The organism is Corynebacterium sp. Marseille-P4321 (assembly GCF_903645305.1).
Classification (GTDB): Bacteria; Actinomycetota; Actinomycetes; order Mycobacteriales; family Mycobacteriaceae; genus Corynebacterium.
Map to the genome: position 1 here is coordinate 115,343 of NZ_CAHJXO010000002.1, position 57,671 is coordinate 173,013.

General features: G+C 63.2%; 48 protein-coding genes and 3 tRNA genes (2 of these 51 running past the window's edge). 15 read left to right on the top strand and 36 right to left on the bottom strand.

Going from position 1 to position 57,671, the window contains the following annotated elements:
- Nucleotides 1-1,324 carry the 3' portion of a YhgE/Pip domain-containing protein gene (locus HWX32_RS05875; protein WP_175935139.1) on the top strand. The gene continues 1,268 nt to the left of window position 1, outside the view, so the window shows 1,324 of its 2,592 coding nt (coding positions 1,269-2,592); the start codon falls outside the window, past its left edge; its stop codon occupies nt 1,322-1,324.
- The gene (locus HWX32_RS05880) at nt 1,321-3,510 is read left to right on the top strand and encodes a YhgE/Pip domain-containing protein (RefSeq protein ID WP_075467016.1); all 2,190 of its coding nucleotides are present in this window, start codon (nt 1,321-1,323) and stop codon (nt 3,508-3,510) included. The genes HWX32_RS05875 and HWX32_RS05880 overlap by 4 nt, the downstream gene beginning before the upstream one ends.
- 9 nt (nt 3,511-3,519) lie before the next feature.
- On the opposite strand, the gene HWX32_RS11300 is transcribed toward HWX32_RS05880, so the two are convergent.
- Nucleotides 3,520-3,648: a hypothetical protein gene (locus HWX32_RS11300; RefSeq protein WP_303049142.1), complete on the bottom strand. Its 129-nt coding sequence runs from the start codon at nt 3,646-3,648 to the stop codon at nt 3,520-3,522.
- Nucleotide 3,649: 1 nt separating this feature from the next.
- Here HWX32_RS11300 and HWX32_RS05885 point away from each other — a divergent pair, with 1 nt between their 5' ends.
- The gene (locus tag HWX32_RS05885; RefSeq protein ID WP_175935140.1) at nt 3,650-3,877 is read left to right on the top strand and encodes a hypothetical protein; all 228 of its coding nucleotides are present in this window, start codon (nt 3,650-3,652) and stop codon (nt 3,875-3,877) included.
- Between the two features lie 70 nt (nt 3,878-3,947).
- Here the strand turns inward: HWX32_RS05885 and HWX32_RS05890 are convergent, their stop codons facing one another.
- From HWX32_RS05890 to HWX32_RS05900, 3 genes are read right to left on the bottom strand one after another with little or no spacing between them, the layout of a single operon-like run.
- A complete protein-coding gene (locus HWX32_RS05890; protein WP_175935141.1) occupies nt 3,948-6,713 on the bottom strand; it encodes an FAD/NAD(P)-binding protein in 2,766 nt (921 codons plus the stop codon).
- Complete coding sequence (locus HWX32_RS05895) at nt 6,698-7,687, bottom strand: pyridoxal-phosphate dependent enzyme (RefSeq protein ID WP_175935142.1); 990 nt, start codon at nt 7,685-7,687, stop codon at nt 6,698-6,700. The genes HWX32_RS05890 and HWX32_RS05895 overlap by 16 nt, the downstream gene beginning before the upstream one ends.
- Nucleotides 7,688-7,704: 17 nt before the next feature.
- Entirely contained in the window at nt 7,705-8,280 is a 576-nt protein-coding gene (locus HWX32_RS05900) for an HD domain-containing protein (protein WP_175935143.1), read from the bottom strand.
- A gap of 160 nt (nt 8,281-8,440) precedes the next feature.
- On the opposite strand from HWX32_RS05900, the gene HWX32_RS05905 reads away from it, so the two are divergent.
- Nucleotides 8,441-11,668, top strand: a complete 3,228-nt coding sequence (locus HWX32_RS05905; protein WP_175935144.1) for an N-6 DNA methylase — start codon at nt 8,441-8,443, stop codon at nt 11,666-11,668.
- Between the two features lie 30 nt (nt 11,669-11,698).
- On the opposite strand, the gene HWX32_RS05910 is transcribed toward HWX32_RS05905, so the two are convergent.
- The 3 genes from HWX32_RS05910 to HWX32_RS05920 form a co-directional block, all read right to left on the bottom strand.
- Complete coding sequence (locus HWX32_RS05910) at nt 11,699-12,559, bottom strand: PhzF family phenazine biosynthesis protein (protein WP_175935145.1); 861 nt, start codon at nt 12,557-12,559, stop codon at nt 11,699-11,701.
- Between the two features lie 20 nt (nt 12,560-12,579).
- Complete coding sequence (locus tag HWX32_RS05915; protein WP_175935146.1) at nt 12,580-16,404, bottom strand: hypothetical protein; 3,825 nt, start codon at nt 16,402-16,404, stop codon at nt 12,580-12,582.
- A gap of 341 nt (nt 16,405-16,745) precedes the next feature.
- A tRNA-Glu gene (locus tag HWX32_RS05920) sits at nt 16,746-16,821 on the bottom strand.
- Between the two features lie 93 nt (nt 16,822-16,914).
- On the opposite strand from HWX32_RS05920, the gene HWX32_RS05925 reads away from it, so the two are divergent.
- Nucleotides 16,915-17,745, top strand: coding sequence for an ornithine cyclodeaminase family protein (locus tag HWX32_RS05925; RefSeq protein WP_217702889.1), 831 nt, complete (start codon nt 16,915-16,917; stop codon nt 17,743-17,745).
- Nucleotides 17,746-18,031: 286 nt separating this feature from the next.
- On the opposite strand, the gene HWX32_RS05930 is transcribed toward HWX32_RS05925, so the two are convergent.
- From HWX32_RS05930 to HWX32_RS05945, 4 genes are all read right to left on the bottom strand, one after another.
- Nucleotides 18,032-18,104 (bottom strand) — tRNA-Glu (locus tag HWX32_RS05930).
- A gap of 30 nt (nt 18,105-18,134) precedes the next feature.
- Nucleotides 18,135-18,206 (bottom strand) — tRNA-Gln (locus HWX32_RS05935).
- Nucleotides 18,207-18,386: 180 nt separating this feature from the next.
- Nucleotides 18,387-19,886 carry a glutamate--tRNA ligase gene (gltX, locus tag HWX32_RS05940; protein WP_175935147.1) on the bottom strand — a complete coding sequence of 500 codons (1,500 nt, stop codon included), beginning with the start codon at nt 19,884-19,886 and terminating at the stop codon, nt 18,387-18,389.
- A gap of 73 nt (nt 19,887-19,959) precedes the next feature.
- Nucleotides 19,960-21,066, bottom strand: a complete 1,107-nt coding sequence (locus HWX32_RS05945; RefSeq protein ID WP_175935148.1) for a PHB depolymerase family esterase — start codon at nt 21,064-21,066, stop codon at nt 19,960-19,962.
- Between the two features lie 63 nt (nt 21,067-21,129).
- Here HWX32_RS05945 and HWX32_RS05950 point away from each other — a divergent pair, with 63 nt between their 5' ends.
- Nucleotides 21,130-22,257: an isochorismate synthase MenF gene (locus HWX32_RS05950; protein ID WP_175935149.1), complete on the top strand. Its 1,128-nt coding sequence runs from the start codon at nt 21,130-21,132 to the stop codon at nt 22,255-22,257.
- Nucleotides 22,258-22,380: 123 nt separating this feature from the next.
- Here the strand turns inward: HWX32_RS05950 and HWX32_RS05955 are convergent, their stop codons facing one another.
- Genes HWX32_RS05955 through HWX32_RS05995 form a run of 9 tightly spaced genes read right to left on the bottom strand, consistent with a single transcriptional unit; the run spans nt 22,381 to nt 32,906 of the window.
- Nucleotides 22,381-23,172, bottom strand: a complete 792-nt coding sequence (locus HWX32_RS05955; RefSeq protein WP_175935150.1) for a fumarylacetoacetate hydrolase family protein — start codon at nt 23,170-23,172, stop codon at nt 22,381-22,383.
- A 41-nt stretch (nt 23,173-23,213) separates the two neighbouring features.
- On the bottom strand, nt 23,214-23,771 hold the full coding sequence (locus HWX32_RS05960; protein ID WP_175935151.1) for an exonuclease domain-containing protein: 558 nt from the start codon (nt 23,769-23,771) through the stop codon (nt 23,214-23,216).
- 1 nt (nt 23,772) lies between these two features.
- Nucleotides 23,773-25,635: a DUF294 nucleotidyltransferase-like domain-containing protein gene (locus tag HWX32_RS05965; RefSeq protein ID WP_175935152.1), complete on the bottom strand. Its 1,863-nt coding sequence runs from the start codon at nt 25,633-25,635 to the stop codon at nt 23,773-23,775.
- A 41-nt stretch (nt 25,636-25,676) separates the two neighbouring features.
- Entirely contained in the window at nt 25,677-27,146 is a 1,470-nt protein-coding gene (locus HWX32_RS05970) for a cell wall-binding repeat-containing protein (RefSeq protein ID WP_175935153.1), read from the bottom strand.
- 14 nt (nt 27,147-27,160) lie between these two features.
- Complete coding sequence (locus HWX32_RS05975) at nt 27,161-28,174, bottom strand: 3-isopropylmalate dehydrogenase (RefSeq protein WP_175935154.1); 1,014 nt, start codon at nt 28,172-28,174, stop codon at nt 27,161-27,163.
- A gap of 42 nt (nt 28,175-28,216) precedes the next feature.
- The gene (locus tag HWX32_RS05980) at nt 28,217-29,185 is read right to left on the bottom strand and encodes a hydroxyacid dehydrogenase (RefSeq protein ID WP_175935155.1); all 969 of its coding nucleotides are present in this window, start codon (nt 29,183-29,185) and stop codon (nt 28,217-28,219) included.
- A 56-nt stretch (nt 29,186-29,241) separates the two neighbouring features.
- Nucleotides 29,242-30,099, bottom strand: coding sequence for a hypothetical protein (locus tag HWX32_RS05985; protein ID WP_175935156.1), 858 nt, complete (start codon nt 30,097-30,099; stop codon nt 29,242-29,244).
- Complete coding sequence (locus HWX32_RS05990) at nt 30,100-31,953, bottom strand: DUF262 domain-containing protein (RefSeq protein WP_175935157.1); 1,854 nt, start codon at nt 31,951-31,953, stop codon at nt 30,100-30,102.
- Between the two features lie 32 nt (nt 31,954-31,985).
- Nucleotides 31,986-32,906, bottom strand: a complete 921-nt coding sequence (locus HWX32_RS05995) for a cation diffusion facilitator family transporter (protein WP_175935158.1) — start codon at nt 32,904-32,906, stop codon at nt 31,986-31,988.
- A gap of 276 nt (nt 32,907-33,182) precedes the next feature.
- On the opposite strand from HWX32_RS05995, the gene HWX32_RS06000 reads away from it, so the two are divergent.
- Nucleotides 33,183-33,656 carry a hypothetical protein gene (locus tag HWX32_RS06000; protein ID WP_175935159.1) on the top strand — a complete coding sequence of 158 codons (474 nt, stop codon included), beginning with the start codon at nt 33,183-33,185 and terminating at the stop codon, nt 33,654-33,656.
- 129 nt (nt 33,657-33,785) lie between these two features.
- Here HWX32_RS06000 and ilvC read toward each other — a convergent pair whose 3' ends face one another.
- The 3 genes from ilvC to HWX32_RS06015 form a co-directional block, all read right to left on the bottom strand.
- Entirely contained in the window at nt 33,786-34,802 is a 1,017-nt protein-coding gene (ilvC, locus tag HWX32_RS06005) for a ketol-acid reductoisomerase (RefSeq protein WP_175935160.1), read from the bottom strand.
- A gap of 93 nt (nt 34,803-34,895) precedes the next feature.
- Nucleotides 34,896-35,414: an acetolactate synthase small subunit gene (gene ilvN, locus HWX32_RS06010; RefSeq protein ID WP_075467551.1), complete on the bottom strand. Its 519-nt coding sequence runs from the start codon at nt 35,412-35,414 to the stop codon at nt 34,896-34,898.
- A gap of 2 nt (nt 35,415-35,416) precedes the next feature.
- Entirely contained in the window at nt 35,417-37,264 is a 1,848-nt protein-coding gene (locus HWX32_RS06015) for an acetolactate synthase large subunit (protein WP_175935161.1), read from the bottom strand.
- A 243-nt stretch (nt 37,265-37,507) separates the two neighbouring features.
- Between HWX32_RS06015 and HWX32_RS06020 the strand changes: the two genes are divergently transcribed.
- Together HWX32_RS06020 and ilvD are read left to right on the top strand one after the other, a co-directional pair.
- Nucleotides 37,508-38,053 (top strand): PH domain-containing protein, encoded by a 546-nt coding sequence (locus HWX32_RS06020; RefSeq protein WP_175935162.1) that lies wholly within the window; start codon nt 37,508-37,510, stop codon nt 38,051-38,053.
- Between the two features lie 11 nt (nt 38,054-38,064).
- Nucleotides 38,065-39,903, top strand: a complete 1,839-nt coding sequence (gene ilvD, locus HWX32_RS06025) for a dihydroxy-acid dehydratase (RefSeq protein ID WP_175935163.1) — start codon at nt 38,065-38,067, stop codon at nt 39,901-39,903.
- 82 nt (nt 39,904-39,985) lie between these two features.
- On the opposite strand, the gene HWX32_RS11210 is transcribed toward ilvD, so the two are convergent.
- Nucleotides 39,986-40,909, bottom strand: a complete 924-nt coding sequence (locus HWX32_RS11210) for a DoxX family protein (protein WP_254868306.1) — start codon at nt 40,907-40,909, stop codon at nt 39,986-39,988.
- Between the two features lie 148 nt (nt 40,910-41,057).
- Here HWX32_RS11210 and HWX32_RS06035 point away from each other — a divergent pair, with 148 nt between their 5' ends.
- Nucleotides 41,058-42,467 (top strand): hypothetical protein, encoded by a 1,410-nt coding sequence (locus tag HWX32_RS06035; protein WP_175935164.1) that lies wholly within the window; start codon nt 41,058-41,060, stop codon nt 42,465-42,467.
- Between the two features lie 145 nt (nt 42,468-42,612).
- Here the strand turns inward: HWX32_RS06035 and gatB are convergent, their stop codons facing one another.
- Both gatB and HWX32_RS06045 read right to left on the bottom strand, forming a co-directional pair.
- Nucleotides 42,613-44,115, bottom strand: a complete 1,503-nt coding sequence (gene gatB / locus HWX32_RS06040) for an Asp-tRNA(Asn)/Glu-tRNA(Gln) amidotransferase subunit GatB (protein ID WP_175935165.1) — start codon at nt 44,113-44,115, stop codon at nt 42,613-42,615.
- A 36-nt stretch (nt 44,116-44,151) separates the two neighbouring features.
- Nucleotides 44,152-44,292 (bottom strand): hypothetical protein, encoded by a 141-nt coding sequence (locus HWX32_RS06045; RefSeq protein WP_175935166.1) that lies wholly within the window; start codon nt 44,290-44,292, stop codon nt 44,152-44,154.
- Nucleotides 44,293-44,443: 151 nt separating this feature from the next.
- Here HWX32_RS06045 and HWX32_RS06050 point away from each other — a divergent pair, with 151 nt between their 5' ends.
- Together HWX32_RS06050 and HWX32_RS06055 are read left to right on the top strand one after the other, a co-directional pair.
- Complete coding sequence (locus HWX32_RS06050; RefSeq protein WP_175935167.1) at nt 44,444-44,821, top strand: hypothetical protein; 378 nt, start codon at nt 44,444-44,446, stop codon at nt 44,819-44,821.
- Nucleotides 44,821-45,636 (top strand): PrsW family glutamic-type intramembrane protease, encoded by an 816-nt coding sequence (locus tag HWX32_RS06055; protein WP_175935168.1) that lies wholly within the window; start codon nt 44,821-44,823, stop codon nt 45,634-45,636. Before HWX32_RS06050 ends, HWX32_RS06055 begins: the two co-directional genes overlap by 1 nt.
- On the opposite strand, the gene HWX32_RS06060 is transcribed toward HWX32_RS06055, so the two are convergent.
- From HWX32_RS06060 to gatC, 5 genes are read right to left on the bottom strand one after another with little or no spacing between them, the layout of a single operon-like run.
- The gene (locus HWX32_RS06060) at nt 45,603-46,118 is read right to left on the bottom strand and encodes a mismatch-specific DNA-glycosylase (RefSeq protein WP_175935169.1); all 516 of its coding nucleotides are present in this window, start codon (nt 46,116-46,118) and stop codon (nt 45,603-45,605) included. The genes HWX32_RS06055 and HWX32_RS06060 overlap by 34 nt on opposite strands.
- Nucleotides 46,115-47,146, bottom strand: coding sequence for a 6-phosphofructokinase (locus tag HWX32_RS06065; RefSeq protein WP_075467526.1), 1,032 nt, complete (start codon nt 47,144-47,146; stop codon nt 46,115-46,117). The genes HWX32_RS06060 and HWX32_RS06065 overlap by 4 nt, the downstream gene beginning before the upstream one ends.
- Nucleotides 47,128-48,483, bottom strand: coding sequence for an MFS transporter (locus HWX32_RS06070; RefSeq protein ID WP_368485901.1), 1,356 nt, complete (start codon nt 48,481-48,483; stop codon nt 47,128-47,130). Before HWX32_RS06070 ends, HWX32_RS06065 begins: the two co-directional genes overlap by 19 nt.
- Nucleotides 48,428-49,912 carry an Asp-tRNA(Asn)/Glu-tRNA(Gln) amidotransferase subunit GatA gene (gene gatA / locus HWX32_RS06075; protein WP_175935171.1) on the bottom strand — a complete coding sequence of 495 codons (1,485 nt, stop codon included), beginning with the start codon at nt 49,910-49,912 and terminating at the stop codon, nt 48,428-48,430. Before gatA ends, HWX32_RS06070 begins: the two co-directional genes overlap by 56 nt.
- 6 nt (nt 49,913-49,918) lie before the next feature.
- The gene (gene gatC / locus HWX32_RS06080) at nt 49,919-50,218 is read right to left on the bottom strand and encodes an Asp-tRNA(Asn)/Glu-tRNA(Gln) amidotransferase subunit GatC (RefSeq protein WP_075467517.1); all 300 of its coding nucleotides are present in this window, start codon (nt 50,216-50,218) and stop codon (nt 49,919-49,921) included.
- Nucleotides 50,219-50,327: 109 nt separating this feature from the next.
- Between gatC and HWX32_RS06085 the strand changes: the two genes are divergently transcribed.
- The gene (locus tag HWX32_RS06085) at nt 50,328-50,993 is read left to right on the top strand and encodes an amino acid-binding ACT domain protein (protein ID WP_075467514.1); all 666 of its coding nucleotides are present in this window, start codon (nt 50,328-50,330) and stop codon (nt 50,991-50,993) included.
- Here the strand turns inward: HWX32_RS06085 and ligA are convergent.
- Nucleotides 50,990-53,050 (bottom strand): NAD-dependent DNA ligase LigA, encoded by a 2,061-nt coding sequence (gene ligA / locus HWX32_RS06090; protein ID WP_175935172.1) that lies wholly within the window; start codon nt 53,048-53,050, stop codon nt 50,990-50,992. The two genes, HWX32_RS06085 and ligA, sit on opposite strands and share 4 nt — an antisense overlap.
- 42 nt (nt 53,051-53,092) lie before the next feature.
- Nucleotides 53,093-53,827 carry a cyclase family protein gene (locus HWX32_RS06095; protein WP_175935173.1) on the bottom strand — a complete coding sequence of 245 codons (735 nt, stop codon included), beginning with the start codon at nt 53,825-53,827 and terminating at the stop codon, nt 53,093-53,095.
- A gap of 128 nt (nt 53,828-53,955) precedes the next feature.
- Between HWX32_RS06095 and HWX32_RS06100 the strand changes: the two genes are divergently transcribed.
- A complete protein-coding gene (locus tag HWX32_RS06100; protein WP_175935174.1) occupies nt 53,956-54,627 on the top strand; it encodes a 3'-5' exonuclease in 672 nt (223 codons plus the stop codon).
- On the opposite strand, the gene HWX32_RS06105 is transcribed toward HWX32_RS06100, so the two are convergent.
- Genes HWX32_RS06105 through mnmA form a run of 3 tightly spaced genes read right to left on the bottom strand, consistent with a single transcriptional unit; the run spans nt 54,624 to nt 57,062 of the window.
- On the bottom strand, nt 54,624-55,457 hold the full coding sequence (locus HWX32_RS06105) for a methionine synthase (protein WP_175935175.1): 834 nt from the start codon (nt 55,455-55,457) through the stop codon (nt 54,624-54,626). The two genes, HWX32_RS06100 and HWX32_RS06105, sit on opposite strands and share 4 nt — an antisense overlap.
- Nucleotides 55,450-55,947: a hypothetical protein gene (locus HWX32_RS06110; protein WP_175935176.1), complete on the bottom strand. Its 498-nt coding sequence runs from the start codon at nt 55,945-55,947 to the stop codon at nt 55,450-55,452. Before HWX32_RS06110 ends, HWX32_RS06105 begins: the two co-directional genes overlap by 8 nt.
- A gap of 35 nt (nt 55,948-55,982) precedes the next feature.
- Nucleotides 55,983-57,062 carry a tRNA 2-thiouridine(34) synthase MnmA gene (mnmA, locus tag HWX32_RS06115; protein WP_175935177.1) on the bottom strand — a complete coding sequence of 360 codons (1,080 nt, stop codon included), beginning with the start codon at nt 57,060-57,062 and terminating at the stop codon, nt 55,983-55,985.
- A 274-nt stretch (nt 57,063-57,336) separates the two neighbouring features.
- Here mnmA and HWX32_RS06120 point away from each other — a divergent pair, with 274 nt between their 5' ends.
- On the top strand, nt 57,337-57,671 hold the 5' portion of the coding sequence (locus HWX32_RS06120) for a heavy metal translocating P-type ATPase (protein ID WP_175935178.1). 1,840 nt of this gene lie beyond the right edge of the window; only the first 335 of its 2,175 coding nucleotides appear in the window; its start codon is at nt 57,337-57,339; its stop codon lies off the right edge, out of view.

The following is a 57,671-nucleotide window of genomic DNA, read 5'->3' on the forward strand; positions in this document are numbered from 1 at the left end:
CGTGCGCGGCGCGCTGAGCAGCCAGCGAGCCCTGCGCGAGGAAACGACCTCCCTGCTCGCCGGGGTGGACAACCAGCTCGCGGCCAGCCTCGGCATCCTCGACGAGGTCTCGGGCGACCTCGGCACGCTTGCCGACGGCGCCCGCTCCGCCCAGTCCGACATCAACGCCCTCCTGGCCACCTCCGACTCGGAGGCCCTCAACACTGTCACGAACCTCAACTCCGCGAAGATCGGCGAGTACATCTCCTCGCCCGTCACCGTCGAGCAGCAGGCCGTCTTCCCCACGGAGAACTACGGCAGCTCCATGGCATCCTTCTTCACCAACCTGGCCCTGTGGATCGGCGCGTTCGTGCTGACGATCATCTTCCGCGTCGAGGTCGACACCGAGGGCTTCCGCCGCCTCACCGTCGGCCAGGCCTACCTCGGCCGCTTCTTCCTCTTCGCCACGCTCTCGGTGCTCCAGGCCGTCGTGGTGACGCTCGGCAACGTGGCCTACGGGGTGCAAATGCAGTCCGTCACGGCCTTTCTCGCCACCGCAATCGCCATCGGGGTCGCCTACACGGGGATCATCTACTCCATCGTCTCCGCGCTCGGCCACATTGGCCGCGGCATCGCCGTCTTCCTCGTCGTCATCCAGATCCCGGGTGCGTCGGGCCTCTACCCCATCGAGCTCATGCCCGGCTTCTTCCGCCGCATCTACCCCTTCCTCCCCTTCCGCTACGGCATCGACGCGATGCGCGAGACCATCGCCGGGTTCTACGGCCATCACTACCTCCGCTTTTTGGCGACGCTTCTCGCCATGTCCGCCGCGGCCTTCGCCCTGGGGTGGCTGTTCCGACTCACCTCCTCGCACGCCAACCTCCTGTTCAACCGCCAGCTCGCGCGCACGAACCTGATCACGAACGAGGAGGTGGAGGTCATGGGCTCGCCCTACCGCGCGTCCGACATCATGGCCGCCTTGTCGGACCGGGATGAGTTCCGCGGGGGCGTCGAGAAGCGGGCGCGGATGCTGCGGGAGAACTACCGCACCCTCATCTTCGGCGGGATCGGCGCGGGCGTTGTCGGCATCGCGATCATCACCCTGCTCACCATGCTCCTGCCCACCGACAAGACGATCATGCTGGCCATCGTCGTCGCTTGGTCGCTGCTGGTCGTCCTCTACCTCGGCGCGGTGGAGTACTTCACGCAGAGCCTCGTCGACGCCGAACAGGTCTCGCGCCTCGGCGAGGCCGAGCTGCGCGACGCCGTGATCCACCGCCACGACTCCGCCGGCACCAGCGTCATCATCGGGCCCGCGGATGCCGGAAGCGAGGACACCAGATGAGAACCGTCTTCTCCATCGCCTACAACGACCTGCGCCGGCTCTACACCAACGTCATGGCGGGCATCGTCATGGTCGGCCTGATCGCTATCCCCTGCATCTTCGCCTGGTTCAACGTGCTGGCCACGTGGGACCCATTCGGCAACACCGAGCGCCTCAAGGTGGCGGTGGCCAACACCGACCGCGGCCACACGAGCGATCTCACCCCGCTGGCCGTCAACGTCGGCGATATGGTCCTCTCCCAGCTCTACCGCGACGACTCTATGGACTGGGTCATCACCGATGCCGACGACGCCATCGAGGGCGCGAAGTCCGGTGAGTACTACGCCGCCATCGTCTTGCCGCCCACGCTGAGCGACGACATGTTCACCTTCTACGCTGGCGACGCCGAACCCAGCCAGATTGACCTTTACGTCAACGAGAAGAAGAACCCCATCTCCCCGCTGCTCGTCTCCAGCGGCACGCAGGGCGTCAGCGCCCAGATCAGCGCGTCGTTCACCAGGGTCCTCTCCGAGGTGTCATTCGGGGTGATCGAGACGGCCTCTGACTACTTCAACGAGGCGGAGACCCAGCAGGCGCTCGACTCCATCCAGACGCGCACCGCCAGCGCCCGCGACCAGCTGCTCTCCAGCGCCAGCACCGTCGACGCGCTCGCCTCGCTCACAGAGTCGAGCGTGCCGCTCGTCGACAGCGCCGAGCGGATCTCCGGGGCGCTGGGCGACTCTCTCGGGCAGGTCCAACCCGTCGACCTCGGGGTCACCGGGGCGAGCCTCGGCGGAGACGGCGCGGCGCTTGCGGCGGCGCTGGGGGCGACGTCGGTAAGCTTCGCCGCCGTGAGCGAACGTGTCGACCAGCTGCTGGCGGACTCCTCCGCCACCTCCCAGGCCACCGCCGCGAGCCTGACGGACATCGCCGCGCGCATCGATGTCCAGGTGAAGCAGTACACGGCCCTGCGCGACACCATCAACGGGCATGTCGCCCCGGCGCTTCCCCCCGACGCCCAGCCGGGGGTGCGCGCGATGGTCGGCCACCTCAACGACGCCATCGCCCGCCAGACGGCCGTGCGCGACCGACTCAACGACACTGCCGCGCGCCTCACCGCCGGGCAGGGCGGCCGAGACGGGAAGAACGCGGACCGACAGGAGATCGAGGACTCGATCGCCCGGGCCCGCGAGGCGATGGAATCGGCCAAGAATTCCTACGACACCGGGATCCGCCCGCGCCTCGAGGCGCTGTCGGGCTCGCTGGACAACGTCCGGGCGAACGTCGACAAGGCCCGCTCGGACTTGGACGGCGTCTCCTCTGCCCTGGCCAACCGGCCCGGCTCGCTGCGCGACACCCTCGCAGCCTCCGGTTCGAACCTGCGCGACACGGCGGAATCCCTGCGCGCCAACGCGGCAAGGATGCAGGAGGCGCAGCGGTCGATCGCGCAGGCGCGCTCGAGCGGGGACCTGACGAAGCTGGCCGACCTCGTCTCCAGCCACCCGGAAGTGCTCGCCGACGCCCTCGTCGACCCAATCAAGGTGGAGCGCAAGGAGGTCTTCCCCCGCGTCAGCTTCGGCGCCGGCATGGCCCCGCTCTACACGGTGCTCGCCCTGTGGGTGGGCGCCCTGTTGACGTCGGTGGCCCTGCGCACGGACGACCGCTCCATCGAACAGAACGTTGTCGATCCCGGCCGCGTCACCGCGGGCCAGAAGTACTTCGGCCGCTACCTGACGTTCGTGACCACCGGCCTGGCCCAATCCACGCTCCTCATGGCGGGGCTCATCGTCTACGTGGGCATCGAGCCCGCGCACCCCTTCCTCCTCTTCATGGCGGGGTGGGTCTCGAGCCTGGTCTTCCACCTGATCTGCTACACGCTGGTGCTCTCCCTGAGCAACGCCGGCAAAGCCGTGGGCGTGCTCATCCTGGTGCTCCAGGTCTCGGCGGCGGGCGGAGCCTACCCGCTGCAGCTGCTGCCGGGCTGGACGCAGGCGATCAGCCCCTGGCTGCCCGCGACCTACTCGATCCGCGCTATGCGCGCCGCGGTCTTCGGCACCTACGGCTGGGACTTCTGGCGAGCCCTCGGCAGCCTCGTCCTCTTCGTGCTGCCTTTCCTCTTCCTCGGCCTCTGGCTGCGCCACCGGCTGCACCACGCGATCGACCGCATGGACGAGGCGGTCGCCCAGACCAAGGTGATGATGACGTAGGCCGCCCTCCTACAGCTCGATGGTGCCGCGCACGCGCGCGGTGACCAGCCCGCCCACCCAGATGTCGCGGCCGTCGTCGATAAGCAGCTTATGCTTCGACGAACCCCTCGCCGATGCGACCAAGGCGGTGCCGACCACGGTGACCGATACCGTCACCAAGGAAGCGATGCCTGCCACCACCACGGAGAACTCGAACGCTGAACCGGAGTCCTCTTCGAACGAGGGCAGCATTGAAGGCAGCAGCACCACCGGCATCATCCTGACGGTGCTGGCAATCCTGATCGGGCTGCTGGCCTCGATCTTCGCGGTGCTGGTGAACGTGAACCCGCAGTGGTTCCAGGACCTACGCAACCAGTTCAACATCTAGGGCGAACCCCGAACACCTGATAACCCCGCCGCTGCACATCGCAGCGGCGGGGTTCATCGCTTTCAACGCATCAGCGCCGGTCGATATCGTCGAGCGACGCCTCCGCGCCGTCCCACACCACGTTTTTCGCCAGCGGGATCTGGTGCGATGCGCTCTCCAGGATGTGCATGAAGTAGCCAGCCCCATTCGGGATCGCCACAATGTCGCCCGCCGAAACCCCCTGCGGGAAGCGGATCTTGCGGCGCAGGATCAGCTCGTCCTCGATGCAATACGCTCCGACAAGGAACGCTTCCACCGGATCGGATTCCGGGGTGCGCTTCAACAGCGCCGGATCGGTCAAATAGTCGTCGGAGGTGGTCCGGCACTGCGTGCGGTTCATCTCCAGGCCAACCAACGGCAGCCCGTCGGAGCGGGTCTTGGTGAAGGCGACACGAGCGAGGATGACCCCGCAGCCGTCGAGAATCGAGCGCCCCGGCTCGAGGTGAAGCCGCAGGTTGCGCTCCCGCATCGCTTCAGCCACTCCTGCGGAGAGCACCTCCTCCAACCACACGCCGCGGGTCGGTTCCTGCCAGTACGGGTAGGTGTTGGTCAGCGGGTCTGACTTCCACGTGAATGGCTCGGCGTAGCCCGCGCGCTGTGCGGCGATCGCTTCCTGGTAGGCGTCCCACTGATTTTTGTGTGCGAGGTAGCGCATGGGCACGCCGCCGCCGATGTCGATGAATTCTGGGGTGTGGCCGGCGGCTACCAGGGCGTCGATAAGCAGCATGCACTCGTTGAGCGCCGCGGAGCGATCGGCGGCGGCGTAGCCGTGCAGGTGCGCGTGGACGCCGTCGACGCGGACGCTTTGCGACGGTTCCTGAAGGTGCACCCTCCAGGTGCGCAACCGCTCGCCGAAACGCGTCGGCGGCATTGTGTCGGGGTCGGGTGCGAGGCGCGGCGCCACCTTCGCCTGCTTGCCGGACGCCTCGGCGAGGGCGCGGATACGGTCGTACTCACCGGTGTTGTCGACGGAGATGACCACCCCGTTGTCGATCGCGAGCTGCAGTAGGCAGTCCGGTTTGATCGCCGCGGAGAGGATAATTCGCTCGCCCGGCATGCCGCGGCTGAGTACCTGGCGCAGTTCGTTCTCGCTGGCCACATCCACGCCGTTGCCGGTGTCGCGGGCGGTGTCGGCGAAGACGAGCGCTTTGTTGGCTTTGCGGGCGTAGAAGATTTTCGTCTCAACGCCCATGCGCTCACCGGCTTGCACGAGCTCATCGATGTTCGCCTGCATCGGCGCGGGGTTGAGCACGTTGACGGGGCTGCCGAACTCGGCGAGAAGCGCGTCACACGCGTCGCCGTTGGCGAGGAGATCCTCCGACCAGTCGAAGCCCTTCGGCTCCAGCGGCGGAAGCCCGTGGACGCGCTCGGGGCGATCCATCGCGGCGGCCGACACCCGGTCCGCCCAGCGGTCGATGACGTCGTGTTTCGTGCGCTGGAGCGTGTCGTGGCCGAGGATCAGCCCCTCGTTCATGCGCCCGGCGGCGGCGATGTGACGCTGGCCGACGAGCGTGCCGTCGTGGTCCACGTGCAGTGCGTCCGTGTCGCCGTAGCGCTGCCCGATCCCGCGGTCGACAAGGTTGCCGACCAAGGTGCCCTCGGCCACGCCGGGCGGGGCGAGAACGGCATCGATTACGACGGTGGCGCCAACTTCCTGGGCAACGTCGCGAAGGTCGACGTTGCCGCGATTCATGACGTCGGTGCGGATGCGGCCGGCGTCGGTGAGCTCGAGCAGCACCTCGGCCGACTTGGCGGGCGGGCCGAAGGCGACGCGCTCCATCGTCCGGGTGAACGCGTGGAAGTCTTTGCCTCCGAGGGTTTCGCGGCCGCCGAAGGAGGCGCGCTCCACGAGTGCGTCGTAGGTGTCGCGGAACGCGAGCGCCGCCGCCAGCGCCGGCGTCCAGGGTCGTTCCCCCTGCGCCGCCGCGACAGATGCCCGCAGCTCTGCGACCGGGTCTCCGGTGAAATCTTCCCCGCGCAGCACCGCACGGATGTCGTCCTCGCTCCCCTCGCCGCCTGCGATCTCCAGGATGCTGGACGCGCAGTCGGTGAGGATGTCGGTGAGCTCGTCAAAACCGTTGCACTGCAAGATCGCGCGGGATGCGGCATCGAGGTGCGGCTTTGCTTCGTCAGCTTCGACACCCTCGAGGTACGCCTTGACCTCCATGAACCGCCCCGAGCGGGTAACCGGGTAAAACACCTTCGCGTCGGCGTACTTCACCACGTCGATGAACGTCAGCGCGGCCCCGCGCACGAGCGCGACATCGTCGGCCGACACCGCGTCCAAATTCGCCGCCGGGTACGCCGGGGCGATCACTTTGAGGTCGCCTAAGTCGGCGTGCGCGAGCGACCCGGGCCAATCGTGGGCGTGGCCGGTGACGATGAGCACCTCCTCAAATTGCTCGCCGCCGATGTCCACGCCATTGTCCGAGGGGTCGAGCGCATCAACGCGTTCGACCCGAAAATCCAGCGAGCACCGCGGCGGCAGGTGCTCCTCGACGGCCCGCCACGATGCCGCGAGATGCTCTCCGACCAACCGTCGGCTCGGAAACGCGTCCTCGCACTCCTCGTCGGCGTCGAATTGGCCGAGCTGGGTGCGCACGATCTGCTTCGGCGCGTTGAGCACCCACTCCTCCGGCACGGACTGGCCGAACGCCCCGACGGCGGACACCTCGTCCAACGGCGCGTCGCAGAACACGGTGAGGTCGATCGCGGCGCCGCGCTGCCGGGCGCGCTCCATCAACGCTTCCGCCGCCCACAGTCCGCGTGGGCCAGCGCCGATTACGGCCACTCGCATACGTCTACCTCCACGCCCAGCTGCTCATCGACCCATTCGTCGTTGTACACCGTGTCCAAGTACGCCCGGCCGTCATCGTGGAAGACACCCACAATCTCGCTTGCGGCTTCTTCGCGCACAAGCTTCTCGACGGCCCAGGCCACCGCACCACCCGATGCCCCCGGAACGAACCCGGTGGATCTCGCCAGCATGCGCGCCGCGTGGATCGCTTCGAACGCTTCCGCCCGCAGCACCCGATCCGGTTCCACCTCTTTGGACAGCTCCGTGACGACACCTGCGCCGTAGCCGGGGAGGATGCGCTCGCCACGTGCGCCGTCGAAAAGCACCGAACCCTCTGCGTCCACGGCGACCACCTTGGAGTCGTATCCGTGTTCGCCGACGTGGCGCAGGCACCCTCCGATCGTGCCGGTGGTGCTCACCGCGACCACCACCATCTCCGGCGCGTGGCCGAGTTGCTGAACGATCTCCGCCATCGTGCCGTGGTTGTGGGCGTCGAAAGCCGCGCGGTTCGAGTACTGGTCCAGGTTGATGCCTCCGAGCTCGTCTTTGAGCTTGGCAACGAGGTTGCGTCGCGCAGTCAGCCAGTCCCCCGTCTCCGGGTCCGGCTCGGTGACCGGGTGCAGCACGGCACCGAGCGCCCGAATCATCGACAGCGTCGCCTGGTTCGTGCGCGGATCCACCACGCAGTGGAACTCCCACCCGCCGGCGACGGCTTCCCGCGCGAGCGCGATCCCGAGGTTGCCGCTGCTGGATTCCACCGCTACCGCGCCTGGGTACAACAGCCCCTTCTCGGTCGCGTCGGCGACCATAGCGCGCGCAGTGCGGTCCTTTGCGCTGCCGCCGGGGTTGAAGGATTCAAGCTTGCCCCACACGCGCGCCTCCCCGGGAAATCCCGCTGAGAGGTCGACGAGTGGGGTGTGCCCAATGGCGCTGAGCAGCCCGCCTGGGCTACCGGAGGGTTCGGAAGCATGCATGCGTCCCACCCTATGCGTTAGAGCGCTTCGAGCTCGTCCACCCGCCTGCCCAGCTCCACCACCAGCGGGTTCCCTGGCAGGCGTTCTGAGGCCACCGTGTAGACGGCGCGATACCACCACTGCTGGCGATCCTTGCCAGAGTTGAAACGGCCCCAGAGTTTGTCGCCAAGCACTGCGTGGTCCGCCAGGATGGACAGCAGGTTGTGCAGCTTGTCCGCCGCAGAGATGAGCACGCTGCCATCCTCCGCCTCTCGCAGGTGGGCAATGTAGGCGTCGGACCGCTCCTGCCAGCTGGTGAGCGTGTCGTTCTTGGTAACGCCACGCACAAGCTCAACCACGCGCTCGCCGTAGTCCGCCGCCATTTGCTCGGCGGAGTAGGCCTCCGGGACGTCTTCCAAAATGTCGTGGAACAGCGCCGCAATCTGGACGTCCTCGTCATCGGTGACCTGGGAAACCAGGTGCATCACGCCGAACACGTGGGACACGTATGGGAGGTCCGTGCCTTTCCGGACGTGACCGCGGTGCGCGAGCGCTGCGGTATTGATTGCGCTGATTAACCGCGGGGACACGGCGGTGAGGGTGTTGTGTGCCATGTGTGGCTCCTTTCTGCCGGGAACGCTCACAACGATACAACTGCTCCCGGCACCCTCTATCCCACGTTCGAACACTCATTTTAGGAAATGTCCGGATCTATTACTGACCAAGGATAAAATCAATCTAACCTCGTAGTCCCCATTTGGATAAGGAAGCATCTTGGCTCAACTATTTGACCGAAACAAGTTGTCGGAAGCAGTAGCAACTATCGGGACTGAAGAAATACAGCCATTCCTCGAAATTGTCAGGGGTTGGCACCACGACCTGCATCATGGAACGTTGTTGCTCGATAAAGAAACGAGTCGTGAGCAGGCTTACAACCAGGATTTCTTCGTGCGCATTCTCGGATACCGAGAGAAACCTGCGCTTCCGTTTTCAATGGAGCCTAAAGCAACCACCGACGCTAAAAATTATCCAGATGTGGTTCTAGGACATTTTGACGGTTCGACGAGAAACGTCGGCGCGGTAGTCGAGCTCAAAGGAGCAGCAATCTCACTCGATCGCCCTCAAAAGCGAGAGAGCAACCTGACCCCAGTTCAACAGGGATTCAAATACAAGGTGCAGTATCGATCATGCCCCTTTGTAGTCGTTTCCAACTTCCAAGAATTCAGGATCTATAACGACAACCAACTTGACTACAATTCGTGGACTCTTGACGATCTTGTAGACCCTGCCAATGACTATTTCGGTTTCAAATCCTGGTTCTATCTCCTCCACTCCTCGCGCTTGACTGCGGAGACGGGGGAATCACTTACGGAGCAGCTCTTGACCGATATCCGTATCGAGCAGGAGGCTATCGGCGAAAACCTTTACGCAAGATACGCTAACGCTCGACAGCATCTAATTAATTCGATTCTCACCGAGAATCCCAGCTATCAAGATTCTCCCCAAAACGCGATCACATTTGCTCAGACGGTTATCGACAGGATCGTGTTTGTAGCGTTCGCAGAAGACAGAGGCCTACTTCCTTCGAATACTCTGCTGAGAGTCAAGCTGGAGTCAGAGCGCTCGGCTCTTGGTCTGAGCTTCTGGGACAATCTAAAGGTTCTATTCAAAGGAATCGATACTGGCACAGATGCACTTGGAATCCCTAACGGTTATAACGGCGGACTCTTCAAAGCTGACCCAGAATTGGATCAGCTTTCCATCTCGGATGATGCCCTCGCTCCGCTGATCGAGCTCAGTGAGTTCGACTATTCCCATGACTCGAGCGTTGCCATTCTCGGAAGGATTTTTGAGCAATCGGTTAGCGACATTGAACAGCTCAAGAGCTCGGTTTCCGCCACAGGGGGGACAATCATCCCACGAGTATCCCGGCGAAAGAAAGATGGAATCTTCTATACACCTGATTACATCGTCCGCTACATGGTTGATCAAACCTTGGGTAAATACCTTCGGAACCTCGAGAAGACGATGCAGCAGGAAGTAAATCTGCACGGTGATCTCACTGACGAGAACTACGAGCGCCGCGAAAAGGAAGCCTACACTCGCTACCAGCAGGAGCTCCAGAAGATTCAAGTATTAGATCCGGCCTGTGGTTCCGGCGCATTTCTTGTCCATGTCTTCGACTTTTTGCTTGCAGAAAACCGCCGTGTTGGAGAGATTCTGAACACGCTGTTCGACACAGAAGATTTCTACAAAGAAATCCTGCAGAACAACCTCTTCGGAGTTGATCTCAACGAAGAATCGGTGGAGATCACGAAACTTAGTCTATGGCTAAAAACCGCAATCAAGGACAAGCAGCTAACGACTCTGGATAACAACATTAAAGTGGGAAACAGCCTTACTCTTGACTGGTCCCAGGAATTCCCAACCGTGCTTTCAGGAGGCGGATTCGAGGTCATCCTAATGAATCCACCGTACATCAAGGAAGACGAAAATAAGGACGCTTTTGCGTCAGTCAAAACCAATCCAATATACCAAGGAAAAATGGATATTTGGTATATGTTTGGTGGTCTTGCACTCGACCTCATACAGGAAGAGACAGGCTATGTGGGAATTATTGCCCAGAACAACTGGGTCACAAGTGACGGTGCCCAAAAGTTCCGCAATAAGGTCATAGAGGAAGCCAGAATTGAACGGTTCGTCGATTTTGGCGCTTACAACGTCTTCAAAGAAGCCGGCATCCAGACGATGATAATGATATGCCGTAAATCAAATGCAGAGCCAAGGTATGAGTTTCCCTACCAAAAACTCGAAATTAGGAATGCTCGCGAGTCGGACGTAACCGACTTCTTAACCCAGGTAGACACAGAAGGGTCCCTGCGATTTACTACTCGCCTGGATAGAGCTGAAGCTTTGAACGAAACTATCACATTCGTTCCTCCAAAGGCCGGTCGGATCATAGAGACGATAGCTGCGAATGGAAGTTTCTTCATTGACAGCAAAACCGAAATCTTCTCCGGCATTGACGGCCAGGAGACGGTTCGGAAGAAGGATGCCGAGAGGCTGTCTCAAATAGCGACCCAGCCGATTCAATCAGGAGACGGAATCTTTGTCCTGACCAGAGAAGAGCTTAAGGCTAAAAATTTCGGCGCAAAAGACATGGAACTGGTTCGACCGATCTTTAGCACCACCGAGATCAACAGGTTTTTCGCTTCTAACTCGACTGATTCATTTGTAATCTTCACCGATTCTTCGTTTAGAGATCCGAAATCGTTGGATGAGTACCCAGGTATTAAAAGGCATCTGGACCCGTATCAGCCGATCATGACAAGCGCGAATAAACCCTACGGTCTGCACCGTCCACGAGATACGAAGATCTATTCCGGCGAGCGCATCTTCGTAGTTCGGAAATCCGTTGGCCGACCACGCTTCTCCTACGTTGATTTCGAGGCTTATTTCAACCGCACGTTCAACGTCATCAAGACTGACCGCATTGACAACAAATTCCTCACGGGCGTGCTCAATTCAAGTCTCGTGGCGTACTGGCTCAAATTCCAAGGAAAGATGCAAGGAGACAATTTCCAGGTGGATATGAGGCCCCTCGGGTCCGTTCCGGTTGCGACAACGGATAATATCCAACCGATCGTCGCGCTCCACGACCGGCTTTGCGATCTGAATTCCGATCTTTACGACTCGAGAACGAAGTTCGTAAGGACTCTGCGGACCTTGTATTCCATTCGGGCAATCCCGCGAGCGCTGTCTAGGTGGTGGGATCTCGATTTCACGGAGTTCTACCAAACCCTAGGACTCAAATTGCACCCCTCGGCTGTGGCCGATCTTGGGGATTATTTTCAGACTCAAACTCGAATTGTGCGCGATCTCCTGTCACAAATACAGAAAGAGGAGTTCGAACTGGATGAGCTGGTTTTCGATCTGTACGAGATCCTTCCTGAAGATCGGCAGACTGTTAGGGCTGTCGTCATGGACGCAACAGATTTGTAACCGGTTTTGCGTTGAAAGTCCGCCGCCCGATCAACTAAAGCTCACTCGCCGAGGAACTTCTCGGGCTTTAGTGTCAAACCTGAGCGTTCCGCGCACCCGCACCTCAGCGCGTCCGCCAACCCAGATCTGCCCGCCTTCGTCGGAGATATCCACGCGCCCATCGCGGCCGAGCGCTGTGCCTTGCGACACCGAGTACCGCTCAGGCACATCACCACGGGTGCGCAGCCACTGCGCCATCGCACCGTTCGCGCTGCCCGTAACGGGATCTTCGAACGTCGGCGTAAACGCCCGCAGCTCGTACGCCGGGTCGCCTTTCCCGGTCAGCGCGGCAAATGCCACTTTCAGCCCCGGCACCTTGGGGTGAGACAGTCCGCGAAGTGTTTCCACGCTGTCCAGCAAGCCCAGTTTCCAGCCGGGGCCGTTGTCGCCGAAGGAAGCGTCGATAAGCAATTGCTCCTCGATTTTGAAGGCCTGAAGGATTTCGCGGCGGTCTTCAGCTGACAGCGGGCCGGAGCGGATCAGGGGTGGTGTGGCGAAGGAGAGCGTGTCGCCTTCGATGCGCACCTCGACGTTGCCCACGCCGCATTCTTGGACGAGGACGCAGTTGCGGGCGGGACTGCCGCCGAGCTCGAGGAACGCCCGCGCGGTGCCGAGGGTGGGGTGGCCTGCGAATTCGTACTCCTCCACGGGCGAGAAGATGCGCACGCGGTAGTCGGCGCCGGGACTTCGGGGCGCGAGGAGGAACGTGGTTTCGGAGAAGTTCGTCCACGCGGCGATCGCCTGCATTTCGGCGGTGCTCAGCTCGTCGGCGCCTGCTACCACCGCGAGCGGGTTGCCGGTGAACGGGCCGGTGGCGAAGACATCGATTTCAAGAAAGTCGTGCGTGGTCACTGGGTCAACCTTGAAGTTCTTTAGCTAATCGGTTTCGCACGTCGTGTGACTTTTAACCTTCCGCCTTCCATCGGGATCATTCTAGAGACTGTACCAACAGTATTACCTGCGCGGTCGATGAGATTTGCGAGACCTTCGAAATCTTTGAATACTTCATGACCGGGCTTTCGCTCCAACAGATTTCTGAACTCTGGACCCATCAAAGTGAAAAGTTCTCGCATAAAGCGAGCATCTGTTTCCGTCTCGGGCAGGGTCAGAATAACCGGAGTTAATAATTTGTAGAATTCGTATCGGTCTAGTCCAGAACGATCAGCACCTGCTATTTTTAGAATAAAACTCTTGTCCAGTTCGAGGCCGTGCTCGATTGCGAATTCCAAAATCGATCGAATTTCCTCGCCGCCGAAGTCTGTTTGAATACTGTGCTCGTTAAGCCAATCGATGATCAATAACCTAATTTCAGACTCTATTTGGTCTGAATTCAGCAGCTCACCGTACCGTGACAGAGCTGTAAATGACTCGGGGGCGAAATCATTGGCTCCTAAGGCTGAACTTTCCAGGAAGGCAACGGCTAAATCGGGCCTATCCAACTGTGTTAGACTTCGAAAATTTTGGGAAGAGTCCTCTACAACCCCTGTTCGCAATGTAGTCCTTATCTTGCTTGGAGTTAGGGCCCCTAGATCATCCCATCCGAAGTCACCGTTCCAGTCAGTGAGTTGACTGACCAAAATCTCACGTTTGTCTTCCCCACCCGGCCAGGTTTCGGGTTGCAACAGCTCCAAACCTAGTTTTTCAAGATCCTCAGAATCTATCTCCGGTGGTTCTCTCCCGCCCACCTCAGCGTTTGGCAGCAAACCATTTCTGTTCAGCAATTCAATTACCGCGCTGTCGAGTTTGCCTGGGGCTTCCAGTACATACGTCAAAACATTTCTCGTCGTTGTGGCCATTAATCCAGTCCTCGCCAAGATCTCGCGAAGCCGGCCGCTTACCCGACGTACATCAGTAAATAAAACGCCCGCACTACATAGCGAGAGTAAATATGCAAAGTTCTTTTCCCAGTCTTCTCCTCTAACTTCTTCCGATGAACCCGAGTCTCCTGCCAGCGCTGCATCAATCACCGGTAGAACCTCATCGATAAACTCAGCCTCCTCACCGGGCATGATCGAATATCCAGAAAAGTCCCCGAGAATCGCTTCGTAAAGAGCAGGATTTTGAGCAGCCTGAATCAACAGGCTGGGATAAGGGGCCAACTGGACTAAAGATGGCGACAACACTTCCGGTAGAAGTCTGGATAGATTCGATGAACTTAGTCGAACCATTCCCCTATCCGCAAACTCTTTCGATGCAGCGTAGTTCAATGTTCCCAGATCAACTTTCAGGCCACCCGCATTCGCGATCGCGCCTACTGCCCCAGCAACCACGCCCTCAGGCGAATCCTGACTACACAGTATTGGTAGGGATTCATAAATCCGCTCAAGAGTAATCATGAATTCGACACCAATTTCAATAGAAGTTTCGGAGGCTTCAGCGAGAACGCAGTCCAACACAAAAACTAGGCCAGCATCCCCAGCTGAGCCGAGAAGTTCGTGAAGTTGATCGTTGAGAATCGCATTAAAGCTCCTGGAAATCAGGCTTATGATATCTCGTGCAAAATGTTCCTGATCTTCGTTGCCCGGCATCGCAATCGTACTATCGACTAGTGCGTGAACTGTTTGGGAAATGATCTCGCTGGAGTTAACTTCATCCTTTAAATCGGTCAGAATCTTCTGCACGAGATCTTTTCCGCCGGGTCCATCAGCATGTTCGGCTAAATGTAGGAGAAAATCACCGTTGGTCGCTCCGGCCAAACTCGGCATTTCCGTTCGCTCGAGGCGAGCAAGAATCGCATCACAACTGCGCTTATCAAGCTTTTGGTAGGGCGAAGGTTGAATTCGCTCTATGTTGCTTACGACGAATCGCTGAGCCAAAAGCGTATCAAGCCCTTCCTGGAACGTCGAGGTACTGAGGTAGAAATCTGTATCGATGTATCCCTTCTTCACCAAATCTCTACTGAGTGGCTGTCTAAGGTGTCTATCGATCATCTCGTCTAGATCAAGCCGGGATTGTTCCGGAATACCGAAAGACTCGTGTCTGCCTGCCACCTCGCGAAAGTGGTAGATACTCCCCTTCCTCGATTCCCGAGAGAAGAGCCTCAGTGCGTCTATTTCAGCGTTCGCCTCATCCGTTGCAAGTTCAAGCCGTTCCTCGGATAGATTCCCGCTACGGATGATAGTTATGAGAGTTGCAGGATTGATACTCACTGTGGGATAGGAAGAAGCACGCCACTGAATCGGCCCAGAAAGTTTCTTAAAATTTTCGACAACATTGGACCAGAAATCTTTAAAATCATACTCTCCATCCTGTCGGAAGGCTTGACCTTCGATTGTCAATTCGCTTTGTGAAAAATCAACTGGCTCGATTTGGTGACCAATCTCGCACTGAAGATGCTCCCGGAGTCGTTCATTGAAGGTATGAACCAGGGGCTCAGCCAACAGATGCAGGTAGGCGGACTGCTTCAAGCCATCGATTCGTAAAGAAATTTCTCTCTGTGTGTCAGCCACGTGTTTGTAGAAGGAATCAAGCAGCTGATCTAAATCACTAGTTCCTCTTAGCACCCTTTCAAAATCGTCCAGATGAGTATTTTTGTACGCGACTATTGCCAAAACCGACTCATCTGATACGTGTTCTATTACCCTCTCTCGGAAAACACAGAACTCGTATGCAATGTTCAACAGGAGGCGGTGATCCACTACATGGGTCCCGATCAGATGTAACAATTCTCGATCAAAGGATCTATTCGGAGCCACCCTCTGCAGCTCTTGATTCAAAAATTCGTATGAATTACGGTGTGTTGCGAATGGGACCACGGGGATAATGACATCAAAAAACTTGGTGCGGTTTTCCGCGGCTCGTTCAGCGCAACTGGAACGATCAGTCTGGTTGAGCTTCGATCTTGGCGGCGTCCCTACTCCCGATGAGTCCTGTTCTCCTTCCACTTGGGCCGCTATAATCGACCGGTCGAGTGAGAAGACTGAATCCTTTAGAACATACAGAAACCTCACTGGTTGAGTTCTTGACTTCTTAGAGCTAGCGAGCGCCATGTTGATCTGCTGATTTAGCTCACGGAGTGATTCAAAAATACTAGGACTGTTAAACCGGTCCAGATCCTCAAAAACCACGAGATTAGTTTTTGAAACTCGGAAGTAATAGACGATCTCAGATAGGTATTTGTCGAAGTACGATTCATCACCGGTATCGAGTTCTAGCCTGCCTGGCCCTACCGATAACCCCTTAATTTTTGGCTTGTCAGTGATGAGAAACGCCGCTAGCCCTACAAGCCCAGTGATAACACCCCAGAGAAGAACAAATCGGAGAATTGGGCCGTAACTAACACTCCCGTTCCTGACCCAATCCTTCCAAAGGGCCGGCGCTTGGAAAAGGAAGTACGTCAGTAGGATCACAAATGCTGTCAGCAAATAGCGCAGCAATCTCTGCCACCAAGTCGGGACAACAATTCCACGGAACTCAGATTTAGGCATTTTCGATGGATCTTCTCGGAATATAAACTGCTTCAGCACCTCCTTTTGAATGTGATGCTCCGTCTCGCTAGCGGACTCTTGCCCATCGAGGTCAAAAGAAGCCAAGCTCACCAGAATGGCCCTGTTACTCGTAACCCCTCGATTAGGATCTTCACTTTGTAGCGCTGTGAAAAGCCCCTCAACGATGCTGCTCTTTCCCGATCCGTAGGGGCCTGTAAGAGCTAAATTCTGAAACCGCGGATCCTGAAGTGCATAAAGCAGTTGACGCACGTAAAAACCATGCGTTTCCTCGCTATAAGCGGGCCCCAAGTAAACGGGTTGAAGCCCCTTATTCTCTTCCCTTTTGCCGCTCAATCCCTCGATTACCTAGCACATCAGTGGGTGCCCGATTCGCCCCAGCTTTTGTTTTACCGCGTAAGCGGACTAGGTCGATCATACGCGAGAGAGGTTGCACAGGTTCCATTCCGAAGATTAGCCAGCGATGAAAAACGTACCTCCCAATCGTTCGATCGCGGTCTCGTTGCCAGGACCGCCCCAAGCATTAGGGCTACATCGAGACCGGTTGATCGGTGGAAAAGCCCCCGACCCGGCATCCGGATCGGGGGCTTCATTGGTACCCCGTACGGGATTTGAACCCGTGTTACCGCCGTGAGAGGGCGACGTCCTAGGCCGCTAGACGAACGGGGCGCGCTCGCTGTGTTTGCGACTTGATCACAATAAAGGACGCAACCCGGTACCGACAAATCAGCAGGTGAGCGGGCAAGCCATTACCCTGGCGCCATGCGTTTCTTCGACCACGACACCATCATGCGTGCCCTCACCCCCGCGGAAGCAGTCGACGCGATCCGCGCGGCGCTGAAGTCCGGCGTAGATCCTTCCGCTGACGCCCCGCGCACGAAGGTCCCGATCCCCCACGGCGAGATGCACCTCTTACCCGCGGCGTTCGGCAACTGGGCCGGTGTGAAGGTCCTGGGTCTCCAGCCACCGGGCTCAGAGCTCCCGGTGCCGCTCGTCCAAGGCTCGTATCTTCTCTTTGAGGGCAAGACGCTGACACCGCATTCGCTTCTCGACGGCACGTCGCTCACCACCCTGCGCACCCCCGCCGTCGCGGTCGCGGCGGTGCGTGACGTGCTCACGACGTCCTCGGGTCCGCTTGACGTGGCGGTCTTTGGCACGGGTGCACAGGGCGTGGGCCACGCTGCAACCGTGGCGAATGTGTTGGATGGCGTGCGTGACGTGCACGTCACGTTCATCTCCCGGACCCCGCGTGAGGGACTACCCGGCGAGTGGGCGGAAGCCGGTAGCGAAACGGCTGCCGAAGCGCTCGGCCGGGCAGGGCTCGTGATTACAGCCACGACATCGCCGACTCCGATCCTCCAGGCCGCCGATCTGCAGGAGGACGCAGTCGTCCTGGCCGTGGGCTCGCACACCACAGACGCGCGCGAACTGCCCGCCGATCTGCTCGACGGGGCGCAGGTCATCGTGGAGGATGTCTCCGCAGCGATGCGGGAAGCCGGCGACGTCGTACTCGCGATCGCCGACGGGGTGCTCGAAGAGTCGGACCTTATCCCGATGGCAGATGTGGTGACCGGCCGCGTGACGTTGGACTAGGGCCAGCGGATCGTGTGCAAGACGGTGGGCATGCCGTGGGAGGATCTCGCCGTAGCGGCCGCTGTGGTGGAGCGAGCGATGTCCTAAACCGAAGTCACCCCATCGAACTTCCGGTGTTTTTTGGAAGGCGATCGCTCGGAGAATCCAGCAGGTAATATCCAGCATTTCGGCCTGAAACGGAGATCTGCTGGGTTCTACCTGCTGGAAATAACCTGCACTGCCCCAACCCCGAACACGCGAAAACCTCCGGGTTCAGTTTCGCACTGACCGCGGAGGTTTCGCTTTGTACCCCGTACGGGATTTGAACCCGTGTTACCGCCGTGAGAGGGCGACGTCCTAGGCCGCTAGACGAACGGGGCATTAGGACACAGAACTTAAAAGCTCTGTAGCTGGCCTACCAGGACTCGAACCTAGAATGACGGTACCAGAAACCGTAGTGTTGCCAATTACACCATAGGCCAATCGTTTTTCAGCGCTTACCTGCGGAAACTATTGTGTTCTTCCCGCTGTTCGCTCTGAACAACGTGGTTTACTATAACCACGAACGCTGTTTCGTTCCAAATCGCCTGCATACCCCGCAAATCTGGGGCGTGCAAAGGCGTTGAAACGACAGCGTTGTAAGTCCTCCCCTACCCGGCTATCTAAGCGTCCGCCGCCTGGTAAGGCGTTACTTCGCGCGCCGCACGAAGACGCTTCAGCGTCGACGCGCGGCCAAGCAGCTCCATAGACTCGAACAGCGGCGGGGATACCGCAGCGCCCGTGGTGCCAACGCGCAGCGCGCCGAATGCGACGCGGGGTTTCAGGCCCAGCTCGTCGATAAGCGCAGTGTTCAGCGCCTGCTCGATGTTCGCGGTGGTCCACTCCTCAACCCCCTCGAGCGCGGCGATGCCGGCATCAAGCGGCTCGATAGCCGTCTCCTTGAGGTTCTTCTTCGCACTCTTCTCGTCCAACTCGAGATCCTCGTCGGCGATGACCAGGAACTTCAGCAGGTCGTACGCGTCGGAGAGCACCTTGATGCGCGTCTGCACCAGGTCCGCCGCAACCGCGAACTTGTCCTCCGGGTAATCGGCCGGAAAGTCCGTGTACTCCGTGAGGTAAGCGCGCAGGCGCTCGCGGAAGTCGTCCGGCTCCAGCAGGCGGATCTGGTCGGCGTTAATGGCCTCGAGCTTCTTCTGGTCGAAGCGGGCCGGGTTGCCCAGCACGTCGGACACATCGAAGGCCTCGACGAATTCCTCGACGGAGAAGATATCTTGATCCGCGGATAGCGACCAGCCCAAAAGCGCCAGGTAGTTGATCATGCCCTCGGGGATGATGCCGTTGTCGCGGTGGTTGAACAGGTTGGATTCCGGGTCGCGCTTGGACAGCTTCTTGTTGCCCTGGCCCATCACGAACGGCAGGTGGCCGAAATCCGGGGTGCGCTCAGCGACACCGATGCGCTTCAGCGCCTCGTACAGCGCCATCTGGCGCGGAGTAGAAGACAACAGGTCCTCGCCACGCAGCACGTGGGTGATGCCCATCAGCGCGTCGTCCACCGGATTGACCAGCGTGTACAGCGGCGCGCCATTGGAGCGGGCCACCACGAAGTCCGACTGGGTCTCCGCCTTAAAGGTCACCTCGCCGCGCACCAGGTCGTTCCAGGTCCAGTCCTGCTCCGGCATGCGCAGGCGCCACACGGGCTTGCGCCCCTCCGCCTCGAACGCGGCGATCTGCTCCTGGGTGAGGTCACGGTCGAAATTGTCGTAGCCCAACTGCGGGTCGCGACCTGCCGCCTTGTGGCGTTCCACAACCTCCTCGTTGGTGGAGTAGGCCGGGTACACCTCGCCAGCGTCGATAAGCTTCTGCAACACCTCGGCGTAGATGTCCGAGCGCTGCGACTGGCGGTACGGCTCGTGCGGGCCGCCGACATTGACACCCTCATCCCAGTTCAGGCCAAGCCACTCAAGCGAATCAATGATCGCCTGGTAGCTTTCCTCCGAATCCCGGGCGGCGTCGGTGTCCTCGATACGGAAGACGAACGTGCCGCCGTCGTGCCGCGCCTGCGCCCAGTTAAACAGGGCGGTGCGCACCATACCCACGTGCGGGGTACCGGTGGGCGACGGGCAGAAACGTACGCGCATTGCAGAATCAGTCATGGCTGCCATGCTACCCGCGCGAAAAAAGGCCGCCGATAGCAGCATGTGCTTATCGACGGCCCCCTCGCGGTGCCTTCCCGAACTACTTCGAGTGGCGCGACAGGAACCACCACAGTTCGTCAGCGGCCGACGGCGAGTACCACCAGAAGTGGTTGGAGCCGTGGACCTGGATCACCTCAACACCCTTCACGCAGCCGCGGGCGGAAACGCGGGTGGCGTTGTTGGCCACCGGGCGGCGGTCGACGCCACCGGCGCAGCGGTTGCGGCGCTCGTAGGAGGCGAACAGCTCCGGCACAGGAATCACGCGCTGACCGCGGCGGATGGTGCCGTGGTACGGGGTGAGCGTGTCACCCGTGCCGTGGATGGCCATGAACGCAATCGGGATGTTCTGGCAGCCCATGTTCACCGGCGCGTAGTACGCACCGGAGACACCGGCGACACCCGCGAACAGGTCGGCCATGTGGCAGGCGGAAACCGCAGCCATGCCGCCGCCGGTGGACATGCCGGTGGCGTAGATGCGCTTGCGGTCGATGTTGTAGTAGCGCTGCACGTCGTCGATCATCGCGCGGACGAAACGGATGTCCTGGCCCGGGCCGGTGGAAGCGGTCGGTGAACCTTCCCAGGACGCACCGATGGCGCGCGGGTAGACGATGATCGCGTTGCGACCCACCGCGGACTCACGCAGACGCGAGTAGTTGCGGAAGTTCTCCGTGGAGTCCTGGTAGGCGGAGTAACCCACCATCACCGGGGTCGGGCGGGACGGGTTGTAGTTGGCCGGGACCCACACGAGGTAGCTGCGGCCAGCGCCGCGGATCTCACCGTTGCGGCCCGGAGCAACCGGTGCGGGGGCCTGCGGGGACCATGCACGCGGGGCTTGCGGCGCAGGCTTCGGAGCCGGGGCGGGCGCAGGTGCAGGCGCGGGCGGCACCGGGATCGGGTTCTCCGGCAGGGAGGAACCGGCCGGCAGGGAGTCGTTGGCCATCTCGACGAACTTGTTCCACTCCGCGTTCGCGTCGCGGGCGGCCTGGTTCGCGGCGCGCTGCGCATCGCCGATCGCCTGGTTGACCTGGTTGTTAATCTGGGACGAAAGATCCTGCGCGTTCGCCGTCACCGGAGCGACGCCTCCCGCCAGCACCATCAATGCTGCGGCGCTTCCTGCGAGCGCCCTGCGAATGTTACCAATTTTCACACAGGCAACAATAAACCTGCACGAATGTTTGGGCAACCGAGCCCACGGGTTAAGGTATTCCCCGTGTCCCCCCATCCGAACCACGCCCGCCCCGCTAGCGCGCCGGACTATCTCCTCTCGCGCGGGCACGGCTCTGTGCGCACCCAAGGCGCGGTGCGCACGTTCTCGGACGCGTGGGAGGCCGTCGAAGCCATCGAGCGCGGCGAGGCGGAATTGGTCGTCGGCGCACTTCCCTTCGACCAAGACTGCCCCGCGGCGCTGACCGTGCCTAAGCACATCGTCCGCGAGCCGGGCGTGCTGGAGCCGCACCCCTACTACCGCGTCGGCCCGGGTGCGCAAATGCACGCGCAGCTTATCGACGTCGACCCGTCACCGGAGGAGCACCTCCGCCGCGTCGAAGCCGCAGTAGGCACCATCCAAAGCTCCGTGTTGGAGAAAGTGGTGCTCGCTCGCGCCGTGGACATCGCCTTCGACCCGCCGGTAGACCCCCGCCTTGTGGCGGCCCGGCTGATCGACCTCTCCTTTACCCACGACGGCTTCATCGCAGACTTGACCCCGTCGGGACGTGCAGGCCACTTTCTAGTCGGCTCCTCGCCGGAGGTGCTGGTGCGACGCGACAGCCGTCGGGTGCGCTCTTTTCCCCTGGCGGGTTCTGCGGCGCGCGTGCCGGGCGACCCTGCCGCCGACCGCGCCGCAGCTCAAGCACTGTTCGCGTCGCGTAAGGATCTAGACGAGCACGCGTTTGTGGTCGAGCACATCCGCACAATCCTCGCCCCGCTGTGCGAGGAGCTCACTATCCCGCCGCGGCCGGTGCTGGAAAAGACGAGCGAGATGTGGCACCTGGCCACCCCAATTGAGGGCGTGCTGAAGGACCCGGCACCTACCGCGTTGGATCTGGCGCTGCGCCTCTACCCCACTCCAGCGGTGTGCGGCACCCCGCCGGCCGCGGCGGAGGCGTTGATCACTACCGCCGAGACGGACCGCGGTTTTTACGCCGGCGCCGTGGGCCACACCGATGCCGCCGGCGACGGCGAGTACATGGTGGCCATCCGCTGCGCCGAGGTTAACGCCGACGGTACTAAAGCCCGAGCCTGGGCCGGCGGCGGCTTGGTCGCCGACTCTGACCCGCAGGCCGAGTTGGACGAGACGACCGCGAAGCTGCGCACCATCCTGCGCGCCCTCGGCCTCTAAGGGGCCCGGTCCCCTTCTGAAAGCACTGAAGGATCCGACATCGCCGTGTCAGATCCTTCATTTTCCCAGGGACCTTCTTGCCCGGGTGCGGAATCCTTCAGTCCGGCACAGCCCGGGGGGCTTTTAAGCCCGTTCGACCGGGTTGCCCAGGGTGCCGATGCCCGGAATCTCCACCTCGATGAGGTCACCCGGCACCATATCCTCTGTACCCGCGGGCGAACCGGTGGCGATCACGTCGCCCGGCAACAGGGTGAAGGATTGGCTAACCCACTCCACCATTTCGCCGATGTTCTTGATCATCTGGTCGGAGTTGGAGTCCTGCTTCGTCTCCGTCTTCCCGTCGTGGGTGAGGTGCGCCTTGATGGGCAGGTTGTCGAAGTCGAACTTCTCCAGGTCTGTCTCAATCCAGGGGCCGAGCGGGCCGAAGGTATCCATACCCTTGGCGCGGGCCCACTGGCCGTCGGCGAACTGGAGGTCGCGCGAGGAGACATCGTTGATGATGGTCACACCACGGATCACCGATTTCCAGTCTTCAGCCTTGACATTCTTGCACGGCACGCCGACGACGAGAGCAAGCTCGCCCTCGAACTGCACGCCGGTGGCGAAGTCCGGGATCTTAATCGGCGCGCCCGGGCCAACCACGGCGGTGGACGGCTTCAGGAAGATGGTTGGCGGCAGATTGTCCGCGGACTCCTTAAACACCTCCATCACGTGGTCGGCGTAGTTGCGGGCCACGGCCACGATCTTGGTGGGCAAGGTTGGCGCGAGTAGCCGGACCTGCTCCATCGGCCATTCTTTGCCGGTGTATTCGGGTTCGCTGTAGGGGGTGCCTTCGATCGCTTTCGCGGTAGTGGCTTCATCGTCGATGACGGCGAACGTCATTCCCTCTGGTGTCGCAATTCGAGCAAAACGCATGCGCCCGAGCATACATTTGCTTTCAAGGCCTGTGAGATGCGCTACGCCGTCTGCGCGAGGTAGAGCTCCGCGCAGGCGATAGCGTCGCCGAGCGCGTTGTGGTTGCCGTACTCCGGCAGGTTGTAGCGCTGTCGCACACGCGCGAGGCGCAAGTCCTCGCCGCGCGGGTAGGTGCCCATGCGCTCCATGTGGCGCCGCTCCATGGTCATCGTGTCGATCACCTCGCGCTCGTGCAGGCGCCACTTGGTTCCGCGGACGTCCTTGTGCAGCTGACCGATGAAGCCGGTTTCCATCTGGGCGAAATGTGCCAGCAGCGCCCGTCCCTCGATCGCGCGCAAGAATGCGTCGAGTACCGTCGCCGTATCCACGCCGTGGCGCGCCACGTCGTCGTCGGTCACCCCGTGGATGGTGGCGGAATTTCCCACCGTCGCGCCTGCCAGCACGTAATACTCCGCGCCAGACAGATCGATCACGCGCCCGTTCACCGGGACCCAGCCGATGGAAACCATCTGGTGCACACCGGGTTTCAGGCCGGTGGTTTCGACATCTACGGCGAGCAGGGCACCGTCGATAAGCGTGCGCTTCTTCGGCCCGAACACCTCACACCGCCCTTGTGGGATAGGTATTTGCCAGGGCGTTTTGCAGCTGTTTGATCACGCCGAAGGCGTCGCGCAGGGCGGCCCGGTCGCGCTCGGGAAGCTGCTTCGGGTCGATGTGGTAATCCGGCCGCTCACCTGCACGCACCTGCCGCGCCTGGTGGCGCATGGCGAGGTTAGTGAGGTACTCGTAGGCATCCAGCATGTCCGCCGCTCCCTTCTCGGAGACGGTCTGGCCAGCAGAAGCTTTGAGCCTTGCGACGGTATCCACCTCCCCCACGCCCGCCGTAATCGCGTACAGGCGCGCCATCTGCACCACGGCCGCGGTGCCGCCGCGCTTAATGTCCAAGGTGGAGGCGTAGTCACCGCTGCGCTCCACGACAAACCCGCGGAAGAACCCGATGGGCGGCTCGCGGAAGGTTGCCAGCGCCGCAAGGTGCGCGTGCAGGCGTCGCGAACCCCGGGCGGACACGAGCGCGGCGTCGCGCACCCGCGTCGCCATGTCCTGCCAGCCTTCACCGGCGCCGAAGATGGCGCGGAAGTCGAAGAACACCTGGGCATGCAGCAGTGCGTTCGGGTCTGGCGCAGTAACCCAGGAGTGGAACGTGCGGTCCCACTCGGCTTCCGTCATGCGCCACTGCGGCGTGGACGCCATCATCTCGCCCGGGCACAGTGCCTGGCCGGCTCGGGCCAATCCCTGGCACACAAACTCGCTGAACTGGGCGAAGTACTCGCCGTGCAACGCCTCGTCGTACTCGTTGGACAGCACCAGGGCGTTGTCCTGGTCGGACGCAGGGCCCATCTCGCCGCGGGCCTGCGATCCGACCGCCACGAATGCGAACGGCACGGGAGGGGGCCCAAGCTTATCGACGGCCAAGGCTCCCAACCTCCGCGCAATCGCATCCGCGATGGAGGTGAGCAGTCGCTGGGTCTCCTGGGCGCTCGCGCCGCGCTCGAAGAAGCGCACCGCCACATCCGCGGCGTCGCGGTAGGCACCTTCCAGCTCCTCCAGGGTGGAGCGCTCCACATCGGCCGCAAGGTAGATCGGGTCCGTCTGCAGCTGGCGCATGATGTCGGAGGACGTCACCACGCCCACCACGCCATCCGGCCCCTCAACCGGCAGGTGGTGGATGCCCAGCTCGCTCATGGTGAGCATGGCCTCGAAGATTAGCGCGTCCGGGCGAATGGTGCGCACCGGCGATGTCATCACCTCCGCAACCGGCCGGTTGGTATCCAACTGCTGAGCCACCACACGCGTGCGCAAGTCACGGTCGGTGAGGATGCCGGGCGCACCTCCTCCGGTGATAACCAAGCAGGTCACGCTTTCGGCCACCATTGCGCGCGCCGCCTCGGCGATGCTCACGCCCGCGTCGCGGGAAATCAGCACGCGGCCCGCCACCACCTCGCTGACCGGAGTGCGCAACACGTCCGCCGAGCTGGAGTCACGCACCTCATCCGCCGCCGCACGCACGCGCCGGGAGGCGGTTTGGAAGAACCTGTCCAAATCAGGGTGCTCCTGCAGCAGACCGGCGAACACGTCGCGCGGCAGCATGAGCAGCACACTATCCTCCACCGCCTGCATCATGTACTGCGACTGCGGCTGGCCTACCAGGGTGGAGTACCCGAAATTCAGGCCCGCCTCGCGACGATCAAGCAGGAGGTTCTCCTCGCTGACAATGTCCACGGCACCCGAGCGGATGATATACAGCGTGTCGTTTTGCTCGCCGTAGTCCACCACGGTTTCGCCGCGCCTGACATAGGTTATGCCCATCGTGGCGGGCAGCGCGCGGAGCGTGTCCTCCGGAAGGCTGGAAAACGGCTCGTGCTGGCGGAGGAATCCCAGCACTTCGTCCAGTTCGACGCTCATGCCCCGAGCCTAGCGTGACTCGGGGCACAAAATATGCGATTTTACTGGTAGCTCACAAACCAGGGACGCGGATTCACGTCGGCGTAGGTTTGCTCCGGGGTAAACATCGGCGAGTCCTCATCGATGAAGTTCTTCCACGCCATGAAGAAATTCGGGTCTAAGTCCTGGCGCAGCACGTTCCAGGTGTCGAACTTCTGCTCCGCGCCCCCGTGGCCGTCCGCGTGCAGCACCCAGGCAAGCTCCGGCTGGCCGGTGACGATGTTTTCGCGGTCCGGGAACATAGCCACGTTGAACTGGTGCAAGATAAACAACTTCTGCGGCAGGTTGTTGTCACGCACAATAGCGGCGAGCCAATCCGCCACCTCATTGATCTCTGCGGCGGTGGCGCTGCCGATGCGCGACAGCGGCTGCTCGCCCGGGTTGAGCTTCCATTCCGCATCCAGCGCCAGCCCAACGTTCGGGCGCTTCAGCAGCTCCTCGTAGATCTTCGCCTGCTCGAGGAAGCTGCCCTGGCCGGGCTGCAGGTCGATCACCGCGTAGCCACCTGCATCCAGGATGGCGTCGACGTAGGGCACGAGGTCTTCCATCGGAGTCTCGTTGGAGTAATTGCCGTCGTCACCCGGGAACTCGGAGGCCACCGTAGCGATCACCTCGAAGGCGGGAATGACAGGCTCGTCGGTGAGCGGCTGGTACCAAGAGGCATACTCCTCCGCCAGCGCCGCGGCCTCGGCCGGCGGCTGCTCGCCCATCACGCCCAGGTCCGGGCCGTAAGGGTGGCCGTAGAGCGCAATCATGCGACGGCCCGGGAACACCAGACCACCGCCGCCCATCAGCTCGCCGTTTTCGGCGAGGCGGGCGCGCGCTTGGAAATTCTCGTTGTCACCGAACTGCAGGCCGAGCGCGAGCGTGTCCTGTTCAGTGACCATCCGGATGCTGTCCGAGGTCTCTCGCGGGTCCGGCACGCTGAGCTGGTGCAACACCGCGCCAGCGGCGCGCGCAGTGGCCGCCGCGGCGCGGGACGTCTCCCAGGTGACGAAGGTGGCAGGCATCTGCAGCTCACTGCGGTTACCCGGCTCAAGCTGCGCAATGGCCGCCACGTCGTTTTTGGCCTCGGCGCTGGCTACCGGCTCTGTCTCGGCAATCTCTTGGTCGTCTCCCGGCACGTTGATCACGCGCTCCGCGCCAAGGCGGTCGATCTCCGCATCCACTGCCTCGTCGGTGCCGTCAAGGCGAACCAGCATCGGGCAGCCGAGCTTCACCGCCAGCGCCGCAGCCTGCAGCTGGTCAGCGCGGTCTTTGCTGGAAACCACCACGGTGCCGGAGGAATCAAAAAGACGCGCCGAAACCTCCGCGCCGGTGCCGTTCGAGTCGGCCACCACCTCATCGCCGTTCATCTCCAGCCGCGGCGGCTCGCCCGAGCCCCCGATGGAGGGCCCATCCTCCGAGCTGCAGCTGGTGAGCACGAGCGCCGAAGCGCACAACAAAACGACCGGTTTACGGGAGTGAATCATGCGGCAAAGCTTACTTAAAGGCCTGCCACAACACGGTCACCGACCTCGGCGGTTCGCACCGCACCCGGCTCGCGTGCGGACACCTCGGCCTCAACCGCGGCCTCGATGCGCGCGGCGTTGTCCTCATCGCCCAAGAATCGCAGCATCATGGCCACCGACAGGATCATCGCGGCCGGGTCGGCGATGCCTTGGCCCGCGATGTCCGGCGCAGAGCCGTGCACCGGCTCGAACATCGACGGGTTCGCCTTTGCGGCGTTGATATTGCCGGAGCACGCCTGGCCCACGCCACCGGTTACCGCGCCCGCGAGGTCGGTGAGGATATCGCCGAAGAGGTTGTCGGTGACAATCACGTCGTAGCGCTGCGGGTCGGTGACCATGTAGATCGTCGCGGCGTCGATGTGGTTGTAGTCCACCTCAACCTCCGGGAACTCCGCAGCAATTTCATCCACCACTCGCTGCCACAACCCGCCGGCGTTGACCAGCACGTTGGTTTTGTGCACCAGCGTGACCTTCTTGCGACGCGTCATGGCCAGCTCAAAGGCGTAGCGCACCACGCGCTCAACACCGTAAAAGGTGTTCTGGCTGACCTCGGAGGCGATTTCGTGCTCGGTGCCTTCGCGCAGGGTGCCGCCGTTGCCGGCGTAGAGGCTCTCGGTGCCCTCGCGCACCACCACGAAGTCGATGTCGCCGGGGTTGGCCAGCGGGCTCACCGACGTCGGGTAAAGGCGCGACGGCCGCAGGTTGACGTAGTGGTCCAGCTTGAAGCGCAGCGGCAGCAGCAGCCCGCGCTCGAGCACGCCGGCTGGGACGCGCTCGGGGTCGCCGATGGCGCCGAGCAGAATCGCGTCGTGCTCTTTCAGGCTGGACAGGTCGGCGTCGGTAAGCAGCTCGCCGTTGCGCAGGTAGCGCCTGGCACCGAGATCGTACTCGGTGGTCTCCACATCCTCACGCACCGCGCGAAGCACCTTGAGGCCTTCGGCCATCACTTCGGGGCCGATACCGTCGCCAGCAATCACCGCAATTTTCATTATTCGGGAGCCCTTTCTCACCTGGTAGACATTTCGCCCAGATTAGCACCCATCGGCATTAAGCGCGCCCGGCACCCGCTCCCCTCGCAGCGCCGCCAGCACGGCACGCGCCACGTCGACTCCGGCCCGCAGTTGCGCCTCGCTTGTCGACGCCCCGAGGTGCGGCGTCAACACCACATTATCCAGCCCGAACAGCGGCGAGGCCTCAGGCGGCTCCGGGTCGAACACATCGATTCCGGCAGCGCGAATCGGGCCGTGGCGAAGCGCCTCCGCAAGCGCGTACTCGTCCACGACTCCCCCGCGGGCGGCGTTGACAAGGATCTGCCCCGGCTTCGCGCCCGAGAGCAGCCTCGAGCCGAAGAGCCCCGCGGTCTCCGGGGTCTTCGGCACGTGGATGGACACCACGTCGGCCTCCGCCACCAACTCTTCGAGCTCTACCAACCTCACCCCGAGCCGCGCAGCGGCATCCTGGTCGGGGTACGGGTCGTACGCGATCACAGTTGTGCCGAACGCGGTCATGCGCTCCGCGAAAAGCTGCCCCACCCGGCCAAAGCCCACAACTCCCACGGTCTTGCCGTACAGCTCCACGCCGCCGAACCGTGCGCGCTCCCACCCGCCGCGATGCGTGGACGCGTTCGCCAGGGGGATGTCGCGTGCTGCCGCGAGCAGCAGCGCGATGGCGTGCTCGCATGCGGAGTGGATGTTCGCCGTGGGCGTGTTGGCCACCAGCACGCCGCGCTCAGTGGCTGCGTCGACGTCGATGTTGTCCACCCCCACGCCTGCGCGCCCCACCACCTTGAGTCGCGGAGCCGCGTCGAGCACCTCCCGGTCGACGCGTGTAGCCGAACGCACGATGAGCGCGTCGGCCTGATGCACCGCGCTCAGCAGCTCGCCCCGGCGCTTCCCCGCCACCCTGCGCACATGGACGTGCGGGCGAAGAATGTCCTCCGCTTCGGGCGCCAATGCATCCGCAATGAGCACGACGGGTTTTTCGGAATCTGCCCCAGCCACGCGCGGGCCTCCTCACTACCTAGACGACACGGCCGATAAATAAGCCGCCGCTTATCTTAGTAGGTTCGTTGCGCGGCGCGGATACGAAAGGCCAGCTCCTCGTCAGTGCCAAACTCGCGGCCCAACGCCACCAACGGCGAATCACTCAGCCCCGCCATCGCGAACAACGTGGTCTCCGACTTCCGCGGATCCGCCAGCGGCACGAGGCTGACCTGCGCCCCGTATGCGCGGGCGTTGGCCACGGACGCCACCGACGAGTGCCGGGTTGCCACCACCTGCGGCGCCATATTCGCATCGCGACGCGACTGGATGGGGAACGGTTCCGCTGCTGCCCCCGGCAGCGTGACCGGATCAGCCCACGCCGCACGCAGCCAGGTGGGTTCGCGCTGCTCCAATGACGCCACTTCCGCGGCGGCGTCACCGGGTTCGCCGACCGCCTGCTCATCGAAGCGAACCGAAGTCATCTCCCCCAGTGCGCGCAACCCGCCGGGATCACGGCGCACCCGCACGGCACCCGAAGAGGGGGCGATTGCCACGTCGCCGACCGTGAGAACGGTGACCGTGTGCATCTGGGCGATGGCGTTGACGTACTCTGCGTGGCGCGAAGGGTCGTACACCATCATCGGCGCGTTCGCGAAGACGGCGATTGAGGCCGCGCGCAGCTGCGCCTCCACCGTTTCGTCACTGAGCACGAGCGTTTCGGAGAACGGGAAGAACAGCTCCACCGATTCGAACCCGAGGGGATCGTCGAGCACCACCGGGTGGTCTGCGAACGCGTCAGCCACGTGGCGGGACTGGTTCACCGCGATGGCGCGCTCCAGCGGGTCGAGCTGGGCCTCGGGCGCGCAACCCGACAACGTGGCGGCCGCCAGTGCGAGCGCTGTGAAGGCCGCGAGGTGCGTTGCGCGTGCCAATTAAGCCCCGTCGCCCTGGTCTCGGTCACCCTGGCCTTGGTCACCCCGATCTCGGTCGCCCTGGTCTCGGTTGCCCTGGTCTCGGTCGCCCAGCTCGAGGTCACCCAGCTCGAGGTCGCGCACGGCCGGGCGGTCCATCGCGTACTCGATCATCCGGATGAAGCGCTCGCACCGATCGGCCACAAAGCCATCCCAGTTTGAGGTCATGAGCATCTCCGGGTCCATCTCGTGGCCGTCGACCATCGCGTCGAACTCGTCGTCGTCAAGCAGCGACTTCGACTGCAGGCGGGGCAGGTAGCGCTTCGGCTCGTTGCCCTCGATGACCACCTCTGTGCGCCTGCCCATCGGCGTGCGGTTGAGCACAGATTCCGCCACGAGTGGATCCGCGCCGATGGAATCGAGGAACGGCCGCGGGAACACGGGCCTGAACCCCGGGTGCAGCGACTCGAAGTGCTCAGCGTCGAACGGCTCCGCGGTGCGCCAGTCCCGTGCGCCGCGCGACATCAAAAGGGAGTAAAGGCCGCGGTACACACCCGTGTCCGGGGTCGCGGTAACCAGCCGCGACTGGCTGAAAGTCGCCTCCGCCACCGTGCGCGGCTCCTCGTCGGTCTCCCCGCGCACCCACGGCGTGACTTCGGAGACATCCAGACCGATGCGGATAGTCGGCGCATGCGCCCCGTACAGCTCTCCGAAAATCCCGGACCAGAACCAGCGGTTAAGGCGATCCACGCTTTGGGTGTTCTCCAGGGTGCCCGGCTGCTCGGCCAGGCGCGCGAGGATCACCGCGAGCGGCACGAGCTGCCCCGGGTACGGCACCTGATCGGTGGCGACGATGCGACGCTGACCCAAAAATTCCGCGGCAGCCACGAAACCTTGCGCCATCTCGCCAGCATGCTGGCGGTACTGCTCGAGTGTGATGTTCAAAATGTCGCCGCGGTGGCCGAAAGCAGGCCCCTGCCTACTTGTGAGCAGCAGCGACAGTGCGCGCAGAAACTCCACGCGCCCCACGCTGTCCAGCACCGGGTAGGCACGCAATTGCTTTTCGACGTTCGCCCAGTCCTCCGCGAGCCTAAACTCAGGATCTTGCGTGGCAAAGACAGCCGTGAGCAGCTCAAAGACATCCATCTGCACACCGGCGGAGTTGGCGTGTGCGAAAATCTGCCCCACGCCAGCCTGCGTGGTTTCGCGGTCGACGCGGATGACCGGCACGTCGTACGCCGCCAAGTCTCGCATCACATTGTTAATGAACAGCTTTACTGCCTCGCGCACCTGCGGATCCTCCGCATCCGCGGCCATATCCACAAGCAGCTCGTTGCCTTCTTTCCACAACAGCATGGATACAGGGATCACGCCGTGGGCGATGAGGTCCTCGCGGGAAGCGATACCGCCCTCGATCGCCGGGCCAAAGTGCGAGCGCACCTGCCCCTCCGGATCCACGGCAAAGACGGATTCAACCGGCATCGGCGAAGCCGAGACCGCGCCGCGCACGTCCACCATGAAGCGCCGCGAAATGGGCCGGCCCATGAAATCGACGGTGGGCACCTCCCCGGACCCCTTGAAGGCATGGAAGAGGCTGGTCAGCCTCTGCTGACCGTCGAGAAGCAAAAGCCCCGGATCGCGCTCCTGCGCATCCACTCCGTCTAGCGGGCGCGGCCGGAACCGCTGCTGCGTGTTGCGGGTGTCCAGTGCGAGGAACGAGCCGATCGGGTACCCGCGCAGCACAGAGGTGACCAGGGTGCGGATCCGGTCGACGTCCCAGATGTATTCACGCTGAAAATCCGGCAGCTGCAACTCGCCGCGCTCCGCACGCGAAAACAGGTCCTTCAAGGAGTAACTCGGCGTGGTGAAACCCATGCCTCACAGATTAGAGCAGTTTCTTTTTCCGCTCAGCACACGTGCTCATGATCCACATGTTCCGGGGGCTCGATCTGCACCGTGGCGTGCTCGGCGCCGAGCCCGGCCAAGGCGGCCTGCACCGCGTCGAGGAGCTGGCCTTGGTTCGCGCCGGGCTCGGCCACGACGTGCACCGTGGCCACAACGCGCACCCCGTCGAGCGACCACAGGTGCAGATCGTGGATGTCCGCGACCCCTTCCACCGCGCGGATGGCCGGCTCCACCGCGGCGGCGTCGAACCCGCCGGGCACGTGCTCCAGCATCACGCGCGCCGAGCGCAGCATGAGCCGCCACGCCCGGGGCAGCACGAGCGCCGCAATAAGTAAGGACGCGACGACATCGGCGGCGTTGAACCCCGTCAGCACAATCACCGCGCCAGCAGCCAGGACGGCTACGGAACCGAGCATGTCTACCAGGACGTGGAGGTAGGCACCCTCCACGTTGATCGATTCGCCCCGCTCGCGGTTAAGCACCCAGGCGGAAAGCGCATTAGCCACCAACCCGATCAGCGCGATCAGCATCATCGGGCCCGCGTCGATCGCCTCGGGCTGACGCAGCCGGCGGAACGCCTCCACCACGATCCACACCGAGATCACCAGCACCGTCACCGCATTGACCAGCGCAGCGAGCACCTCTACGCGCCGGTAGCCGTAGGTTGCCCGAAGCGAAGCCTCCTTGCGCCCGATAAGAATAGCCACGACCGCGATGATGAGGCCGGCTGCGTCGGAAAGCATGTGCATCGCGTCCGCCAACAGCGCCATGGATCCGGTGAGCCACCCGCCGACAAGCTCCGCGACGAAGACTACGGAGGTGATTGTCAGCGCGGCGACAATCGCCCTCAGCGGTGTGCCGGTAACCGAGCCATGGTCGTGATGATGGCCATGAACATGACCTGGGCCGTGATGATTGTGCATCGTGCCTCCTCAACATTCAACAACATTCAACGACAAAGCGTAAGCGAGGTTTCCGTTATTGACAATTTAATGAAAATGCCTGCAAGTAATAGGTTTAGCGTCACGACGTGCACAAATGGCAGAAAAGACTACAACACACCAGGCAACGTTGTGCGGAACACGGAGAAACTTTTGCTAAACTCGCCAACTGTTCGCAAAGGATGCTGGGCACTTCAAGCATTCGTTGAGAACGGCTACAAGTGCCAGTGCACGATTTAGAACGAAAGGACTTTAGGTATGACCACCTCTAACCCGAACGACCCGAAGCGCAAGGTCGACCCGACCAACGCCGGTGAGAAGAACGAGAACGTCCGCGTTGAGCGCACCACCACCGAGCGCACCGCCACTACCCCGGCACGCCAGACCGGCGGCTCCACCGCAGTGACCACCGAGGAGAACAACGGTGGCGGCGGCTGGTGGAAGTGGCTGCTCGGCATCCTGGTTGCCCTGCTGCTGCTGTGGCTGCTGTGGTCGCTGTTCTCCGGCAACGACAACGAGGCTCCGACCGAGACCTCCACCACCACGGCTGCTACCGAGGTTGTCGAGGAGACCACCACCGTCGAGGAGGGCACCGAGACCGCTGCTCCGGCTGCTGGCGAGGCTACCGACGACGCTGAGGTTGCAGACGAGACCGTGACCCAGACCGAGGTTATCGACGAGATCACCGACACCCTGGCTCCGGAAGAGGCTGAGGCTCCGGCCACCAACTAGTTCCCACTAGTTTCCTCCCCCCCCCGCGCGCACCGCGCCGGGGGGATTTTTTACTCCCAGATTCGGCGCGCGAAAAGCCCGCCGGCCACTGATGCGGCGGGCGGGCTATCGTCGCTAAGCGAAGTGCTCTTAGCGAGCAGTGTCGTTGAGCGGGTTCTTCACCCAGCTCATCATGTCGCGCAGCTCAGCGCCGGTCTTCTCAATCTGGTGCTCGGCGACCTTCGCGCGCAGACCCTCGAGTTCCTTGTTGCCGCCCTCAACGTTTGCAACGAGACGCTTGGTGAAGGTGCCGTCCTGGATGTCCTTCAGGATGTCGCGCATGCGATCCTTCGCGCCCTCGTCGATAACGCGCGGGCCGGAGAGGTAACCGCCGAACTCCGCAGTGTCCGAAACGGAGTAGTTCATGTTGGCGATGCCGCCTTCGTAGATCAGGTCCACGATGAGCTTCATCTCGTGCAGGCACTCGAAGTAGGCCATCTCCGGCTCGTAGCCAGCCTCGACCAAGACCTCGAAGCCCTTCATGATGAGGTCTTCCAGGCCGCCGCAGAGCACGGCCTGCTCGCCGAACAGGTCGGTGACGGTCTCAGCCTCGAAGGTGGTCGGGATGACGCCGGCGCGCGCACCGCCGATTGCGGCCGCGTAGGACAGGGCGAGATCCCTGCCGTTGCCCTGCGGGTCCTGCTCCACCGCGATCAGCGCAGGAACACCCTTGCCGTCGGCGAAGGTGCGGCGCACCAAGTGGCCCGGGCCCTTCGGGGCAACCATGGCAACGGTGATGTTGTCCGCCGGCTTGATCAGGCCGAAGTGGATGTTCAGGCCATGGCCGAAGAACAGTGCGTCGCCCTCGTTCAGGTTCGGCTCGATGTCCTCGGTGAAGATCTGCGCCTGGGAGGTATCCGGGGCAAGAAGCATGATGACGTCTGCCCACTTCGCGGCCTCCGCGTTGGTCTTGACCTCGAAGCCTGCCTCCCTCGCCTTCTCCGCGGACTTGGAGCCCTCACGCAGGCCGACGACCACCTCAACACCGGACTCACGCAGGTTCTGCGCGTGGGCGTGGCCCTGAGAGCCGTAGCCGATGATGGCGACCTTCTTGCCCTGGATCAGGGACAGGTCAGCGTCGTTGTCGTACAACACGTCAATAGCCATGAAAATCACTTTCTTCGTTTTATGGGACGGGCGTTTCACATTATGGCACAGCCGTCCCGGGTTGTTTGCTGGGATGGGCGAAAAACGCCCGGATTAATCGGTCGGAGCCATCGTCTTCGAACCGCGGGTGAGCGCCACCGAACCGGAACGCACGAGCTCGCGGATCCCGAAGGAATCCATAACCTCCAAAAACGCCTTGAGCTTCGAGGATGTACCGGTCGCCTCGATGACCATCGAGTCCACCGCCACGTCGATCACTCGCGCACGGAAGAGGTTCGCCGCATCCACCACCTGAGGGCGGGTGCGGTTGTCCGCGCTCACCTTCACCAGGAGCAGTTGGCGGCCGACCGACGTTTCGTCGTCAAGCTCCTGCACCTTAATCACCTGAATCAGCTTGTACAGCTGCTTCGTGATCTGCTCTACGGCGTGCTCCGTGGCATCGACGACGACGGTGAGGCGGTTGATGCCGTCCACCGCGGTTTTCGCCGAAACCAGGGACACGAGGTTGTAACCGCGGCGTGTAAACAGCGCGGTGACGCGGGTGATGATGCCGTCGACGTCCTGCACCAGGACCGACAGGGTGTGGCGGGTGATGTCTTCTGAGTACGCCATGGTTAGTTGTCCTCCAGTGCCTCGATGGTGTCGTTGATCGCCTGCGGTGTTTCCGCCGCCGACTCCTCGTCCCCGAAGAAGGGGCGGATGTCGCGGGCGTACTGGATGTCCGAGTTCGACGACCCCGCCGAAATCATCGGCCACACCTGCGCGTCCTCGCCCACGATGAACTCGATGACCACGGGGCGATCGTTGATCTCGCGCGCCTTGCGGATCGCCGGGACAACTTCCTCATCCTTCGTCACGCGGATCGCCTCCGCGCCGAGCGCCTCAGACAGCTTCACAAAATCTGGGACGTAGACCTCGCCTCCGAGCTTGGTATTCGAGTAGTTGCCCTCGTAGAACAGCGTCTGCCACTGGCGCACCATGCCCAGGTTGCCGTTGTTAATCAAGGCCACCTTGATGGGGAAGCCCTCGAGCGCGGCGGTGGTGATCTCCTGGTTGGTCATCTGGAAGCAGCCGTCGCCGTCGATTGCCCACACCTCAGCGTCCGGCAACGCCGCCTTGACACCCATCGCCGCCGGGATGGCGTAGCCCATCGTTCCCGCACCGCCGGAGTTGATCCAGTGGCGCGGCTTTTCATAGTCGATGAACTGCGCCGCCCACATCTGGTGCTGGCCCACACCGGAGCAGTAGTACCCCTCCGGCCCGACCTCCTTCGACAGGGTCTCGATGACAAACTGGGGCGAGAGCGACCCGTCCGACTGCGGGTCGTAACCGCGCGGGAAACGCTCCTTCAGGTCGTTCAGACGAGCGTTCCACGGCTCGATCTGCGGAGCCTGGTACTTGCCGTTTTCGCCGAAGTAATCGTTCAGGCTGGAAAGCACACGCTTCGCGTCGCCGACGATTGGCACGTCAACTGCGCGGATCTTGCCCACCTCAGCCGGATCGATGTCGGCATGGATGATGTTGGCCAGCGGGGCGAAGGAATCCACGTCGCCGGTGACGCGGTCGTCGAAACGCGTGCCGATAGCGATGAGCAGGTCCGCCTCTTGCAGCGCTCCCACCGCAGGCACCGAACCGTGCATACCCGGCATACCGAGGTAGAGCGGGTGCGACTGCGGGAACGCGCCGAGCGCCATCAGCGTGGTGGTCACCGGGATCCCGGTCGCCTCCGCAAACGCGAGGAGCTGCTCGTGCGCCTCTGACTTCACCACGCCGCCGCCGATGTAGAGCACCGGACGCTGCGCCTGCGAGATCATCTTCGCCGCCTGCGCGATCTGGCGATTGTGCGGCTTCGTGTTCGGCTTGTAGCCGGGCAGATCGATTTTCGGCGGCCAGTGGAAATCAATCTCGGCGTTTTGCACGTCTTTCGGGATATCCACCAGCACCGGGCCTGGGCGACCGGTTGAGGCAATGTGGAACGCGCTCGCGATTGCCAGCGGGATCTCCTCGGCGTTTCGCACCATCACGTTGTGCTTCGTAATCGGCATGGTGATGCCGCGGATATCCGCCTCCTGGAACGCGTCCGTGCCCAGCAGCGCCGAGCCAACCTGGCCCGTAATGGCCACCATCGGCACCGAGTCCAGGTATGCATCCGCCAACGCGGTAACCAAGTTTGTCGCGCCTGGGCCGGACGTGGCGATGCACACCCCTACCCGGCCGGAGGCCACCGCGTACCCTTCAGCCGCGTGACCGGCGCCCTGCTCGTGGCGCACGAGGACGTGGCGGAGCTTCTCAGCGCGAAACAGCGCGTCGTACAGGGGAAGCACGGCACCGCCCGGCAGGCCGAACGCAATGTCTGTGCCGAGGGCCTCCAAGCTGCGGACTACCGCATCCGCACCGGTTATCCGCTCGGGTCTGCCCGCCTCAGTATGCGGCGCATTCGGGGCGGGTTGTGAAGCTGCCACGGTTTAACGCTCCTTCGAAAGTTATCTACGAAAACTGCCTGATCAAAACAAAAGCCCCCGGCGAGCACGTTGTGTGCTGTCGAGGGCGCTTGAATCGGCGGTGTGGAAACGGTACCGCTACGGCAAGCGCCGCGTGGGTACAATTACAAGTCGCCGGTTGATCATGTGAGCCAGCATACAACTGTATTTTCGGCACCGCGCCTTTTTCGGCGCTTTTATTCAGGCCGACTAGCATGGCTTGCTATGACTGAAACGCCGAACGCAGCCCGAAAGGTGTTCAAACCCAGCCGCGAACACGTTCTCGCCATCGTCCTCATGACAGGAATTGCGCTGATAGGCATCCTGTGGGCACCCAAGTACCTCGCGTGGTTGCTCATCTTCCCCGCTCTTTGGCTCGCGTGGGTGCTCACCACCTCCACCACCGTCGGCGAGGAAGGCATTAGCGTGAAGTACCTCTTCCGCAAGAACCGCACGCTTGCCTGGTCCGACCTGCAAGGCCTGTCGTTCAAAGGCGCCACCGCGTACGCAGTGGACCAGGCAGGCACCGAGCACCCCCTGCCCGGCGTAACCTTTAACAAGCTGCCGGAGCTGGCAGAGGCGTCCCGCGGGCGCATCACGGACGTGATTACGTCCGCCCACGAAGCTGCGGACGGCAAGTACGAAGTTATAGACAAGGACGGGTATAAGGTGCTAATGAACCGCGAGGAGTACGAAGCCTACCTTGCGGAGCACCCTGATCTGCCCGGTCCGCGGCCGGCAGGCGTCGATAAGCACACGCCCTCTGAATAAGGAGACCTACCGTGATCCCTCTTCGCTCACGCGTAACCACCGTCGGCCGCCAGGCGGCCGGAGCCCGCGCGCTGTGGCGCGCAACCGGAACCGCCGAGAACGAATTCGGCAAACCGATTGTGGCGATTGTGAACTCCTACACCCAATTCGTGCCTGGACACGTGCACCTCAAAGAGGTCGGCGAGATCGTCGCCGCCGCCGTGCGCGCAGCAGGCGGTGTGCCGAAGGAATTCAACACCATCGCGGTCGACGACGGCATCGCCATGGGCCACTCCGGAATGCTCTACTCGCTGCCGAGCCGCGAAATCATCACCGACTCGGTGGAGTACATGGTAAACGCGCACACCGCCGACGCCATGGTGTGCATCTCTAACTGCGACAAGATCACCCCGGGCATGCTCAACGCCGCGATGCGCCTGAACATCCCGGCAGTGTTCGTCTCCGGCGGGCCTATGGAGGCCGGTAAGGCGTTCTCTGTGGGCGGGGTGACCAAGCCGAAGTCCGACCTCATCGACGCGATCGCGCTCTCCGCGAACAACGATGTCAGCGACTCGGAATTGGATGAGATCGCTAACTCCGCCTGCCCCACCTGCGGCTCGTGCTCCGGTATGTTCACCGCGAACTCCATGAACTGCCTTACCGAGGCGCTCGGCCTTTCTCTGCCCGGCAACGGCACCACGCTCGCCACCCACGCGGCGCGCCGCGCACTGTTCGAGAAAGCCGGTGAGCAGGTAATGGAGCTGTGCCGGCGCTACTACGGCGAAGGCGACGAGTCGGTGCTGCCGCGCGCGGTGGCTAACGAGCACGCCTTCCGCAACGCGATGGCGCTGGACATGGCGATGGGCGGCTCCACCAACACCATCTTGCACATCCTCGCGGCGGCGCAGGAGGGCGAGATCGACTTCGACCTTTCCGACATCGATGAGCTTTCCCACCAGATCCCCTGCCTGTCCAAGGTCGCGCCGAACGGCGACGCCCACGTCGAGGACGTGCACCGCGCAGGTGGCATCCCCGCCATCCTGGGCGAGCTGAACAGGGCAGGTTTGCTTCACGACGATGTCCACTCCATCGCCTACCCCACCTTGTCCGAGTGGCTCAACGACTGGGATATCCGGGGCGGTTCGCCTATCGACGAAGCCGTGGAGCTCTACCACGCCGCCCCCGGCGGAATGCGCACAACCGAAGCGTTCTCGCAGGAAGCCCGGTGGGAGTCGCTGGATACCAACGCGGTTTCCGGCGTGATCCACGACGTGGAGCACCCGTTCACTTCCGACGGCGGCCTGGTTGTCCTGCGCGGCAACTTGGCCGAGGACGGCGCGATTTTGAAGACCGCGGGCGTGGAAGAGGGCCTGTGGGAGTTCTCCGGCCCTGCCCACGTGGTGGATTCGCAGGAACAGGCCGTCTCCATGATCCTGAACCACGAGGTGCAGGAGGGCGAGGTTGTGGTGATCCGCTACGAAGGCCCGGCCGGCGGCCCCGGCATGCAGGAGATGCTGCACCCCACCTCATTCCTGAAGGGCGCGGGCCTGGGCAAGAAGTGCGCGTTGATTACCGACGGGCGCTTCTCCGGCGGCACCTCCGGCCTTTCTATCGGCCACATCTCCCCCGAGGCCGCGCACGGCGGTCTCATCGGCTTGATTGAAAACGGCGACACCATCAAGATCTCCGTGTCCAACCGCGAGCTCACCCTCGACGTGGACCCGGAGGAACTGGCTCGCCGGCGCGCCGAGATGGAGGCCTCCGAAAACCCCTGGACCCCGAACCGCGAACGCCACGTGTCCAAGGCACTGCGTGCCTACGCGAAGATGGCCACCAGCGCCGACAAGGGCGCGGTACGCCAGGTGGACTAAGCCCCACAAAAACGCGCTGAGCTCTCGCTCACGCCCAGGTTGCGGCCGGGGCGCGGACGAGAGCTCAGCGCTTTTGGTTTTTCTAGAACGGGTTTACGCCAGTCCCGAACCACCACATCAGGCCAGCTGCCGCCAGGCCGACGATGAAGCAGATCCAGCTGGATGCCAGCGGGCGGCGGGCCCACCCGCGCTGCGCATCCACGCCGTAGAGGCCCGGGCCGGTGAACTGCAGCGCCACCGCCGCGAACAGCAGCATGACCGGCACCCACACGTCGGTGCCCCACGCGAAGACGTTGAAGCCCACGCCGGAAATGTGCAGCGCGTGCACCGCCAAAAAGCCAGCCGCCGCAATGGCCACGGCGGCCGCAACCGGGGTAATCAGGCCGAGCACCAGGAACACGCCCGCGGCGAGCTCGAGCGTCGGCAGCACGATAGCCAGTGCGTTGCCGTAGGTGTAGTCGGCGAACGCGCTTTCCAGGCCAGCGATGCCGCCGTTGCCGCCGAGGCGGAAAAACACGCCGATCGAATCGATGATGAAGAACGCACCGAGTGCCAGGCGCATGAGCAGCAGGCCGAAATCGATGGTGCCGCGGCGCACGGGCTCGTCGACGGCCACCGGCTCTTCGTACACCTCGGCGGGCGCCTCCTCGTACGCAGCCATCGGGGCGGCTGGAGGAATGTATTCGGACTCACGCTCTAGCGCGACAGTCTCGTATGCCGGGGCTGCCGGGGGTTCAGCAACCTCCGGCGCAGCGTAGGCGGGCACCGCTTCGGCGGCCGGTTCCGTAACCGGCTGCGCGCTCGGGTCGGCGCTGATACGCACCTCCTCTGCGCCACCGGGCGCAACGGAGCCCGGGAACACCTCGGTGGGTGCTTCGCGGCCGGAGATGTCGTCAATGTCGGGGCGGGCCGCCGCATCCCCAAGTGGGGCGTATTCGGGCACGTCGAGGTTGTCTGGGTGGTTGAAGTCGTCTGGGGTGACGTCGCGGGTGTTGTTGTCAGCCATACCTGAAGAATGTAGGCGAGTTGCCAGCTGCACGTCGGAACGCTCATCGGCGCGCCGGAGCGGTTTCTTCCCGGCCCGGCTTTTGATACCATCATCGGGCTTAAAATCCGGAAACGCTTCACCCTGTTTGTTTTAAGGAAGGATCGTCATGGGGAAAACTATTAAGGTCGCGCTCGCACTGGTCGGCTTAACGGTCGGCGCGGGCTTCGCTTCTGGCCAGGAGGTGATTCAGTATTTCCTCGCGTTCGGCTATTGGGGCATCGCGGGCGCGGCGGTGGCCGGCCTAATTATCGCGGTGTTCAGCGCGTGGGTTTACCAGCTGGGCTCCTACTACTTAGCCGACGACCACAGCGTGGTGTTCCGCAGCGTTTCCCGCCCGTGGGTGGCGAAGTACATGGACGTGGCCACGATGTTTACCCTGTTTTGTCTTGGCTTTGTCATGGTTGCAGGTGCGGGTTCCAACATGGAGCAGCAGTTCGGCTTCCCCACCTGGGTTGGCTCGGCGATCATGACGGTGTTGCTCATCGCGTCCGGGTTTTTGGATATCGACAAGCTGACCAACGTCATTTCGATGATCACCCCGCTGCTCATCGTGTGTGTGCTCGTGGCATTCGTGATCACGCTGGCCAACATGCCCGACAACTTCGGCGCGCTGAACGATCTGGCACTGGAGAACACGCCAGCATCGGGCACGTTCAATAACTGGTTCATCACTGCGGTGAACTACGCCACGCTGGTGCTCATCATGGATACCTCCATGATGCTGGTGTTCGCTGGCTCGCACATGGACCCGCGCATGGCTGGCCGCGGTGGTCTGCTCGGCGGCGTGACCTTCTCGGTGCTGCTGCTTATCCTGACGTTCATCCTGTTCTGCAACATGGAGGGCATCTTCGGCGCCGACCTGCCACTGCTCATGGTGTTCGACAACCTGCACCCGGCGGTGGGTACCGCTGTGGCGCTGGTGATTTACCTGATGATCTACAACACCGCCGTCGGCATGTTCTACGCGCTGGGTCGTCGCCTGTCCAGCAACAACCACTCCAAGTTCCGCCCGTACTACTTCGCGGTGGTGCTGGTTGGTTTCGCGCTATCGTTCATCGGCTTCGCGGATCTTGTGGGCTGGGTCTACCCGGTGCTGGGTTACCTCGGCCTGATCCTCGCCGTGGTGATGGGTGCTGCGTGGTTCCGCGACCGTTCCAACATTAAGGATGAGGCGCAGCGCCGCGAGCGCCTCGCGGAGCTCGCTGAGACGCAGCTCGACCCGGCGGCGGATGACCTCACCCGCGCGGAACGCAAGGAGGTCGAGGTGCTGGCGGCGGATTCCCACGTCGCTGACCAGGAGCTTTGGCAGTCGGTGCAGGAGGAGGTCGCGGCTGACCTCGACGCGGACAGCTCGAGCGATTTCGCCCTCGAGAACGTGCCGGCGCTCAACCCGGAGTCCGAGGCCTACGAGGGCGCCCCGGACACCCCGGGCGACGACATCCACTGGGCGTCGTACGAGGAGATGTACAAGACAGGTGAGTTCCCGGCGGTGAAGAAGCCGGAAGAGAAGCTCTAAGCTTATCGACGACTAAAGGGCCGCGGCGTTCGCCGCGTGCCCGTACCGCGCCCGACAAACAAAACCCAGCTACCTACATTCAGCTATTCGCCCCTTTTCAGGCGGGTAGCTGAGTGTAAGTAGCTGGGTTTGTCCTTAAGGCCCCCTACTCCGCGAGCTTCTTCGCGATGAGCTGGTTGACCTGGCCCGGATCTGCCTTACCCTGGGTCGCCTTCATCACCGCGCCGACGATTGCGCCGGTGACCTTCTTGTTGCCCGCGCGGTACTTTTCCACGATGTCCGGGTTCGCGGCGAGCGCCTCGTCGACAGCCTTTTCAATCGCTCCGTCGTCGCGCACGACCTCGAGCCCGCGATCGGCGACGACCTTGTCCACGTCGCCCTCGCCAGCGATAACGCCGTCGATAGCCTGCCGTCCCAGCTTCGTGGTGAGCTTGCCCTCCTTGACCAGCTCGACCACGCGGGCGACATCCGCAGGGGTGACGCCGAGCGCGTCGAGGTCCTTGCCTGCCTCGTTAGCCTTGCCGTTGATGTAGCTCACCCACCAGGCACGGGCCTCGTCTGGGGTGGCACCCGCCTCAACGGTGTCCACAATCAGGTCGAGCGCACCCGCGTTGACCAGGTCGCGGAACTCCTTCTCAGGCAGCTGCCACTCCTCCTGGATGCGCGCGCGACGCACCCACGGCAGCTCCGGCAGCGTGGCGCGGATCTCCTCGACCCACTCTGGTTTCGCAATCACCGGCGGCAAATCCGGGTCGTTGAAGTAGCGGTAGTCGGACGCCTCTTCCTTCGGGCGGCCCTTGGAGGTGGTGCCATCCTTTTCCTGGTAGTGGCGGGTTTCCTGGACAACTTCCCCACCGTCGGCAAGAACTGCGGCCTGGCGCTGCATCTCGAAGCGCACTGCCTGCTCAACGGACTTCAGCGAGTTGATGTTCTTCGTCTCGGTTCGGGTGCCGAACTCTTCCTGCCCAACCGGGCGGAGCGACACGTTGGCGTCGCAACGCATCGAGCCCTGGTCCATGCGCGCATCGGACACGCCGAGGGCCTTGACCAGTTCACGCAGCGCCCCGACGTACGCCTTGGCCACCTCGGGGGCGCGCTCGCCGGCGCCGATGATCGGCTTCGTCACAATCTCGATAAGCGGAATACCGGCGCGGTTGCAGTCCACCAGCGAGCTCGTCGCGCCAGAAATACGGCCGGATGCAGAACCGACGTGGGTGAGCTTGCCGGTGTCTTCCTCCATGTGGGCGCGCTCGATCTCCACGCGCCACTCGGTACCATCCTCGAGCACGACGTCGAGGTAGCCGTCGTACGCAATCGGCTCGTCGTACTGCGAGATTTGGTAGTTCTTCGGCTGGTCCGGGTAGAAGTAGTTCTTGCGGGCGAAGCGGGAGCTTTCCGCAATCTTGCAGTTCAGGGCGAGGCCGATCTTGATGGCCCACTCCACGCCCTTGGCGTTCACTACCGGCAACGCGCCGGGCAGGCCCAGCGACACGGGGTCGATGTTGGTGTTCGGCTCCGCACCGAAGTGGGCGGAGGATGTGGAGAACATCTTTGTCTCAGTTGCGAGCTCGACGTGCACCTCAAGGCCCATCACCGGGTCGAACTTTTCCAGTACCTCGTCGTAATCCATCAGGTCGTACGCAGTCATGCGCATCAGTCTACTGCCCCGCCCGACGCGCACGCGCTACAGCTCATTGCGCCGCGCCACCAGGGCGAACGAGACATTCTTTTCGCGCGCCGCTACGAGCACTTTGCTTACCGACGGCCCATCGCCCGCGTCCACCATTTCGTCGAGAATGCTCGTGGTGCAGATGATCTCTATCATCGTTCTGGTGAATTTTCCTGATTTTACTGACCACACAACGCAAGTTGGCGCTGTCATTCTCACGTTATTCACCGCATTGACTGTCTCATCCCCGTTTGTTGCCCGGGCGATAGTCCAAGGTCCAGGGGCGACCGAGGTCGCAGTGGAGGGCATGAGCGTTCGCGACGCTTCGGGTGCTCCACTCGAGTGCGACACGGTGGAAGCGCCATTTCCCGGCGAGTCCAGCGAGTTCGACTGGCAGTGGAATTGCGACGGCACCACAATCAATGCCCGGAAGAAAACTACCGACGAAGAGCAGGACCAGAAACTGGCGCTCGCAAGATATATGCGCCGCGCAACCTTCCAGGACCAGCCTGACCCGAACGCGGTTGAGGAGCCAGCTCCTGGCATTCTCACCTTGGAGGGCGACAGCGCGAACAACGATGTGTCCGTGTCTTTGGAACGAGACGGCAGCACCGTCTACTTCTTCCTCACCGGTGTAAACGCCCGCGAATTCGCCGACCGCCTCGTTGAAACGGAGGCCCGCTAGTGCCTTCCCAGTTGAAAATCGCCGTCGGAGCCCTCTTTACCGCACTCCTCGGGTTCAATCTGTACACGTATCTGAACCTCCCGGCCGAGCCGGTTGTCCTGGCAGTGAACGCGGCGTCCGCGCTCATCGCCGCCGGAATCGCTTGGCTCCTGCTGGGCACGCACCCGGGAAGGCCGGCGAATCGGTGGTTCGTGCCGATCGGGCTCGTAGCCGGCGCTGCCCTGACGCAGGCTGTTGCCTACCCGAACAACGCGCTGGGCGAAGCGACGATGCAACTCCACAAATCTTTCTACGGGTTTCTTCCTGCGTTTCCAGAGGAGGCCGCAGAATTGCTCGCCGCATTGGTGGTGATTGCAATATTCGCCCCGGTGAAACGCCCGATCGAGGCCGCTGTGGTCGGTATGGCGGTGGGCGCGGGGTTCTACATCGACGAAACCATCGCGTACGCACACATCGCCGCTGTCGAACATGCGCAATCCGACCTGTATGGCGCACTGATGGCCGTTGCAAGCCGGTCACTCACCGGACCATTCGCCCACGCGCTGTACACCGGCATCGCAGCATGGGGGCTCGGCCTCTTCCTCTGCGAAACCCAGCGAAGCTTAAGGTGGCGGCTTTCGCGCCTGGCGCTTTGGGGTAGCGCGGCGATCATCTTCCACGGGGTGCACAACGCAGCCGTGATGGCGCCGGGGACAGCCGGTGCGGTCGCAGGACTCATCGTGCTGGGAGGACAATGGGTACTACTCGTGTGGCTTTACCGCCGCTCCCGGGCGATTGGCCGTCAGGAACCGGTCGCCTCCCACACCTCGCGGTAGCTCTCGGCCAGCGTGGCCACCGTTTCGTGCGCGTTGAGCCCACTGGGGTTGCCCACCACCCACACCGGCACTCCCGTGAGGGTTTCGGGTTGGAGGCCGCGGGTGGCCTTTGGTCGTCGATAAGCATCGCGGTACGCCCCAATGCCGGCGAACATGACGGCTTTGGGCTGATGCTTAGCGACGACGTCCCGCACCACCCCACCTCCTTCAACCAGCTCTTGTTTGGTGAGGTCGGACGCTTTCGGTGTCATACGGTTGACCAGGTTGGTAAAGCCGATCCCGCGCTCGGCGAGCATGGCCGCGTCCTTTTCGGAAAGCCCCTCATCGGCGTGGACGCGGTACGGGGTGATGCCCGCGGCCTCCAGCGCCGGCCAGAAGCGGTTGCCCGGGTAGGCAAAGGGCGCGTCCACCTCCTCAGTGAGCCGGCCGGGGTTGATGCCGACGATGAGCAGTCGGCAAGGGTCCGGGATGCGGTCTCTCATGTAAACATCGTTCGCGCGGTGTCGTAGCGGCGCTGCGGCACCGTCTTCAGGTGCGCCACCGCGCTTTCCAGCGGCACGAGCTCGATGTCCTCGCCGCGCAACGCGACGCAGCTGTCGAAGTTGCCCTCGTGGGCCGCGCGCGCCGCGTGCACGCCGTAGCGGGTGGCTAGCACACGGTCGTAGGCGGTGGGGGTGCCGCCGCGCTGGATGTGGCCGAGCACCGTGGTGCGCACGTCGTAGCCCAGGCGGTTCTTCACCTCGTCGGCGATGATCTGGCCCATGCCGGTGAATGTCTTGTGGCCGAACTCGTCTTCCTCACCCAGGCCCGCATCCATGGTGCCTTCCTTCGGCACCGCGCCCTCGGCGACGACGATGATGCCGTACTTCTCGCCCATCTGGAAGCGGCGCTCCATGGCCTTGCAGATTTCGGCGATGTCGAAGGGCTCCTCCGGGATCACCGTGTAGTGCGCGCCGCCGGCCATGCCAGCGTGCAGCGCGATCCAGCCGACGTGGCGGCCCATCACCTCGACGATGAGGATGCGGTTGTGGGACTCGGCCGTGGTGTGCAGCCGGTCTATAGCGTCGGTGGCGACGGACACGGCGGTGTCGAAGCCGAAGGTGTAGTCGGTCGCCGCCACGTCGTTGTCGATGGTCTTCGGCACACCAACGACCGGAATGCCGTTGTCGGCGAGCCACTTCGCGCCCTTGAGCGTGCCTTCGCCGCCGATGGCGATGAGCGCGTCCACACCCGCATCGTCCAAGTTCGCCTTAATCTGGTCGATGCCCGCCTTGAACTTGTCCGGGTGCAGGCGGCCAGTGCCCAAGATGGTGCCGCCGCGCAGCAGGATCGAATCGATGAAGGCGTCATCGTAAAGGTCCACGCGGCGGTCTTCCATGAGCCCCACCCAGCCGTCCTGGTATCCCACGACAGTGGAGCCGTATTGGCTGCTTGCAGTGCGGACGATGCCGCGGATGACAGCATTCAGGCCGGGGCAGTCGCCGCCGGAAGTCAGTGTCGCAAGTCGCATGGTGCCAGCCTAGCGCTTATCGACGCCACCGCGCCGACCACCGACGCCACCGCCGAAAGCGCAAGCGCCGGAGCCGCGGTGACCGCGACGTCGCCGGAGGCGAGCACGGCCCCGGTTGCAGCCACGCCAACGACGCTGCCCACCTGGCGCGCTGTGTTGTACAGCCCGGATGCCGCGCCTGCGTCAGATTCCTCCGCTGCGCCGAGGGTGAGCGCCGCGTTCGGTGTCCACACGAACGCCCCGCCAATGCCGATCGCCCCCATTACCGCCGCGAACCAGCCAACGCTTGCGTTCGCCTTCATCATCCAGGCGGCGATCGCGAGGGCGGCCGCCTGCAGCGCGAAGCCCGCCGCACTTAAGGTGGCCGGGCTGCCGTTGTCCGTGAGCCGCCCTGCGAGGGGCGTAAACATCAGTGCTGCCACCGACAGCGGCATGGCGATCAACCCCGCCGCAGTCGGCGAGGTGCCCGCCACGGTCTGCAGCCAGAACATCAGCGGAATAAACATGCTGGCGGCCACGAAGCCCATTGTGGAGATGGCGAGCGTGCCCAGCGCGAACCTGCGGTCGCGCAACAACCCCAGCGGGAGGAAGCCCTGGTCTTGGCCGACACGTGCGCTCGCGACCAGCACGGCAAGAGCACTTAGGCCTACCCCGACGCTAGCGGCGCTACCAAACTGGATGCCATAGACCAGCGTGCCCAGTCCGGCAAATGACAGCACCACCGGCAACGCGGCGACGCGGGCTCCCCCACCCGGTAACTTCGGCACCCACACCGCGGCAAACACGAGTGCTACTAATGCAAGCACGGCTTGCACACCGAACGCCGCACGCCAGCCCCACGCCTGCGCCACAGCGCCGGCGAGCGGCGGCGCCAAAAGGGACGCGATAGAACCGACGATTCCCCACACCGCGAACGCGCGGCCGGTCTCAGCAAACACCCGCGGGATCAGCGCGAAAGCTTGCGGCAGGAACAGCGCCACCCCAAGGCCTTGCAGGCCGCGGGCGACAACGAGCCAGGCCAAACTGGGTGCCACCGCAGCCAGAGCCAGCGCCACGGCATAGGCCGCCAGGCCAGCGAGGAACACGCGGCGCTGCCCGAGCGCATCGCCAACGCGGCCTGCGGCGGGCATCGGCGCCACCGAGCACAACAGGTACACGCTGGTCAGCCATACCGCGTCGCCGACGTCGAAGGGCAAAAGCGGCGCAACCACGGGCATAAACCCCTGGTCGAGCAGAAACACGAAGTACCCTGCCGCAAGCGCGGCGAGGGTACTCCAGGGATTAGTTGCGGCCGGCTTCAAATGCGGCGCCCACGCGGTAAATGCGCTGGTCTTCAAACGCCGGGGCGATGAGCTGCAGGCCGACCGGCAGGCCGGTGTCGCTCGCCTTGCCCGCGGGTACCGACATACCCGGCAAACCGGCCAGGTTCAGTGGCAGGGTGAACAGGTCGAAGTTGTACATCGCAAGCGGGTCATCGATCTTTTCACCGATGCCGAACGCGGTGGACGGCACAGATGGGGCGGCGATGACGTCGCAAAGCTCGAATGCCCTCTGGAAATCTTGAGCGATGAGCGTGCGCACGCGCTGCGCCTGCAGGTAGTACGCGTCGTAGTAGCCCACCGAAAGCGCGTAGGTGCCCAGGATGATGCGGCGCTTCACCTCTGCGCCGAAGCCCTCACCACGGGACGCGGCCATGACCTCCTCGGCACTGCGGGTGCCGTCGTCGCCGGCGCGCAGGCCGTAGCGCATGCCGTCGAAACGCGCGAGGTTCGAGGACACCTCGGACATCTGGATGATGTAATAGGCGCCCATCACGTCGTCGAAGCTGGGGCAATCCACCTCGACGATCTCTGCGCCCTGGCGCTCAAGCTGCGCGTACGCCTGCTCGATCGCCTCTTTCACGCCTTCCTGCGTGCCGGGGCGCTCGAACTGCTTCACGCGGCCGATCTTCACGCCGCTCAGGTCGCCGGAGGCACCCTCGCGTGCCGCGTCGGCCACCGCCGGAACGTCGCGTTCCACACTGGTGGCGTCAAACTCGTCGTGGCCTGCGATGACCTCGTGCAGCAGCGCCGTGTCCAGCACGTTGTTCGCACACGGGCCAACCTGGTCCAGCGATGAGGCGCACGCGATCACGCCGTAGCGCGACACACCGCCGTACGTCGGCTTCACGCCGACAGTGCCGGTTAGCGACGCGGGCTGGCGGATTGAGCCGCCCGTGTCGGTGCCGATGCCCAGCGGAGCCTGGCCCGCAGCAAGCGCCGCCGCGGTGCCGCCGCCAGAGCCGCCCGGCACCTTCGTGGTGTCGTGCGGGTTCTTGGTCACTTTGTACGCGGAGTTCTCCGTCGAGGAGCCCATGGCGAACTCGTCCAGGTTGGTCTTGCCCAAAATCGGGATGCCAGCCGCGCGCAGCTTCTTCACCACGGTCGCGTCGTAGGGGCTCATGTAGCCCTCCAGCATCTTCGACGCGGCGGTGGTCGGCGCGTCCGTGGTGACCAGGAGGTCCTTCAGCGCAAGGGGCACGCCAGCCAGCGGGGAGGCAGGTGCCTCGCCGGCTTGCACTTGCTTATCGACGGCATCCGCCGCCGCCAGCGCCTCCTCCGCGCCAACGTGGAGGAATGCGCCGAGCTCGCCGTCAGTTTCCGCAATGCGGTCCAGGAAGGCCTGCGTGACCTCGCGGGAGGTGGTCTCGCCATCCTGAATCATGCGCGCGAGCTCGTGGGCTGGCTTGGACACCAGTCCTTCGGTGGGAAGCGTGTAGTCGGTCATTGTCCTTTACTCTCCCTCTCCAAGAATCTGCGGGACCACGAAGCGATCGTCCTCCACCGCCGGGGCCTGGTCGAGCGCCTCGGCCTGGGTGAGCGTGTCTTTCTTCACGTCGGCGCGCATCTCCGCCTCGACGGAGTGCGGGTGGCTCATCGGTGTCACGCCTTCGGTGTCTACGCTTTGGACCTTCGACACCGCATCAATGATCGTGTCCAGCTGCGTCGCGATATCGTCCAGTTCCTCGTCCTTGAGCGCGATGCGCGCAAGGCGAGCGATCCGCGACACCTCGTCGCGAGAAAACTCAGCCACTTTCGTTTCCCAACCTTTCAGCGTGGTTTCATTCGACGCGCTACATCTTACGTCACCCACGCCACGCCACTCGGCGGGAGGTTGACCACCCCCTGCTATAAAAGAGGTCATGTCTTACCTCATCCGCGTGTCCCTGCCGGACGTCCCGGGCAGTCTCGGCCAGCTCGCCGAGGCGTTCGGCATGGTTGACGCCGACATCAAGTCGGTGGACATCGTCGAGGCTGCTATCGACGGCACGGTCACCGACGACATCGTCGTCGAGCTGCCCACCGGCGTCATGGTAGACACCCTGATCACCGCCGTTGCCTCAGTTGATGGCGCCGAGGTGGATTCCATCCGCCCGTTTACCGGTCGCGTTGACCGCCGCGGGCAGATCCAGTTGCTCGCACGCATCGCCGCCCACTCCGGCAACTTGAACAACGCGCTGGGCGAGCTCGTCGGCGTCATCCCCGGCGCGGTCACATCGTCCTGGGCCGTGGTGCTACGCAACGGCCCCGATGGGTTGAGCCGTGTCGCCGCGTCCCAGGCCGCGCCGGAGGACGACGGCTCCACGCCCGCCCAGATCGACATTGCAAAGGCATGTGTGCTCGACCCGGAGACCGATGAGTGGGCGCCGCGCAGCTGGTTCCAGCTCGACACCGCGCTGACCATCACTCCCCTGCACGGCACCGACCTCATGCTCACGGTCGGCCGCGTCGGCGGCCCGGACTTCCTCGCCTCCGAGGTGCGCGAGATCGGTGACCTGGGCGCCATCATCGGCGCGATGCTGAGCTAGCCCTCGAGAGCGTCGGGGCCGCCCTCGAGCAGCTTCACAAACTGCTCCTCGCTAAGAATCGGCCGGCCGAGCTGCTCCGCCTTGGCGGCCTTCGACCCGGCGTTTTCGCCAACCACAACGTAGTCCGTCTTCTTGGACACGCTGCCTGCCGCCTTGCCGCCGCGCGACAGGATCGCCTCTTTCACCTCGTCGCGGGTGAAGCCCTCGAGCGAGCCCGTGACCACCACGGTCAGGCCCTCTAGCGTCTGCGGGGCGCGGTCCTCCTCGCTGGTTTCCATAGTCACGCCCGCATCAGCCCACTTGGTCACGATGTCACGGTGCCAGTCCACGGTGAACCAGTCCTTGAAGGATTCGGCGATAACCTGCCCCACGCCGTCGGTTTCGGCGAGGGTGTCCACGGGAGCGTCGATAAGCTCCTGCATACTCCCGAAACGCGACGCAAGCGCACGCGCGGCCGTGGGGCCGACGTGCCTGATGCTGAGCGCGACGATGACGCGCCACAGGTCGGTCTCGCGCACGGTTTCGAGGTTGACCAAAAGCTTCTTGCCCGCGGCGTTTACCTCGCCGTCTTTGCGGGTATACACACTGGACTTCTTCAGGTCGTCTTCGGTGAGGTCGAACAGGTCACCCTCATCCACGAGCACGCCCGAGGCAATGAGGTCCTGCGCGCCTTTCTCCCCGAGCGCCTCGATGTCGAACGCACCGCGCGAGGCGATGTACTCCAGGCGCGCGCCGAGCTGCGCCGGGCACGAGCGGGTGTTCGGGCAGCGCCAATCTGCATCCCCTTCCTTCGCTGGCGCGAGCTTCGTGCCGCACACGGGGCAGTTTTCGGGAAAGACGAACTCGCGTTCCGAGCCGTCGCGCAGATCGGCTACCGGCCCGAGCACCTCCGGGATAATCTCACCGGCCTTTCGCACCACGACGGTGTCCCCGATCAACACGCCCTTGCGCTTCACCTCGTGCTGGTTGTGCAGCGTGGACATGGACACCGTGGACCCGGAGACGAACACCGGCTCGAGCACGGCAAACGGCGTGACGCGGCCCGTGCGCCCGACGGAGACCGCGATGTCATTGAGCTTCGTGGTCACCTCCTGCGGCGGGTACTTATACGCGATGGCCCAGCGCGGGGCGCGGGAGGTGGCGCCGAGGGAGCGCTGCTTTGCGACATCGTCCACCTTCACCACGAGCCCGTCCATCTCGTGAATGGCGTCGTTGCGGTGCTCGCCCCAGTACGTGACAGCCTCGATGACCTCCTCGGCTGTCTCTGCGCGGCGGGTGTACTCCGACACCGGCAGCCCCCACTCCGCGAGTTTCTCATAGGCCTCGTGCTGAGTGGCCGGCGTGAACCCTTCGCGTGCGCCGATACCGTGGCAGATCATGCGCAGCTTGCGACGGCGCACCGCCTCCGGGTCCTTCTGCCGCAGCGAACCCGCCGCGGCGTTACGCGGGTTCGCGAACGGCTTGCCACCTTCGGCCTGGCGCTGCTCGTTGAGCTCTGGGAAGTCCTCCGGGCGGATGAACACCTCGCCGCGGACCTCGAGGAACGCCGGCGCATCGCCGGTGAGGGCCTGCGGGATGTCCTTAATCACGCGAGCGTTGACGGTGATGTCCTCGCCAACTCGCCCATCGCCGCGGGTAGCCGCGCGGGTGAGCTCCCCGTTTTCATAAACGAGGTCGATGGACAACCCGTCAATCTTGAGTTCGGTGAGGTACGGCCCCGGCGTCTTGTCCAGCCACTCGCGCATCTCGTCCTCGGAGAACACGTTGTCCAGGCTCATCATGCGCTCGGGGTGCTCGGCATCCGCGAACGCAGAGTCTGTCGGAGCGGCGCCGACCTCCTTCGTCGGCGACTCCGGCACCGCCAGCTCAGGATGCGCTTCCTCCAGCTTGGTCAGCTTTTGGAAAAGCTCGTCGAACTCTTTGTCCGAGATCACCGGCTGGCCGTTGTAGTACAGGTCACGGTGGCGGCGGACCTCCTCCGCCAGCTCATCCCACTCGCGGTGGAGGTCGGCGTCGACGGAAGTATCCGGGGAAGTATCCGGGGCGGAATCAGTCATATCCGGCAAGTGTAGTTTTCGCGCCGACGCGGCGCGCACGCCCTATTCGGCGTACAGCGCGTACACGCGAGAGGTAATGCTCGGAGCGTCGAGAACATTCGCCGGACCAACCACAATCACGGCGCCTGTGGCGGGCAGTTCCTCCAGCTTGTCCATCACCTCTACCTGGTAAATGTTCTGCTCGAGGACGTAGAGCTCGCCGTAAAGGAAGCCAGACTCTGCGGCAACGGTGCCCGGGTCGGTGTCAAGCGTCTCGTGCCCGATCGCAGTGACTTTCCGATCCTCCACGAGGTAGTGCAGGGCGTCGAGCGTCCATCCAGGGGTGTGCTGCACACCGGCATCGTCGAGGTTCACAAACGCGTCCGGGTCCTCCCACCGCCGGGACCATCCAGACGCAAATGCGACAAAGCTGCCTGCGGGGATCTCGCCGTGTTCGGCCTCGTAGGCACGAATGTCATCGGCGGTTACACCGAAGTCCGGGTTCGCCTCCACCTTGTCCTCGAAGTGCAGCACGTACAACGGCAAGATGAGCTCGTCGACCCCAATGTCGGAGACCACGCGCTTGCCGTCGGCGAAGTGACCGGGTGCGTCGATATGCGTCCCGTACGGGGTGGGAAGCGTGTACTCCTTCGCCCAGAACCGATCCTTCTCAATCGTGGTTACCGTCCTCTCGCGCATTGCATCAAACGCAGCGAACCTCGGGATACCGGGGTGCAGTTGGTGCGTGAGGTCCACTCGCTTCGCGCCGAGGACGAGCTGCTGGAACTGCGTTGCCATTGAGTTTCACAAACCTTTCGTTCTATGGAAAATGAACTACTCTGACTATTCGCCCCGGGTGGCTCAGCGAGCAAGCTTTGTATTCACTCGACCGCAGCCGCGTCGGCGGGCGTTATACAGTTACACCCATGGCTACTTTCGACGCCTCGCGCATGCTCTCGTTCGACTTGGAAACCACCTCGGCGAACCCGTTTGAGGCGCGCATTGTCACCTCTGCGCTTGTGCGTATCGACGAAAACGGCGCAAGCGCCTCCGAGCAGCTCGCGGACCCCGGCGTGGAGATCCCCGAGGCTGCCGCGAACGTGCACGGCATCACCACCGAGAAGGCGCGGGCCGAAGGCCAGCCGCACGAGGATGTGCTGCGCGAGACAGTCGAGGCGATCAAGAAAGGCTGGGAAGACGGCTACACACTCATCGTGTTTAACGCGGCCTACGACCTCACAGTGTTGCGCCAACTCACGGGCGATTTCACGGTGACCGGGCCGGTGTACGACCCGTTCGTGGTGGACAAGGCGCGCGACCGTTACCGCAAGGGCAAGCGCAACCTGGGCGCAATGTGCGAGCACTACGGGGTGCGCATCGACAACGCGCACGAGGCCACCGCGGACGCGTACGCCGCCGCCCGCATCGCGTGGAAGCAGGTGCGCGTGTGGCCGGAGCTCACCCAGATGGATCCCGGCGACCTGATGGAGTACCAGGCCGTGGAGTACTACCGCATGCAGTCCGAGTTCCGCACCTACCTGGAATCCCGCGGCCGCGAAGTTGGCGACATGCGCCTCGGCTGGCCGATGCAGGGCTAGCGCAGCGCTTCTGCCATCTCCCGTGCGGCGCGGTAGTTCGCGGCGGTTTCGAGTAGCGTTGCGCCGTGCCCCGCATAGACATCGATGGCCGCCTCATTCGGGTCGATTTGCAGCTCATCGAAAACGCGCCACAACGCTTTCGGCTCCATTGTCGGGATGGCAACTCGCACTCCGCGCTCGAGCAATGCCGCGAAGTCGTCGGTTGCGCTTGGGGTCGCGGTGCACCACGCGGAGCCGTCGATAAGCACTGGCGCATTGAGCAGGAACTCCCCGAAGCGCGCCAGGCGCTCCCACGGCTCGCGGATCGCGGGGATGGATTCGTAGTCCGTCACCCCAATCAAGGTTCCAGACATAACTTCTGCGAGTCGCGGCTCGTCGAGTTGCAGCACGGTTGCGCCAAAGCGCTTCTCGACGTCCTCCCGGTGCGCCACCACCGCCCCCTCGAGCGCCTCAGTGATGTCCCGTAGCGCGCCGGGATCCGTGATGATGCGGTGCCCGTTCGGCATCTCGATCTCCGCCGCGAGCGTCCACGGGCCAACCAGCTGCACCTTCACCCGGTCGACGCGCCCGTGCCACAGTTCTTCCAGCCTGTCGAGGTCGCGCGCCATCAGATCCGCATCCGCCCGCTTGCGCGGCGCGACACGCCAACCCCGCGGGCCGCGGCCGACCGGGATGTCGAGCAGCGCCGCCGTGCGTCCAACCGCGTCGTAGCCCAACCCGCGCTCCGGCAGCTGCGGGATGTGCGGCAGCGCAGTCTCGCTCAGCACGACATCCGCTGCCTGCGCCAGGTCCGTGCCCGGCAATGGCCCCAGCCCGAACGCCTCAGCCACGCCGTTTCCTGCCCAACATCGGTTTGACTGTTTCGACGAAGGCCTCCGCGTCCATCACCTTGGCACCGACGCCAACCTTCACCGTGCGGCCGTCGCGAAGCTTCAGCACCACCGCCTTGCTCGACTGGTTCGCGTCGACGACAGAAACCCCGCCCTCCATCGTCGAGCCCCACGGGCGTGAGATGCGCTCAGCCTCGGCAAGCTCCTCTACCGCGATGTGTTTTACGTCGCGAAGCGCCACCACATCCTGCGGCCGTGGGAAGGCGCCGAAGTGCAGCCCGTCGTTGTCCACCATCATGAAAGTGCCCAGGCGGTGGATCATGTTGATCACCATCGCCGCAACGGGCATGAGCGCGATGCCGACCCACGTGTTCAGCGTTTGTGTGGCCATGGCCGCCAGCACGCCTAGCACCGCAGCGACCATCACACCGATCAGCGCAAACCGCCACTTCGGCGCCAGTGGGTTCGCCCAAACCAAATGCTCGTTCACGGCTGCGATATTACCTAGCCGTCTACCCCAGCCGTCTACGCTGTGCCGCAGATCGTGCCTGAGCCAAGCACGATATCGCCTAGCCCATCCGGGTCCGGCAGGTACAGCACCGCCGCCTGCCCGCGCGCCACACCCTCGAGCGGTTCATCGAGCGCGAGCGTCATCTCGTCGCCCGCGATCCGCGCGGTGCACGGCACAACTCCGCCGTGCGCACGGATCTGTACGTTCGCCTCGAACTCTCCATTCATCGCCGGGTGCAGGCGCTTCAACCGGTCCGCGGTGATCTCCGTGACCTTGAGCGCCTCGCGCGGCCCGACGGTCACCGTGCCCGTCGCCGCGTCCACGTCGGTGACGTAGCGGGGCTTGCCGTCCGCCGCCGGCACTCGAATATTCAGTCCTTTGCGCTGCCCGATCGTGTACTGGAACGCGCCGTCGTGCTCTTTCAGCTCGTTGCCTTGCTTATCGACGATCATCCCCGGCCTCATCCCAATCGAACGCCCCAGAAAGGCCTGCGTGTTCCCGTCCGGGATGAAGCAGATGTCGTAGGAGTCCGGCTTCGAGGCAGTGGAAAACCCGTGGCGCGCAGCCTCCTCGCGGATCTGTGGCTTTTCGGTGTCGCCCACCGGGAAGATGCACCGGTCGAGTTCGTCGCGCGTGAGCACACCGAGGACGTAGGACTGGTCTTTCAGTGGGTCAGTGCTGCGGCGGAGGTTGCCGTCACCGTCGATAATTGCGTAGTGCCCAGTTGCGATCGCGTCGAAGCCGAGGGTGACCGCACGGTCGAGCAACGCCGCGAACTTGATCTTCTCGTTGCAGCGCAGGCACGGGTTTGGGGTTTCGCCGCGGGCGTAGGAATCGACGAAATCGTCGATCACGTCCTCTTTGAACCTGTCGGAGAAGTCCCACACGTAAAACGGGATGCCCAGGTGGTCGCACACGCGACGCGCGTCGGCAGAATCTTCCAGCGAGCAGCAGCCCCGGGCGGATTCGCGGGTCTGCTGCGCATCTTTGCTTAAGGCGAGGTGCACACCGACGACGTCGTGGCCCGCCTCAACCAGGCGCGCCGCGGCGACTGAAGAGTCGACTCCCCCACTCATTGCCGCAAGTACTCGCATGTCGCGGCAGTGTAGTCCCGTGAAGGCGAAAGGTGAAACGTTCCGCCACATGGGTGGTAATGGCTCTGCCGCGCCTCTGACCCCGGCACGCTTGAGCAGATGCTGACCGCAGTAAGGCAGCGGGCCACCGAGTGCAGCCCCCTAGCCGAATACCCCCCTGGGGTATAGCATGAGGAGTCGTGTCAGTAGCGGTGTTTTGATCTTGCGAATTACGACCCCGTCACGGCCAAACCGATCACAGATATGGACTGCATCTTTAGAAAGGCACCCCTTAATGAACGACCCCCACTCCCACTCCGGCGCCGGAACCGCCGAACACACCGGTCACGGTGACCACGGTGACCACGGTGACCACACCGGTCACGACGGTCACGACGGCCACGGTGACCACGGCGGTCACGGCGGCCACGGTGACCACGGCGGCCACGGTGACCACGGCGGCCACAGCGGTCACGGCGGTCACGGTGACCACGTGGGCCAGTTCCGCCGCCTGTTCTGGATCATGCTTGTCCTCGCGGTTCCGGTCGTCGGGTTTAACGAGACCTTCGCTCACCTCATTGGCTACCAGTTGCCCAATGCGGAATGGGTCCGGTGGATCTCACCGCTTCT

Bases quoted from the DNA above. Each gene is read 5' to 3' on its own strand.
- HWX32_RS05880 (WP_075467016.1), top strand. From the start codon at position 1,321: ATGAGAACCGTCTTCTCCATCGCCTACAACGACCTGCGCCGGCTCTAC.
- HWX32_RS05890 (WP_175935141.1), bottom strand. From the start codon at position 6,713: ATGCGAGTGGCCGTAATCGGCGCTGGCCCACGCGGACTGTGGGCGGCG.
- HWX32_RS05895 (WP_175935142.1), bottom strand. From the start codon at position 7,687: ATGCATGCTTCCGAACCCTCCGGTAGCCCAGGCGGGCTGCTCAGCGCC.
- HWX32_RS05900 (WP_175935143.1), bottom strand. From the start codon at position 8,280: ATGGCACACAACACCCTCACCGCCGTGTCCCCGCGGTTAATCAGCGCA.
- HWX32_RS05925 (WP_217702889.1), top strand. From the start codon at position 16,915: ATGCGTTTCTTCGACCACGACACCATCATGCGTGCCCTCACCCCCGCG.
- gltX (WP_175935147.1), bottom strand. From the start codon at position 19,886: ATGGCAGCCATGACTGATTCTGCAATGCGCGTACGTTTCTGCCCGTCG.
- HWX32_RS05955 (WP_175935150.1), bottom strand. From the start codon at position 23,172: ATGCGTTTTGCTCGAATTGCGACACCAGAGGGAATGACGTTCGCCGTC.
- HWX32_RS05965 (WP_175935152.1), bottom strand. From the start codon at position 25,635: ATGAGCGTCGAACTGGACGAAGTGCTGGGATTCCTCCGCCAGCACGAG.
- HWX32_RS05970 (WP_175935153.1), bottom strand. From the start codon at position 27,146: ATGATTCACTCCCGTAAACCGGTCGTTTTGTTGTGCGCTTCGGCGCTC.
- HWX32_RS05975 (WP_175935154.1), bottom strand. From the start codon at position 28,174: ATGAAAATTGCGGTGATTGCTGGCGACGGTATCGGCCCCGAAGTGATG.
- HWX32_RS05990 (WP_175935157.1), bottom strand. From the start codon at position 31,953: ATGGGTTTCACCACGCCGAGTTACTCCTTGAAGGACCTGTTTTCGCGT.
- HWX32_RS05995 (WP_175935158.1), bottom strand. From the start codon at position 32,906: ATGCACAATCATCACGGCCCAGGTCATGTTCATGGCCATCATCACGAC.
- HWX32_RS06000 (WP_175935159.1), top strand. From the start codon at position 33,183: ATGACCACCTCTAACCCGAACGACCCGAAGCGCAAGGTCGACCCGACC.
- ilvC (WP_175935160.1), bottom strand. From the start codon at position 34,802: ATGGCTATTGACGTGTTGTACGACAACGACGCTGACCTGTCCCTGATC.
- ilvN (WP_075467551.1), bottom strand. From the start codon at position 35,414: ATGGCGTACTCAGAAGACATCACCCGCCACACCCTGTCGGTCCTGGTG.
- HWX32_RS06020 (WP_175935162.1), top strand. From the start codon at position 37,508: ATGACTGAAACGCCGAACGCAGCCCGAAAGGTGTTCAAACCCAGCCGC.
- HWX32_RS11210 (WP_254868306.1), bottom strand. From the start codon at position 40,909: ATGGCTGACAACAACACCCGCGACGTCACCCCAGACGACTTCAACCAC.
- HWX32_RS06035 (WP_175935164.1), top strand. From the start codon at position 41,058: ATGGGGAAAACTATTAAGGTCGCGCTCGCACTGGTCGGCTTAACGGTC.
- gatB (WP_175935165.1), bottom strand. From the start codon at position 44,115: ATGACTGCGTACGACCTGATGGATTACGACGAGGTACTGGAAAAGTTC.
- HWX32_RS06045 (WP_175935166.1), bottom strand. From the start codon at position 44,292: ATGATAGAGATCATCTGCACCACGAGCATTCTCGACGAAATGGTGGAC.
- HWX32_RS06050 (WP_175935167.1), top strand. From the start codon at position 44,444: ATGAGCGTTCGCGACGCTTCGGGTGCTCCACTCGAGTGCGACACGGTG.
- HWX32_RS06060 (WP_175935169.1), bottom strand. From the start codon at position 46,118: ATGAGAGACCGCATCCCGGACCCTTGCCGACTGCTCATCGTCGGCATC.
- HWX32_RS06065 (WP_075467526.1), bottom strand. From the start codon at position 47,146: ATGCGACTTGCGACACTGACTTCCGGCGGCGACTGCCCCGGCCTGAAT.
- gatA (WP_175935171.1), bottom strand. From the start codon at position 49,912: ATGACCGACTACACGCTTCCCACCGAAGGACTGGTGTCCAAGCCAGCC.
- HWX32_RS06085 (WP_075467514.1), top strand. From the start codon at position 50,328: ATGTCTTACCTCATCCGCGTGTCCCTGCCGGACGTCCCGGGCAGTCTC.
- ligA (WP_175935172.1), bottom strand. From the start codon at position 53,050: ATGACTGATTCCGCCCCGGATACTTCCCCGGATACTTCCGTCGACGCC.
- HWX32_RS06095 (WP_175935173.1), bottom strand. From the start codon at position 53,827: ATGGCAACGCAGTTCCAGCAGCTCGTCCTCGGCGCGAAGCGAGTGGAC.
- HWX32_RS06100 (WP_175935174.1), top strand. From the start codon at position 53,956: ATGGCTACTTTCGACGCCTCGCGCATGCTCTCGTTCGACTTGGAAACC.
- mnmA (WP_175935177.1), bottom strand. From the start codon at position 57,062: ATGCGAGTACTTGCGGCAATGAGTGGGGGAGTCGACTCTTCAGTCGCC.